General features: G+C 63.4%; 60 protein-coding genes and 1 pseudogene (2 of these 61 only partly in view). 45 read left to right on the forward strand and 16 right to left on the reverse strand.

Annotation, left to right across the window (positions count from 1 at the left end; genetic code table 11):
* The 8 genes from NJ75_RS00240 to NJ75_RS00275 form a co-directional block, all read left to right on the forward strand.
* On the forward strand, positions 1-712 hold the 3' end of the coding sequence (locus tag NJ75_RS00240; protein ID WP_039330896.1) for a ParB/RepB/Spo0J family partition protein. It extends 1,367 nt beyond the left edge of the window; 712 of the gene's 2,079 nt are visible here — the last part of the coding sequence; the start codon falls outside the window, past its left edge; the stop codon is at positions 710-712.
* Positions 713-794: 82 nt separating this feature from the next.
* The gene (locus NJ75_RS00245) at positions 795-1,733 is read left to right on the forward strand and encodes an ArdC family protein (RefSeq protein WP_086740700.1); all 939 of its coding nucleotides are present in this window, start codon (positions 795-797) and stop codon (positions 1,731-1,733) included.
* Entirely contained in the window at positions 1,702-2,094 is a 393-nt protein-coding gene (locus tag NJ75_RS00250) for a hypothetical protein (protein ID WP_039330687.1), read from the forward strand. Before NJ75_RS00245 ends, NJ75_RS00250 begins: the two co-directional genes overlap by 32 nt.
* 46 nt (positions 2,095-2,140) lie before the next feature.
* Complete coding sequence (locus NJ75_RS00255; protein ID WP_052241785.1) at positions 2,141-2,782, forward strand: hypothetical protein; 642 nt, start codon at positions 2,141-2,143, stop codon at positions 2,780-2,782.
* A gap of 11 nt (positions 2,783-2,793) precedes the next feature.
* Complete coding sequence (locus tag NJ75_RS00260; RefSeq protein WP_039330689.1) at positions 2,794-3,417, forward strand: DUF6927 domain-containing protein; 624 nt, start codon at positions 2,794-2,796, stop codon at positions 3,415-3,417.
* Positions 3,418-3,431: 14 nt separating this feature from the next.
* Positions 3,432-3,632: a hypothetical protein gene (locus NJ75_RS00265; protein ID WP_039330691.1), complete on the forward strand. Its 201-nt coding sequence runs from the start codon at positions 3,432-3,434 to the stop codon at positions 3,630-3,632.
* 81 nt (positions 3,633-3,713) lie between these two features.
* Complete coding sequence (locus NJ75_RS00270) at positions 3,714-4,064, forward strand: antitoxin Xre/MbcA/ParS toxin-binding domain-containing protein (RefSeq protein WP_022675518.1); 351 nt, start codon at positions 3,714-3,716, stop codon at positions 4,062-4,064.
* A 4-nt stretch (positions 4,065-4,068) separates the two neighbouring features.
* Positions 4,069-4,563: an RES family NAD+ phosphorylase gene (locus NJ75_RS00275; protein WP_039330694.1), complete on the forward strand. Its 495-nt coding sequence runs from the start codon at positions 4,069-4,071 to the stop codon at positions 4,561-4,563.
* 34 nt (positions 4,564-4,597) lie between these two features.
* Here NJ75_RS00275 and NJ75_RS00280 read toward each other — a convergent pair whose 3' ends face one another.
* Positions 4,598-5,095: a hypothetical protein gene (locus tag NJ75_RS00280; protein WP_039330696.1), complete on the reverse strand. Its 498-nt coding sequence runs from the start codon at positions 5,093-5,095 to the stop codon at positions 4,598-4,600.
* 65 nt (positions 5,096-5,160) lie between these two features.
* Here NJ75_RS00280 and NJ75_RS00285 point away from each other — a divergent pair, with 65 nt between their 5' ends.
* From NJ75_RS00285 to NJ75_RS00335, 11 genes are all read left to right on the forward strand, one after another.
* Complete coding sequence (locus tag NJ75_RS00285; protein WP_039330698.1) at positions 5,161-6,447, forward strand: hypothetical protein; 1,287 nt, start codon at positions 5,161-5,163, stop codon at positions 6,445-6,447.
* Positions 6,448-6,494: 47 nt separating this feature from the next.
* Positions 6,495-7,130, forward strand: a complete 636-nt coding sequence (locus NJ75_RS00290) for a DUF7007 domain-containing protein (protein WP_372587596.1) — start codon at positions 6,495-6,497, stop codon at positions 7,128-7,130.
* Positions 7,131-7,232: 102 nt separating this feature from the next.
* Complete coding sequence (locus NJ75_RS00295; RefSeq protein ID WP_039330700.1) at positions 7,233-8,906, forward strand: hypothetical protein; 1,674 nt, start codon at positions 7,233-7,235, stop codon at positions 8,904-8,906.
* 59 nt (positions 8,907-8,965) lie between these two features.
* On the forward strand, positions 8,966-9,337 hold the full coding sequence (locus NJ75_RS00300; RefSeq protein ID WP_039330702.1) for a DUF3768 domain-containing protein: 372 nt from the start codon (positions 8,966-8,968) through the stop codon (positions 9,335-9,337).
* Between the two features lie 72 nt (positions 9,338-9,409).
* The gene (locus NJ75_RS00305; RefSeq protein WP_052241788.1) at positions 9,410-9,760 is read left to right on the forward strand and encodes a hypothetical protein; all 351 of its coding nucleotides are present in this window, start codon (positions 9,410-9,412) and stop codon (positions 9,758-9,760) included.
* A 149-nt stretch (positions 9,761-9,909) separates the two neighbouring features.
* The gene (locus tag NJ75_RS00310) at positions 9,910-10,464 is read left to right on the forward strand and encodes a DUF736 domain-containing protein (protein ID WP_052241790.1); all 555 of its coding nucleotides are present in this window, start codon (positions 9,910-9,912) and stop codon (positions 10,462-10,464) included.
* Between the two features lie 183 nt (positions 10,465-10,647).
* Positions 10,648-11,163: a hypothetical protein gene (locus NJ75_RS00315; protein WP_039330704.1), complete on the forward strand. Its 516-nt coding sequence runs from the start codon at positions 10,648-10,650 to the stop codon at positions 11,161-11,163.
* Positions 11,157-11,528: a hypothetical protein gene (locus tag NJ75_RS00320; RefSeq protein WP_022675508.1), complete on the forward strand. Its 372-nt coding sequence runs from the start codon at positions 11,157-11,159 to the stop codon at positions 11,526-11,528. The genes NJ75_RS00315 and NJ75_RS00320 overlap by 7 nt, the downstream gene beginning before the upstream one ends.
* Before the next feature lie 75 nt (positions 11,529-11,603).
* Positions 11,604-11,906 carry a type II toxin-antitoxin system prevent-host-death family antitoxin gene (locus NJ75_RS00325; RefSeq protein WP_039330707.1) on the forward strand — a complete coding sequence of 101 codons (303 nt, stop codon included), beginning with the start codon at positions 11,604-11,606 and terminating at the stop codon, positions 11,904-11,906.
* Positions 11,887-12,291 (forward strand): hypothetical protein, encoded by a 405-nt coding sequence (locus NJ75_RS00330; protein WP_039330708.1) that lies wholly within the window; start codon positions 11,887-11,889, stop codon positions 12,289-12,291. Before NJ75_RS00325 ends, NJ75_RS00330 begins: the two co-directional genes overlap by 20 nt.
* Before the next feature lie 468 nt (positions 12,292-12,759).
* On the forward strand, positions 12,760-13,095 hold the full coding sequence (locus tag NJ75_RS00335) for a single-stranded DNA-binding protein (RefSeq protein WP_039330710.1): 336 nt from the start codon (positions 12,760-12,762) through the stop codon (positions 13,093-13,095).
* Between the two features lie 648 nt (positions 13,096-13,743).
* Here NJ75_RS00335 and NJ75_RS00340 read toward each other — a convergent pair.
* The 6 genes from NJ75_RS00340 to NJ75_RS00365 all read right to left on the reverse strand — a co-directional run bounded on the left by NJ75_RS00340 (position 13,744) and on the right by NJ75_RS00365 (position 21,930).
* On the reverse strand, positions 13,744-15,072 hold the full coding sequence (locus tag NJ75_RS00340; RefSeq protein WP_052241792.1) for a sensor histidine kinase: 1,329 nt from the start codon (positions 15,070-15,072) through the stop codon (positions 13,744-13,746).
* Entirely contained in the window at positions 15,069-15,746 is a 678-nt protein-coding gene (locus tag NJ75_RS00345) for a response regulator transcription factor (RefSeq protein ID WP_039330712.1), read from the reverse strand. Before NJ75_RS00345 ends, NJ75_RS00340 begins: the two co-directional genes overlap by 4 nt.
* 4 nt (positions 15,747-15,750) lie before the next feature.
* Positions 15,751-17,130 carry an efflux transporter outer membrane subunit gene (locus NJ75_RS00350; RefSeq protein WP_039330714.1) on the reverse strand — a complete coding sequence of 460 codons (1,380 nt, stop codon included), beginning with the start codon at positions 17,128-17,130 and terminating at the stop codon, positions 15,751-15,753.
* Complete coding sequence (locus NJ75_RS00355) at positions 17,127-20,231, reverse strand: efflux RND transporter permease subunit (RefSeq protein WP_039330717.1); 3,105 nt, start codon at positions 20,229-20,231, stop codon at positions 17,127-17,129. Before NJ75_RS00355 ends, NJ75_RS00350 begins: the two co-directional genes overlap by 4 nt.
* The gene (locus tag NJ75_RS00360) at positions 20,231-21,220 is read right to left on the reverse strand and encodes an efflux RND transporter periplasmic adaptor subunit (protein ID WP_039330719.1); all 990 of its coding nucleotides are present in this window, start codon (positions 21,218-21,220) and stop codon (positions 20,231-20,233) included. Before NJ75_RS00360 ends, NJ75_RS00355 begins: the two co-directional genes overlap by 1 nt.
* Positions 21,221-21,444: 224 nt before the next feature.
* Positions 21,445-21,930: a hypothetical protein gene (locus NJ75_RS00365; RefSeq protein WP_039330721.1), complete on the reverse strand. Its 486-nt coding sequence runs from the start codon at positions 21,928-21,930 to the stop codon at positions 21,445-21,447.
* Between the two features lie 708 nt (positions 21,931-22,638).
* Between NJ75_RS00365 and NJ75_RS00370 the strand changes: the two genes are divergently transcribed.
* Both NJ75_RS00370 and NJ75_RS00375 read left to right on the forward strand, forming a co-directional pair.
* Entirely contained in the window at positions 22,639-23,631 is a 993-nt protein-coding gene (locus NJ75_RS00370) for a DUF2493 domain-containing protein (RefSeq protein ID WP_039330724.1), read from the forward strand.
* 248 nt (positions 23,632-23,879) lie between these two features.
* Entirely contained in the window at positions 23,880-24,446 is a 567-nt protein-coding gene (locus tag NJ75_RS00375; RefSeq protein WP_137775974.1) for a hypothetical protein, read from the forward strand.
* A 232-nt stretch (positions 24,447-24,678) separates the two neighbouring features.
* Here the strand turns inward: NJ75_RS00375 and NJ75_RS24155 are convergent, their stop codons facing one another.
* Positions 24,679-24,852: a hypothetical protein gene (locus tag NJ75_RS24155; RefSeq protein ID WP_156135669.1), complete on the reverse strand. Its 174-nt coding sequence runs from the start codon at positions 24,850-24,852 to the stop codon at positions 24,679-24,681.
* Between the two features lie 37 nt (positions 24,853-24,889).
* Here NJ75_RS24155 and NJ75_RS00380 point away from each other — a divergent pair, with 37 nt between their 5' ends.
* Entirely contained in the window at positions 24,890-25,144 is a 255-nt protein-coding gene (locus NJ75_RS00380; RefSeq protein ID WP_052241794.1) for a hypothetical protein, read from the forward strand.
* Between the two features lie 52 nt (positions 25,145-25,196).
* Here NJ75_RS00380 and NJ75_RS00385 read toward each other — a convergent pair whose 3' ends face one another.
* Positions 25,197-25,463 (reverse strand): hypothetical protein, encoded by a 267-nt coding sequence (locus NJ75_RS00385; protein WP_137775973.1) that lies wholly within the window; start codon positions 25,461-25,463, stop codon positions 25,197-25,199.
* 495 nt (positions 25,464-25,958) lie between these two features.
* On the opposite strand from NJ75_RS00385, the gene NJ75_RS00390 reads away from it, so the two are divergent.
* From NJ75_RS00390 to NJ75_RS00420, 8 genes and pseudogenes are all read left to right on the forward strand, one after another.
* Positions 25,959-26,249: a ribbon-helix-helix domain-containing protein gene (locus NJ75_RS00390; RefSeq protein WP_022675496.1), complete on the forward strand. Its 291-nt coding sequence runs from the start codon at positions 25,959-25,961 to the stop codon at positions 26,247-26,249.
* A gap of 277 nt (positions 26,250-26,526) precedes the next feature.
* The gene (locus NJ75_RS00395; RefSeq protein ID WP_236727030.1) at positions 26,527-28,638 is read left to right on the forward strand and encodes a type IV secretion system DNA-binding domain-containing protein; all 2,112 of its coding nucleotides are present in this window, start codon (positions 26,527-26,529) and stop codon (positions 28,636-28,638) included.
* Positions 28,635-28,919, forward strand: coding sequence for a helix-turn-helix domain-containing protein (locus tag NJ75_RS00400; protein WP_052241798.1), 285 nt, complete (start codon positions 28,635-28,637; stop codon positions 28,917-28,919). Before NJ75_RS00395 ends, NJ75_RS00400 begins: the two co-directional genes overlap by 4 nt.
* A gap of 1 nt (position 28,920) precedes the next feature.
* Positions 28,921-31,947, forward strand: a complete 3,027-nt coding sequence (mobF, locus tag NJ75_RS00405; RefSeq protein WP_039330730.1) for a MobF family relaxase — start codon at positions 28,921-28,923, stop codon at positions 31,945-31,947.
* Positions 31,948-32,347: 400 nt separating this feature from the next.
* Positions 32,348-32,557 carry a hypothetical protein gene (locus tag NJ75_RS00410; protein WP_039330732.1) on the forward strand — a complete coding sequence of 70 codons (210 nt, stop codon included), beginning with the start codon at positions 32,348-32,350 and terminating at the stop codon, positions 32,555-32,557.
* 172 nt (positions 32,558-32,729) lie between these two features.
* Positions 32,730-33,710, forward strand: a complete 981-nt coding sequence (locus NJ75_RS00415; protein WP_156135671.1) for a helix-turn-helix transcriptional regulator — start codon at positions 32,730-32,732, stop codon at positions 33,708-33,710.
* A gap of 11 nt (positions 33,711-33,721) precedes the next feature.
* The gene (locus NJ75_RS24160) at positions 33,722-33,976 is read left to right on the forward strand and encodes a hypothetical protein (protein WP_137775971.1); all 255 of its coding nucleotides are present in this window, start codon (positions 33,722-33,724) and stop codon (positions 33,974-33,976) included.
* Positions 33,936-34,385 (forward strand): annotated as a pseudogene (locus NJ75_RS00420) (glycoside hydrolase family 130 protein); the annotation flags it as partial. The gene NJ75_RS24160 and the pseudogene NJ75_RS00420, both read left to right, overlap by 41 nt.
* Positions 34,386-34,546: 161 nt before the next feature.
* On the opposite strand, the gene NJ75_RS00425 reads toward NJ75_RS00420, so the two are convergent.
* From NJ75_RS00425 to gnd, 4 genes are all read right to left on the reverse strand, one after another.
* Positions 34,547-35,083, reverse strand: a complete 537-nt coding sequence (locus tag NJ75_RS00425) for an SRPBCC family protein (protein WP_196490602.1) — start codon at positions 35,081-35,083, stop codon at positions 34,547-34,549.
* 40 nt (positions 35,084-35,123) lie between these two features.
* Positions 35,124-35,384: a hypothetical protein gene (locus NJ75_RS24165; RefSeq protein WP_156135672.1), complete on the reverse strand. Its 261-nt coding sequence runs from the start codon at positions 35,382-35,384 to the stop codon at positions 35,124-35,126.
* A 167-nt stretch (positions 35,385-35,551) separates the two neighbouring features.
* Entirely contained in the window at positions 35,552-36,358 is an 807-nt protein-coding gene (locus NJ75_RS00430) for an LOG family protein (protein ID WP_082013211.1), read from the reverse strand.
* Positions 36,355-37,440, reverse strand: a complete 1,086-nt coding sequence (gene gnd / locus NJ75_RS00435; RefSeq protein ID WP_269078563.1) for a phosphogluconate dehydrogenase (NAD(+)-dependent, decarboxylating) — start codon at positions 37,438-37,440, stop codon at positions 36,355-36,357. The genes NJ75_RS00430 and gnd overlap by 4 nt, the downstream gene beginning before the upstream one ends.
* A 187-nt stretch (positions 37,441-37,627) precedes the next feature.
* Here gnd and NJ75_RS00440 point away from each other — a divergent pair, with 187 nt between their 5' ends.
* From NJ75_RS00440 to NJ75_RS00510, 15 genes are all read left to right on the forward strand, one after another.
* A complete protein-coding gene (locus NJ75_RS00440; RefSeq protein ID WP_082013213.1) occupies positions 37,628-39,115 on the forward strand; it encodes an MBL fold metallo-hydrolase RNA specificity domain-containing protein in 1,488 nt (495 codons plus the stop codon).
* Between the two features lie 116 nt (positions 39,116-39,231).
* Positions 39,232-39,591, forward strand: coding sequence for a hypothetical protein (locus NJ75_RS00445; RefSeq protein ID WP_039330738.1), 360 nt, complete (start codon positions 39,232-39,234; stop codon positions 39,589-39,591).
* 181 nt (positions 39,592-39,772) lie between these two features.
* Positions 39,773-40,213 (forward strand): MerR family transcriptional regulator, encoded by a 441-nt coding sequence (locus tag NJ75_RS00450; RefSeq protein WP_137775970.1) that lies wholly within the window; start codon positions 39,773-39,775, stop codon positions 40,211-40,213.
* A gap of 27 nt (positions 40,214-40,240) precedes the next feature.
* A complete protein-coding gene (locus NJ75_RS00455) occupies positions 40,241-40,576 on the forward strand; it encodes a hypothetical protein (RefSeq protein ID WP_039330740.1) in 336 nt (111 codons plus the stop codon).
* 26 nt (positions 40,577-40,602) lie between these two features.
* Positions 40,603-42,525: an FAD-binding oxidoreductase gene (locus NJ75_RS00460; protein ID WP_407668279.1), complete on the forward strand. Its 1,923-nt coding sequence runs from the start codon at positions 40,603-40,605 to the stop codon at positions 42,523-42,525.
* A complete protein-coding gene (locus NJ75_RS00465; RefSeq protein ID WP_039330914.1) occupies positions 42,525-43,250 on the forward strand; it encodes a hypothetical protein in 726 nt (241 codons plus the stop codon). Before NJ75_RS00460 ends, NJ75_RS00465 begins: the two co-directional genes overlap by 1 nt.
* A gap of 41 nt (positions 43,251-43,291) precedes the next feature.
* Positions 43,292-43,969: a cytochrome c3 family protein gene (locus tag NJ75_RS00470; RefSeq protein WP_232824572.1), complete on the forward strand. Its 678-nt coding sequence runs from the start codon at positions 43,292-43,294 to the stop codon at positions 43,967-43,969.
* Positions 43,956-44,399: a DUF1622 domain-containing protein gene (locus NJ75_RS00475; protein WP_052241802.1), complete on the forward strand. Its 444-nt coding sequence runs from the start codon at positions 43,956-43,958 to the stop codon at positions 44,397-44,399. Before NJ75_RS00470 ends, NJ75_RS00475 begins: the two co-directional genes overlap by 14 nt.
* Positions 44,400-44,410: 11 nt before the next feature.
* Positions 44,411-44,776, forward strand: coding sequence for a four-helix bundle copper-binding protein (locus NJ75_RS00480; protein ID WP_039330916.1), 366 nt, complete (start codon positions 44,411-44,413; stop codon positions 44,774-44,776).
* Positions 44,777-44,956: 180 nt separating this feature from the next.
* Positions 44,957-45,325 carry a hypothetical protein gene (locus NJ75_RS24170; RefSeq protein ID WP_156135673.1) on the forward strand — a complete coding sequence of 123 codons (369 nt, stop codon included), beginning with the start codon at positions 44,957-44,959 and terminating at the stop codon, positions 45,323-45,325.
* A 263-nt stretch (positions 45,326-45,588) separates the two neighbouring features.
* Positions 45,589-47,109 carry an aldehyde dehydrogenase family protein gene (locus NJ75_RS00490; protein WP_052241808.1) on the forward strand — a complete coding sequence of 507 codons (1,521 nt, stop codon included), beginning with the start codon at positions 45,589-45,591 and terminating at the stop codon, positions 47,107-47,109.
* 25 nt (positions 47,110-47,134) lie between these two features.
* Positions 47,135-48,160 (forward strand): alcohol dehydrogenase AdhP, encoded by a 1,026-nt coding sequence (adhP, locus tag NJ75_RS00495; protein WP_039330746.1) that lies wholly within the window; start codon positions 47,135-47,137, stop codon positions 48,158-48,160.
* A gap of 27 nt (positions 48,161-48,187) precedes the next feature.
* The gene (locus NJ75_RS00500) at positions 48,188-49,879 is read left to right on the forward strand and encodes a copper resistance system multicopper oxidase (RefSeq protein ID WP_039330748.1); all 1,692 of its coding nucleotides are present in this window, start codon (positions 48,188-48,190) and stop codon (positions 49,877-49,879) included.
* 182 nt (positions 49,880-50,061) lie between these two features.
* Positions 50,062-50,862, forward strand: coding sequence for a copper resistance protein B (locus NJ75_RS00505; RefSeq protein WP_039330921.1), 801 nt, complete (start codon positions 50,062-50,064; stop codon positions 50,860-50,862).
* On the forward strand, positions 50,859-52,079 hold the full coding sequence (locus NJ75_RS00510) for an MFS transporter (protein ID WP_082013215.1): 1,221 nt from the start codon (positions 50,859-50,861) through the stop codon (positions 52,077-52,079). Before NJ75_RS00505 ends, NJ75_RS00510 begins: the two co-directional genes overlap by 4 nt.
* 124 nt (positions 52,080-52,203) lie before the next feature.
* Here NJ75_RS00510 and NJ75_RS00515 read toward each other — a convergent pair whose 3' ends face one another.
* From NJ75_RS00515 to NJ75_RS00525, 3 genes are all read right to left on the reverse strand, one after another.
* Complete coding sequence (locus NJ75_RS00515) at positions 52,204-52,650, reverse strand: response regulator (protein WP_052241814.1); 447 nt, start codon at positions 52,648-52,650, stop codon at positions 52,204-52,206.
* 100 nt (positions 52,651-52,750) lie between these two features.
* A complete protein-coding gene (locus NJ75_RS00520) occupies positions 52,751-53,359 on the reverse strand; it encodes a response regulator transcription factor (RefSeq protein ID WP_039330750.1) in 609 nt (202 codons plus the stop codon).
* Positions 53,349-54,869, reverse strand: the 3' portion of a protein-coding gene (locus NJ75_RS00525; RefSeq protein WP_052241816.1) for a PAS domain-containing sensor histidine kinase. 21 nt of this gene lie beyond the right edge of the window; the window shows 1,521 of its 1,542 coding nt (coding positions 22-1,542); its start codon lies off the right edge, out of view; its stop codon occupies positions 53,349-53,351. Before NJ75_RS00525 ends, NJ75_RS00520 begins: the two co-directional genes overlap by 11 nt.

Below are 54,869 nucleotides of genomic sequence, written 5' to 3' on the forward strand. Positions count from 1 at the left end.
TTTCGCCATCTTCGCGCTCGCGGACAATCGCAGCTATGAGGGGAAGGGCACCTCGATCAAGGCGGGACGGCCGAGCGATCCTGCGACCGGCGAGGTTCCGCAATCAGCGGCCGAGGGCATTCTCGCCGAGGCCGAGGATGGTCTCGACAAGGCGTGGCAGGAGCAGGGCAGTGTTGCGGCCCGTTTCATCGCCTTCCGCGACCTCGAAGATGACGCTAAGGCGGCCTGGCTTGCCTATGCGGTGGCGCTCTCGCTCGAGGCCAAGAAGGGCTATGGATCCGAGTATCATCCGGTTCATGCCGTGCTTGGGTCGATGCTCGATGTCGACGTTGCGGCTCTGTGGCGGCCGACTGCCGAGAATTTCTTCGACCGGGTGAGCAAGACTTCCTGCCTCGCCGCGCTGACCGAGGTTGGCGGAAGTGACCTCGCTGCGCGCTATGCGGCGTCCAAGAAGGCGGACCTCGCCAAGACGTGCGAGACGATCTTCGCCGGTAAGGCGATCATCGAGCAGGAGGTCAAGGAAGCCGCCCTTGCCTGGCTGCCCGAGGCCATGAAGTTCAGTGCGGCCATGCCGGAGGGCGCACAAAGCGCTGATCCTGATGCCTCCGAAGACGGCAAGGCCGACATCGACGCGATCGAGGGGGTGGTCGCACTGCCGGATGCCGAAGAGGAACCCGAAGGCGCCGCCACAGACACGGCAGTGGCTGCCTGAACGCCTCACCCTCCTCCTGATGTCCTGGCCCGGTCGCTCACTCGAGTGGCCGGGCCTTCTTCTTCCACGAAGGGAAATGCCGATGCGCCGCGGACCAAAGCGCGATGTCGCGCAGGAAATTACCAATCTCATCATTGCACGGATCGAGGCCGGCACAATGCCCTGGCGGCGGCCCTGGAAAAAGACCGGGGCAGGGGGCGCGCCCTTGCGTGCAGGCGGACTGCCCTACACCGGGATCAATCGCCTCTATCTCTGGGCTGTCGCCGACTGCTTCGGCTACGCCTCGCGCTACTGGATGACCTATCGTCAGGCTCAGGAACTGGGCGGGCAAGTGCGCAAGGGTGAGACGGCCGAGCCGAGCATCTATTTCAACAGCACGAGCAAGACCGACGTAGATCAGGCGACTGGCGAGGAGACGTCGAAAACCATCCGGTTCATGCGATCCTACAGCGTTTTCAATGCCTCGCAGATCGAAGGCCTGCCGCCGCATTTCTATCCCAGTCCGGTCCCCGAAGCACCGCCGCAACCCTCTGTGAAGGCAGCGGCCATCCAGGCCTTCTTTGCTCCGATACCTGCTGATATCCGCCATGGCGGTGACCGTGCATTCTTCTCTCCGGGCGGAGACTATATCCAGCTTCCAGAACGCGGCGCCTTCCGCACCGAGGACGGATATGTCGCCACCAAAGCGCACGAACTCGGCCATTGGAGCGGGCACCCCTCGCGGCTCGCGCGCACATTCGGCAAGCGGTTCGGCGACAAGGCCTACGCCTTCGAGGAACTGGTCGCGGAGCAGGTCAGTGCCCGGATCTGCTATGAGCTGGGCCTCCCCGCAGACCTCCATGAAAGCCACGCCAGCTACATCGCCCATTGGCTCGATATCCTGAAATCCGACAAGACCGCGATCATCACGGCTGCCGCCAAGGCCGATCAGGCTTTCAACCTGCTTGCAGCCTATTCGGGCTATGAGAGTGAACCTGCGGAGGAAGCCCATGAAGAGGCGCCAGTTCCGGCTTACGCTTGAGCCAACCGCAGACGACGCGGTGCGGCTTGCGCAGCTGAGCCGCTATGCCAGCGACCTTGCGAGCAGAGGTTCTGCGGACATTGGCGCAGCGCTCGGCGGCCATGTTGGGGTGCTGTTCCCCGGGCGGAACCGTCATGCGGTCCTGGAGAGCCTCCTCGGCAAAGGAGAACCCGGTTGGTCACTGGTGTCCGATCCGGGGCAGGGCGGCTCCCTGGTTATCCAGACAACCGAGGCTGGCGCTGCGGTCTCGGCGATTGCGAGAATCCTCGAACAGGTCGCTCCCGGGGCTCTCTTGCGGCCGATGATCTATGAGCCACTGTCCCTGAGAAGCTCAGGGAAACATCACCGCAGTCTGCATTGAGGGGAGGGGGAGGAGGCCATTGCACTTGCAATGGAAAGGAAGCCGCATGTCCTGCGACATCGATTATCGTTACCGCCGCGCGCTCGAGCCCTATGGGCTGACGACGTTCGAGACCGCGCTGCGAGCATTGAACGAGGCCGTCGATGATGTGCGCCTCGCAGGCCGGCAGGTCGCCACCTGTCCCGCGGTTCTGCTCCTCACTCGCCACCTTCAGCGCATTGCCGACGGAAGGCCGACAACCTGCGAGGCCGACGACCAGATCTTGCGGGCACAGTGCATCGAGCGCCTCGGCGAGCTCAAGCACCGACCTGCGATCATTGCGCTGGTCAAGCGCGGGATCGACTATCGTCCTGAAGAACTGCGACACTACCGGCGCGAGGGTACGCGCGCGCTGCGCCAGATCGCAGCCGGGATCGGGCTCGATCATTCCGCCTACCGCATCAGCTACTACACCTCGCAGGAGGCCCTCGCCGGTGAGCATGTGCTCGAAGCAGACGGTGTCTACATCCGCATCAGCCCCGAGCGGTTCGGCGAACCGGGTCTCGCCTGGCGGAACCCGTTCTGGAAGCCCCCCGGCGCGGTCATGCGCAAGGCTCCGATCACCGCGCTTGCCGACATTCCGGCACTCACAGCGCGGATCGCCCGCGAACTGCAAATCGCACCTCCGGCTCAGCCGGGGCTCATCTGAAGGACACGCACATGGGCTGGCTCTACATGCACCGCGCAGGGATGGGAGGGCATGAAACGCCCAAAGCCTATCTCGACGATCAGCTGACCTACGAACGGGAGGCCTGCGAAGATGCTCCGTTCCGGGGGTGCCGGGTCCTCAAGAGCGTTTTCACCGGCAGCACCTACTATGCAGCCGTCGAGCGCTACGGTGAAGATCGCGAGAGGCTCTACGTGACGGCGGTTATCTGCCTGGTCCACTGGAACCCGAAGGCGGCCGATGGCCTGATCTTCGGCTACAAGGACATGGATGAGCAATCTGGCCCCGTCGAGGCGAATTGCCCGCGAAGCATCCTGGAACTGCTCACCTCATCCTCGCACCCCTATGCCCTGGACTGGCGCAACCGGTGTTACGCCATGCTGCGTCTCAAGGAGCGAAAGGTTGCCGATGGCGACATCCTGCGGCTTCCCGAACCGCTGCGCTTTACTGACGGCAGCGAACACCGCGAGTTCCGGGTCAGCAAGCGCGGGAGCAAGATCGAGCTGCGGACACCCGATGGCTTCGGGGCCTATCGTATCTCCCGGCTGATGGAGCGGCGCTTCGAGATCATTCGTCCCGCCCGAAGGATCAAGACCTTCTTCCCGATAGCCCAGTAGCGAGGGCCTCTTCCATGACTTCTGCCAGCCTCGATCCGCGCCGCCGTGTCCTTTGCGGGCGGGCCAATGCCGAGCGCGTCGCCATCCGGATGAGCGCGAAAACCGGGAAGAGCCACGCTGTGGTCAGAACCGGCAACACGCTCCAGCCCTTCTGTGTCATGCCGACGGGAGAAAACCCACCCGGTGCGATCGAACTGCAAGTTGTCGTCCTGTGACGAACTCGGCGCCAGCCCTATGGCAGCTTGAAAGCCATGCAGAATGACGCTATATCGCGTCAGAAGTCATGGAGCTTTGCAATGGCGATTCAGAACTATGCGGACAATGGCGCGTTTGCTCCGCGCAAAATCGTCGATGCGCTGCGCACCACCAGCGACGAACTGGCGCGCTCGCTGGGTCTCGGCAAGGACGCGATCCAGCGCAAGGACCGGATTGCCTCCGATCGTACCCAGCGCCGCCTTCGGCAGATGGTCGAAGTGCTCAACAAGGTCGAACCGCGGTTCGGTTCAGCCTTGCTGGCCTATGCCTGGTACCGCTCTGAGCCGCTGCCGGGCTTTTCGGGCCAGACTGCAATGCAGCTTGTGCAGAACAACCGGGCCGATGACGTTCTGACCTATATCGACGCCGTCGACGCCGGCATTCACGCCTAGCCTCATGCACTTCACCGGGCTGCTCTACCGCGCCCACAATCCGGTCTGGTCCCGCGAACCCCTCTCAGGGGAGGGGGCGGCCCGGTTTGGCGGACGGTTCAATCGCATCGGGCGCAGCGCGCTCTATACTTCCCTCGCCCCAGAGACCGCGCTGCGCGAGGCCAATCAGGTTGGCACCCTCCAGCCCACCACGCTCGTCGCTTATCAGGCCGATATCGGATCGTTGCTCGATGGCCGCGATGCGGCTGCATTGCGGCCTTTCGGTATCGCACCGGCTGAGCTCGCCGACCCGGCGTGGCGCGATCGGATGCTCTCAGGCAAACCGGTCCCGACGCAAGATCTGGCGGAGGCCGCGATCGCGCAAGGCTATGTGGGCATTGTCGTGCCGAGCTACGCCCGCGGCGCTCCCGCCGACGCTCTCAACCTTGTCCTCTGGCACTGGGAAGGGCGCATCACGCTCGTAGATGACGACGACCGGCTTGGCCTGCGCGATCCCTGATTTCTGCCTGTTAGGCCGGCAAGCTGATGCCTGCCTAGTCTTCGATCCGGCCGCCAAGCGACGGATCGAGATACCACGAGGGTCCCTCGACGAAGTCGGCCGAGCGTGCTGGAACGGGCCCGTCGGGCTCACTTGCGACATAAGGATTGACCTGCGGTGCAGGCCTCTCGCCGGAGCGAAGGAGCTTCCCCGACATTTCGCAGCGAGGGCGCAGGAGATCGAGCAGCCATTCGAGATCATCCAGCATCTGGACGATGCCGCGCCCCGCCAGCGTGTAGTAGAGACACCGCTGATAATCATCGCACTGGCACGAAAGCACCTGCGTCAGCTTGTTCTTGGCACCGGGTGTGCCCTGGAAAACCCCCTGCAGCGCTTCGTAGAGTTCGCGCGCCGAATAATAGGCATCGAACGCTTCTATCCCGATAGAGGCATTGGCGAGCGAGCGCCGCGTAGGCGTCACCAGTGGGTCAACCGATGCATCGCGCAGCGTCAGATCGAGGTCGAATTGGCCGAGATCGAATACCTTGTTCATAAGACAAAATTCCTCTATGTGACGAACATAGAGTGAACAAAAGGGGCGGTCAAGAGCGTCAGACCATGTGGTTGGTGGCCAAGGACACCACAGGTAGCACCGGGCGCGTCGCCATTGGCGACGGTCTGCGAGCAGCCTTGGTCCGCTGGTACACGGGCCATGGCAACGAGGCCGATCACCGGGCCTGCGTCTCTCTCGTCGTGACAGCGCGCGAGAATCACAAATGGCTCGCCTGCGATTGTCTGGGCGAGGTCACCGCGCCGCCGCTGCTGAGCCCGGCCTACCTGAGCTTTCAGGAAACCTATTACCTGCGGCGGCTGACTTCGAGGCCGATGCATGCGCCGGCGTGTCCATTTTTCCTGCCCCAGGCACCGCCGCGCATCCGCGAGACAGCAAGGGATTCGCTCTACGCGCTCGATGTTCCAGATGGCCTGTTCAACGCGCACCAGAAGGCGCCGGAGAAACTCGCCCAGAAACCGGACCACAGTGAGCCAGACGACCGGTCGCGTGGTGTTGCAATCCCGCGCCTCGGCAAACTGCTGTGGCTGCTGCTCGAGCGGGCGGGTTCCAACGTGCTGCGCGAGCTTCCGCCAGCAGGGCCACGGGAGGGCTCGATCAGCCAGGAGATGCGTTTCCTGCGCCGGGCTGCGCAAGGTCTCGAGATTGCGCCCGGGGTTCCGCTCTCGGCCCATCTCTACACGAACGCCATCGATTACGAAAAGCGGCGGGTTCACGCCCGGCTGCGCGCTGCGGCCGAGAGATGGCCTCATGAATTCGCGCCCCAGGCGTTTCTTCTGCTCGAGGCCAATGCGGTCACTTCCACCGAGATCGTCACCGGTCTCGGCACGATCTCGGTCCGGAACCGCATCCAGCACACCGGGATCATCCGCGCCGAAGTTGAGCCGCCGTTCCTTGTGCTCGCCGTCGTCGGCGAGCACAGCAGGAAGGAGGGCTATGTCGCGCTGCGCGCCTACGCTCAGCCTGTCTTGAGCGGCAACCAGTTCGTGCCGACAGAGCGAGACCACGACCGAGACGTTCTGCGGGCGCTCCAAGACGCGCAGTATATCCTGCGACGCCGGGACATCCGGATGGCGGTGAAGAAGATCCTCTTCGATCTGCCATTTGCGGACGTCTCCGTAAGGCCGGATTTCCTGATCGCCCTTCTCGACGACAACACCGGGCAGGAGTGCCGCTTTGCGCTGCAAATCCTCCAGTCGTCCGACGAGGATTATCTCGCCCTCAGGGCAATCGAGCGGACTCGTCTTTCGCAGCTTGGACCGGTGGCGGCCCTCGCTCTTGGAGACGTCACGCCCGAGATCGTTGCCCGGACCGCTCTCGGGATCCTGAGCTGAAGAAGAGGGGGAGGGTCTGAGCGAACCTGCAACAGGAGAGTTCGCTCATGCCATGTTTTGCCCCATCACCGCGTCCCTCCACTTCCATCTGGGGCGCCGTCCAGCAGGCCGATCAGCTGGCCCCCGGCATATGGTCAGTTATGACCGCCAGCCACGGCGGTATCATTCTGTCCGATCAGAGACAGGCCGCCATGCCAGCGGCGCTACGGATCGAAGGCGGGGCCTACGAAGAAGATTGCGATTGGGGGCTCCCGATCCTTGCCTTCACCAGCGAGCTTGAAGGGCAGGGCTCCTGCTCTGCGGGCTTGCTGCAGCTTGCCCGCGATACTACCCGATGTTGGCACCCGGACCGCTTCAGCGCCTTCACCGGCGAGGCCATAGAGGAGAATTCCTCTGCGATCCTGCGGACGCGCAAGGCCTATATGGCCGCGATCGGCGAATTCTGCGTGACCAGCGCCTGGGGCGATTGGGCCGAGTGGGTGCCGGACGGCAAAGTCGGCGTGATTGCCCGGCAAGTCGAGCGCGTCGATCACCTTGGCCGCCCAACCTATGGCGAGGCCGAGGTCTGCGCGCTCATCGCCAAGGACCTCTACGCCGCGCGCGGCGAGGTTAAGGCGCTGCGTGATACGGCGCACGACATCATCCCGATTCCTGAAGCCCTGCGACCCAAGCGCGTTGGCTGAAGAGCAGGCCAAGGCAGCCGGGCTCCGGCCAGGCATCAATCCGCTGTTCTGAAGGGAAGGGGGAGGGGAAGGGCGAAACAGTGCGATGAAGGACCCCTTGTCATGAACCCGACAGTTATTCGACCCAGCGTCAGCCCGAAGACGATCACCAAAGTCACGCGCCTCTTCAATGGCACCATCGGCGATATCCTCGGCGAGCTCCTCCAGAACAGTCGCCGCGCGGGCGCTTCCCGGATCGATATCGCCTGCTGCGCGGATCAGGACGCAGCGCGCCTGACCCTTGTCGATGATGGAACCGGAGTCGCCCATCCGCAGACCATGATTGCGCTGGGGGATTCGGGCTGGAGCCAGCACATCCATGAGGCCGAAGACCCGGCAGGCATGGGTGTCTTCAGCCTGGCGGGCAAGGAAACCCGGATCAGCTCGCGTCATACCGATGCCGACATCGGATGGTCGGTCCATGTCCCAGCGGATGGCTGGACCGGTGCGCAGGACATTGCCGTGCAGCCCCTTGCTCGCCCCGTCGGGACGACAATCAGCTTCCTGATGCCCGGCGTGAGCGAGCAGACCACCGAGCGGATTCTGCGCGAGGTCGCGAAGTTCTACCCGCTGCCGGTGTTCTTCAATGGCACGGAAATGCCACGCGAGGACTTTCTCGCCAAAGCAATCTACATCGCCGAGTGGAACGGCAGCCAGATCGGCGTGTTCGAAGGGCGCGAATACCACCAGGACCCCACCACGAATTTCTATGGGATGGTGCTCACCCGCAAGCTTGCCAGCGTCTCGGAGAGCCTTGGCGGCAAAACATACCATGCCCGGCTCGATATCGGGGCCACCCCGGGCCTTGCCCTTGTGCTCCCGGCGCGCAAGGAATTCGTCGAGAATGCCGCGTTTGCGGCGCTGCAGGCAGCGTGCAGGCGCACGATCTATGCCGCGCTGGCGCACAGAGGCCAGCACCGGCTTTCCTTCGAGAACTGGAAGGAAGCGCGCGATCTTGGGGTTGCCCTGCCGGAGGCCGACCCCTGCCTGCCCCGCTGGCATGCTGCCATTGCGGAGAGCGACAACGTCAATGTCGAGTATGAGGAAATCGCAGCAGGTGCGGACACGATCCTTGTCGCGGATCTTGAGCCCGATATTGCCCAGGGACTGGAGCGCGCGCTGCGCGACCACCCCTTGCGCCCGCACCTCGTCGAGAACCATCCCGCATACGCTGGCTATGGCTGGTATGACGCGCTGCATCAGCTCGGCAACGTGCGCTTCTATGTTGCAGCCGGAGAGCGCGACCACGTCATCGCCGAAAACGGCAGCTTCCCCCCGCTCGATGACCATGTTCGTGCCGAGACGATCGAGCTGAGGTTCTGCGTCTTCCACCGCGCCAGCGTAACGCAGCGCGAGGAACGGATCTCGGCAGATGTCGCCTTCGTCCTCGGCGAGGATGGTTGGTACAGCGGCATCGACCAGATCCGCATTGCCTATGTTCCGGGTCCGGCGCTGACTCCTGAAACGCTGGTCGATCTGATCGAGAACGTCTGTTTCTGCGCGAACGACGACAGCGAGGCCGACTCCTGGGACACCCAGCACGAGCACTTCCTGCGCGATGCGCGCGAGCTCGCGGCCCGGGTGCTGCTCGGCGAGGACGAGGCCATTGCGGCGCGTATCCGCGACACGCTTGCCGGCATCCTCTGGGTCATTCCCAAGGACCGGCAGGTTGCCATTACCGTTGCTGCCGGGACCGCGATCGATGTTCAGCTTTCCGCTTTTCAACCTGCGGGCTGAGTCCCGCGAGGCCGTCCGGTTGTCCGCTCGTCGTCTCTTGGATCAGGAGGAGACCTCCAATGCATGACACATCTGACCTCACTTGCGCGCGGCAACGCACCGAGCGCATTGCGCTGCTCAATGATGCCGCGCGCCAGGGCCGTGACCGAACGGCCCGCATCGTCATGACCTCCGGGTTGCTTGCAGAATTCGGCGGCGACACGGTGGCACAAAGCATGATGGTTCAGGCTCGGTTGATGGCCGCTCTGCGCCATTGCACCTTCGCCCCGGATTCGCCCGAGCGAGACTTTGCAAGCATGGATGTCGATGGCATCAAGGTGCTGATGAAAGTCGATTATTACGACACCGAACTGGCATTCGGGTCCGAGGATCCGGCCAATCCAGCGATGACACAGCGCGTCATCACGCTGATGCGGCCAGCGGACTACTGATGAGTTCAGGGGCTGACATGTCAGTGCGCCGCGGGGCATCGGCCCAGTTAAGGGTGGGGAGGTAACGAGCGCATGAGCAGGCACAAAGTACCGCTTCGTGACGGGATTGCTGCTGCCAGTGCCTATGTCGGATGGGACCGACCGCTTCAGACCTATTTCGCGCAGGTTCTGAGCGCTCCTGACGAAGACGGGGAGGAAATCGAACTCGTATGGGTCGGAACCGCTTTCGGAGAGCTGCCCCGCGCGGTTGACGCAATCCGCGCGCTCGAGCCCTATTGCCATATCGAGGCAAGTCTTGCCGCACAGCTCGAGATCGACAGGATGGCCTGCCTCGCCACGCGCGATGGACCCAATCAGCTCGAAGCCAAGGCGTTCATGGCGCGCCTCAACCAGATCAAGGACGGGTCCGAGCCCGAAGCTTAGGTCGGTACAGACCGGGCCTGGCTCGTAGCAGGGCCGGTTCAGCTCCAATCCAACTATCGAGACTCCTCAGCCCTCTGGGCTGGACAGGATGACGCGCGCCTGCGGTGGCTGGCGCACGGGCCGGGCCAGGGGCCCGGAGGAGAGGGGGGATGGGAGAAGGTGTTCCGGACAAGGGGTTCGGACGGCATCAGGAGAACTTCGACATGAACATCGGCACCCTCAAGGCCAACGCAGAAGGCGTTCACATCGGCCGCATCACCACCCTGACCTTCAGCGCGACGGTTGCGCTGCGGGCCTTCGAATCCACCAACGAGCGGGCACCCAAGTTCGACCTCATGGCGCTCTCGGCGGACCGCCGCAGCTGGGTCAAGATCGGCGCGCTCTGGGAATACTCGTCGAACGAGACCGGCGAGTGCTTCCTCTCGGGCCAGATCGACGATCCCAGCCTCTCGGCGCCGATCCCGGTCGCCATGTTCCAGCAGAACGATGGCAGCTACAACGTCGCCTGGCGCCGCTCGAAGCCCAAGGCCTCGCTCGACGGCTTCGGCAGCGAGAGTGAAGGCGCCCTGCCGCCGCTGACTGCCACCGGCGACGAACCGGCCAGCGACCGCAGCGTTGACAGCGGTGCTGCCACCGGCGACGGTCTGGGCGACAGCACCGCTCCGGCACCCAAGGGCAAGACGCGCGCGAGCGTCGACGCCTGACCGGGACAAGCCCCCCGTGACCGGTGCCGCGACCCGCGCCGGTCACATCGGGAAGGCCCGTCCGCGCATTCGTCGCGGGCGGGCCTTTTCTTTGCCCGGTGCTTGCAAGCCGAGCCGACCTGCAGCGGAAACTCTGCCTGCGAAAGAGAAGGGGGAGGTGCCGTTCAAGCAAAGGAGGCTTGAATGGCACAGACAAACTGGACTCTCGATCTTGGCGGGGCTCCGTGGAACGAAGACTGCGCGCAGATCGGCCACACCCCGAACTTCGACCTCGTGAATACCGCAGAAGTCACGCTCTACAGGGCTGCGCTGATCGCGGTCGCCGGGCCTCCGCCCGCCGGGATCACCCTGCGGATCAAGGCTAACGCCCATGATTTCGGGACCTACCGGACGGTCGAGGCGAGCGTCGACGACGAACAGGACGATGGTAGCCATGCCAGCTATATCGAGACCCTCGAGACCGGCTTCGCCTTTTGGCATCAAGCCGGGTTTGCACCGCCTGAATTCGGCAAACTGACAGCGAGCAATCAGCTTGCGGGTTTCGTCGTGGATGCCGTCGCAAGCGCGCTGCGGATCACACGGCCGAGCAGCACCGGCGCATTCTTCCCAGCGTCCTCCGGACCGCTTCACCGGAACCTCACCGCAGCCTTTCCGGAGGCGGCGCAGCGCGCCTTTTCCGAAGCGAGCCTGCCATGCTGACCGACAGCGAGCGCTTCGCCTTCAGCGTCTGGCGGATCCATGCGTTCGCCTCGACGGGCAATGCCTACGACGCCGTGCAGACCGACGAGAGCATCGCAGCCGGTGACACCCTGCTTGTTCTCGATGAACGGGTTGTCGGTGTCGCGATGACTTGGCCTTTTGCCATCACGGCACAGCCGGGCAAGCTTCACGCGGTCTGTGCGCCTGGCGCTGGCGAAACCCTTGGGCACATTGAAAGGGCGCTCGATGTTCCAGACGGGTCAATCGCTCGAGCCTGCCGCCTCGCAAGGACACTGGGCATTGCGATTGATGCGGGCCTCGTCCCGTGGCTGTCTGAGCCGCTGGCGAGAGATGGGGACGACTAGCGCGGCGAGTGGCGCCACAGAAATCTTGCTATTTTGGCAATAATTGCTATTTTAAGGCCAAGAGGAGATACCACCATGCCAGCGGCGGCGAATGAGCACCCCAGGGTTCCCCTAACCCAGTTTCACAACAACACCGGCGAGTTCCTCGATCTGGCAACCAAGCAGCCGGTCGTCCTGACCAGCCATGGCCGCGAGCGGCATGTAATCGCAGATAGCGAGTATTTCCGCCATCTTGAACAGGCGGCACGCGGTGTGATCGCCGGCCACATGAATATCGAAGCTGTCGCTTCGTCCGACATGACCGGAGCCGACCGCAAGGCTTTTGCCAATGCACGGCCTTCGGCCAGTGAACTTGCCAATGACCGCTGGGAAGACTGACCGACCCGCCGCAGGCCATATCCTCCGTTACGTCTATCTCTTCGAGGAAGAGCAGAGACGAGGCCGCGACGAAGGCGTCAAGGAACGCTTCGTCGTCGTCGTGGGTGTGGACGGCTCGCGCTATCTGGTTGCCGAGATCACGACCAAGGGCGAGGGGCGCAAGAACGCCATCCCCATCCCCGATGAGATCGCACGCACAGCCGGGCTCGTTCCGGGTAGCGCGATTGTCGTTTCGGAATTCAACCGGTTCACCTGGCCCGGGTTCGACATCAGACCCCTGATGAAGCAGCCCGGGTACATTGCCGGACGACTCCCACCGCGGTTCACAGCAAAGATCATCGATGCCATCGGAGCCTGGGGCGCCGCTGCCGTCGATCGCGATTGATTTCCGGAACGCCGAGGCAGCCTGCTCCTTGGAGCCTTGTCTGATCGTGCATCAACGTCAGGCCAGTCACGCCGGCGTTGTGGATTGGCGCCGGAGGTGGCCGAGGTCGGGTATTCCGGATCAGTGCCGCAGAGGGACCTCTCGCTCACCGGGATCGGCAAGGGCGGGCGAATTATCCCGTGATCATCATCGTCAATAACAAGCCGGTACGCGGCGAAGTTGATGTCCAGGCGTGCGATAAGCTCCTGTGCCAACAGCACGTCCGCCGACCAGTGCCCATGCCTCTTTGGTCGAGCTTAGGGCCAACCTGCAGAAATGCGAGCCGTGTTGCCCGGCAAGCCGGGCTGCCCGCACCACCTCGATTTACGAGGTTCCCCGCGCGCGGAAGCGCGCGGTGTCCCAGCTCTCCCGCCGAGGCTCGACAAGGGCACCGGCGGACGAGCCGTCGGTACCAAGGAGGCTCTTGCAATGAACATCGTCAACCTCGTCGGCCGTCTCGCCAAGGATCCCGTTGCCCGCGACCGCAGCGACACCCGCATCACCGAACTGATCCTCGTGACTGAACGTCCGGTGATCCGCGACGGCAAGGTCCAGAAGGATCCGGAAACCGGCTACCCGGTCAAGGATGCCGAATTCCACAAGATCACCGTCTTCAACGGCCTCGGGCTCCCGCTGCGCCAGCACAAGGCCAAGGGTGACCAGCTCGCCGTGACGGGCCGCATCCACTACTCGCGCTGGCAGGACGCCGAAGGCAACGACCGCTATGGCTGCGAGATCATCGCCGAGAACGTCGAGTTTCTGTGATCATCAGGAGGGCGGCGCTTCGGTGCCGCCCTTCGCCGCGTTATTGATGGTGCGCACCCGAGTGCGGAGCGCAGGCCGGTTAGTTGCCGGTGGGATTTATCCTGGCACCACGATGACCACAGCTGCAGCGCAAGTGCCGGGCTACCATGTCCAGTTTGAGGGGGATCGACCTGGTGAAGCACTGATCGCGCAGCCGGGCCGCCGGCATGATGACTACACGCCTGCAGCGGCCGCACTCGATCTGCGCATTGAGGCCATGACGAACGAGATCGGCGACAGAATCGAGGCGTTTGGTTCCCATACGCCACCGAGAACATATAAAGAACTTTATCGTCAAGGGATGCCGAAGGGGAGGTTGGCGCCTGCCGGCCTATGGCCGGCATCGCACTTTATTCCGCCGGGCTGCCGGCAGCACACAAGCCTTGCTCGTGTGCTGCGTCTGCGACCGGCGTCACCGAGTCCCTGCCGGGTCTCGGCCCGTTCGGGTGGCGATCGCTGGCGCGGTGAGCTTTGCCCAAGCCATGCGTTGCTTTCGGTTCCGCAGGGTATGCTCTTATGTCCGGTTTAGGGAAGCAGTTTGATCGCGCCGGATGACCGGAAGTGGGTGGAAAGGCGAATGGCAGCATCTGGACGACCTGTCGGGTAAGATCAAAACTCGATGTGCACACCAAAGCCCGGGCGCGGGGCAATGGTGGCGCTGCCAGAATGGGCGGCAACGATTGCCGCAACCATGGCCAGCCCCAGACCATGGCCGGGTGTGGATCGGCTGCGGTCTACCCGTGCAAACCGATTAAAGAGGTCTGGCGCCTCATTCTCGCTCACGCCCGGACCATCATCAGTGACGGCGAGGCTGATGCCATTATGGGTGCTTTCGAGGACGATGTGGACGGTCGTTCCCTGCGGCGTGTGCTGCGCGGCATTGTCGAGCAGGTTCGTGAGCATCTGTTGCAGCAGTCTGCGATCGCCGCGCATAGTCAGGGCGGGCGCAATGCTGGTTACAAGCTGGTGGCCGCTGCTCTCCATTGAGGGTCGGAACGCCTCTGCCACATCGGTCACCACCGCGGTGAGATCCACCGTCTGGAAGTGCGCGCGGGCGGCCATACCTTCGACCTCCGCAATCCGCAGCAGGGCGGAAAAGACCTCCAGCAACTCACCTGCTTCCCCGGCGGCAGCCTCGATGGCCTCGCGTTGAAGCACGGCGTCGTGCTCGTGCAGGGCCTCGTCGAGCCGGTTTTGCAAGCGTGTCAGCGGCGTGCGCAGGTCGTGGGCAACATCGCTTGAGACCTGGCGCAGGTTCTCCATCAGGCCGGCGATCCGGTCGAGCATCCGGTTGAGCGTCGTAGCCACGCCGTCGAACTCGTCGCCGGCCCCGGCTAAGGGAACCCGCCGCGACAGATCGCCAGCAATGATCGCAGCCGCAGTCTGATCGATGCGGGCAAGGCGGCGGCGTGTGACGATACCCACCAGCCAAGCCGCACCGATGCCGAGTAGCAGCATCGCGCCGAATGCGCCGAGAAACAGCTGGATGAAGCGGATGTCCATCTCGTCGATTGCGGCGCGATCCGCTCCGACAAGCAGCCGGTAGCCACCCGGGAGGGCGGTGGTCAGCGTTTGCGCGATCCGCTCCTCGCCGCCCAACTTGTAAGGCAGCAGCTCGACATAGCCGGGCTTTGACGGGACAATCGTATCGAGCGATCCCGCTACGGGTCTGTTTTGAGCATCGACGAGCCGATAGCCGAGGCTTGCCGTGCTGCTCGCCGCCTCACGTCGACGGATGGCGGCAGCCACGCCCTCATGTCCGTCCTGCCCTTCGTCGATCAGCGCCTGCGTCTCGATGGCAATGCGGTGATCGAGTTGCAGTTCGAGCGCCTCATGGGTGGTTTCGAATGCCACCGCGCCGATCACGAGTGTCGCCAGCGCAAAACCCATGGCGACGGCGGCCACCAGACCGAAAGTGCCGCGCCACCAGCGCTTCATCCGCCGTCCCTGATGAGATAGCCCGCGCCGCGCACGGTCTCGATCGGATCGCTGTCGAACCCGGCATTGAGCTTGGACCGCAACCGGCTGAGATGGGTCTCGACGATGTTGGTCTTGGGATCGAAGTCGAAATCCCACACCCGTTCGAGCAGCATGGTGCGGGTCATGATCCGCCCGGGGTGCCGCATCAGCTCGGCCAGAAGCGTGAACTCGCGGGGTTGGAGCGCGATCCTGCGTCCTGCACGCAAAACCGTGCGGCGATGCAGATCGAGCTCGATGTCGCCTGCGATCAGCCGGGCGGGCTCCGCTGCGGTCGAAGGACGACGACCGAGCGCATGGATGCGTGCCGCCAACTCGGTAAAGGCGAACGGCTTGACCAGATAATCGTCAGCTCCGCCTTCCAGCCCTTCGACCCGATCGGCAATTCCGCTGACTGCTGTTAGCATCAGCACCGGGGTGGTGTTCCCGGCAGCGCGCAAAGCCTTGACGAGCGCCAGCCCATCCAGCCCCGGCAGCATCCGATCGACCACCATGGCATCGAAGCCGCCATCGGTCGCCTGGAACAGCCCGTCGCGGCCGTCGCCGCTGGTCACCACCTGATGTCCCAGCTCGGCAAGGCCGCGGGCAATGAACTGGCTGGTTTCGGTATCGTCCTCGACGATCAGGATTCTCATGGGGTCATTCTAACGGCTTGGCACCGCTGCGCCAGCCACCGCCAAGCGCGCGGAACAGCGCCACCTGCGCCTGTGCAACCGCGAGTTCGGACTGCGCGAGCGACAGCTCGGCCTGCGCCAATGTCCGGTCGGCGTCGATCCGCAGGAGTGGTGCCGCATCGCCAAGCCTGACGCGCGCCTCGGCGCGGCGAGCGTAGAGACGCCCTTCGTCGCGGGCTTCGGTCAGCGCGCGGTTGCGGCGCACTTCGCCATCATAGGCCGCAAGAGCCGTCTCGACATCGCGCAGCGCCCGGAGGACCGCCACATCCCATCCAGCCAGCGCTGCCCGCTCGGTCGCTTCAGCCTGTTCGATACGTGCGCGGGCCGGGGCCTGATTGGGAAAGGCCCAGCTCACCAGCGGCGACCCGGTCGCGACCAGCCCTCCGCTCAGCAGGCCGAGCGCCCCGCCAAGGTTGATACGGGGGTAGAGATCGGCACGAGCAACACCGATCCGCGCGGTGGCGGCAACAAGGCGCCGCTCGGCCTCGCGGATGTCCGGGCGGCGCAGCAGCAAAGCCGTGCCATCGCCGACCGGAGCCGCATTGCGCAGTTTGGGCGGCGCGCTGCAAGTCACGGGATTGCTGCGGGCCTCTCCTGCCGGACGACCTGCGAGAGTGGCGAGGCGGTAGCGCGCATTGGCCTGCGCGGCTTCCAACGGTGCGATGGTTGCCTTGGTCGAGGCGACAAGGTTGGCGGCCTGCGACACTTCCAGCGGGGAGACCTCGCCTGCCGCCAGCTGGCTGCGGATGATTGTCAGCGCGCGGTCCTGAAGCGCGACCTGCTCTTGCACGACGGCAAGGCTGCGGGTTGCGCCGCACAGATCGACATAGGCCAGAACCGTATCGGCGACGACCGCGACCTTTACCCCATCGAGAGCAGCGGCCTGCGCTTCGGCATCGGCGCGGGCAGCGAGTGCGCCTGAACGGAGCCGTCCGAACAGGTCTGCGTCCCAGCTGGCGGTCACCCCCAGATCGTAGTCGGTCGTCGGCACGTTGCCCGAGGCGCTGGGCTGATTGGCGGGCTTGTCGACGCCGAGACTGCTCTCGATCGTGGTCTGGGGAAGCCGGGCGGCTTGCGCCTGACGCAACGCCGCGCGCGCACCATCAAGATTGGCATAGGCCACTCTGAGATCGGCATTCGCCGCAAGGCTGGCCTCCACCAAGCGGTCAAGCACCGGATCATCATAGAGCCGCCACCAATCATCGGGCACAGGCTCGATAGAAGCGACCGGCAGGCTCGCGAACGGCCCGGCAGCGATCGTGGGATCGACCTTGGTTGCCGCAGGCGGGGCCGTTGTCGCACAAGCGGTCACCATCAGCGCCGCGACGGGGACTAGCCGCTTCATGCCACCGCCTCCGCAAGGTCCGGCTCGGGTGCCGGACGCTCCTTGCCAAAGCGGGCATAAAGCGCGGGCATCAGGAACAGGTTGAGCGCGGTCGATGAGATCAGGCCGCCGAGGATGACGATTGCCATGGGATGCTCGATCTCGTGGCCTGGCTTGTCGCCCGCGACCACGAGCGGCACCAGCGCAAGCCCGGCGCACAGGGCGGTCATCAGGATCGGCACCAGACGTTCCTGAGCGCCGCGAAGGATCAGGGCCGGGCCGAACTCCTCGCCCTCGAACCGTCGCAGATGATCGTAGTGCGAGAGCAGCATGATGCCATTGCGCGCGGAAATCCCGATTACGGTGACAAAGCCGACCAGCGATCCCAGCGACAGAACCCCGCCGGTGAGCGCGACCCCGATCACCCCACCGACCAGCGCGAAGGGCAGGCTGAGGCCGACCAGCGCGGTGATCCGCGTCGAGCGGAACTCCAGCCACACGAGCAGCAGGATACCGACAAGGCAGGCAAGGCCAACCGTCCACAGCCGCGAACGCGAATCCTTGAGCGCTGCATATTCGCCGAGAACCTCGGGGTGATAGCCAGTGGCGAAGGGCACCTCGCTCACTGCCGCCTCGACCCCGCGCGCTACGGCTCCGAGATCGGCATCGCTGGCAATGTTGAGCGTGACATCGAGACGGCGCTGGCCATCCTCGCGCTTGATCTCGTTGGGCGCGGGCACGATCACTACATCCGCGACATCGCGCAGGCGCACCGGCGCGCCGACTGGAGTCTGGATCATCAGATCGGCAAGCGCGTGCTGATCGCCGCGAATGGCTGGCTCGCCCCATAAGGCGACGTCGAAAGCCTTTTGGTCGCGGTAGATCTCGCCCAGCTTCGCGCCAGCGACGAGGGTCTGTGCCTGCCGCCGCACTTCTCCCGGCGTAAGGCCCAGTGTCACCAGATCGGCCGAGCGAGGACGGATCTGGATCTGCGGCACGAGCACCTGCTGTTCGACCTTGAGGTCGGTCACACCGGAAATGCTGGCGACCTTGCCGCGCACCCGCTCGGCTGCGGCGCGCAGCTCGTCCTGATCGGGGCCGTAGATTCGCACCACCACGGTCGCGCCTGCGCCCGAGAGCACCTCCTTGATGCGCTCGCGCAGATAGGTGAGCACGTCGCGGTAAAGGCCGGGATAGCCGTCAACCACTTCCTTGATCCGGGCAACGCTGGCGTCGTAGTCCGCCTCATCGTCAAGGCTGATCCACAGCTCGGTGAAGTTCGGGCCAACCACTTCGTCCGCAGCCTCGGCACGCCCGATATGCGCACCGAAATTGCGCACACCGGGGATCGCGCGCAGCTCCTTCGAGGCGCGGATCGTAATGCGGTCCATCGCATCGATACCGACGCCCGGCTTCTCGACGAAGTGCATCAGAAAGTCTGTCTCGCGGAAGTCGGGCAGGAACTGGTCCTTGAATCCCAGATAGCCCACGCCGGAAAGCAGCAAGCCGCCGGCGACGATGCCCATGGCAAGCCGTGGCCGATCGATGAGCCGGGGAAGGACGCCGAGGTAGCGCTGCTTCAGCGAGGCGACAAAGCGCGTGTCGCGATGCTCCTTCATCGGCGCATTGGGGAGCAGCATCAGGCACATCGCAGGGGTCACCACCAGCGCGACCAGCAACGATGCGGCAATCGCCAGCACATAGGCAATCGCCAATGGCCGGAAGAATGTCCCCGCCACCCCGCCGAGGAAGAAGATCGGCAAGAATACCAGCATCACGATCAGCGAGGCGAAGACCACCGCCGTGCGCACTTCGAGCGAAGCCGACAGAACTACGGCAAAGGCCGAGCGCGGTTTGCCCGCCTCGCGGTTCAGGCGAAGACGGCGGGCGATGTTCTCGACATCGATGATAGCATCGTCGACCACCTCGCCGAGCGCGATCACCAGTCCGGCGATCACCATTGTGTTGATCGTCGCCCCGCTCCACAGCAGCACGAGCCCGGCTGCGAGCAGCGACAGCGGGATCGCCACAAGGCTGATCGTCGCCTGCCGCCAGTCACGGGTAAAGGCGAACAGCACAATTGCGACCAGCACGCAGCCGATCATCAGCGCACGGGTCAGATTGTCGATCGACTTCTCGATGAAGGTTGCCGGGCGGAAGATCGTGGTATCGATCTTCACATCCTTGAGGCCCGGGCGCAGCTCTGCGACCGCCGCCTCGACATCGCGGGTCAGCTGGAGCGTATTGCCGGTCGGCTGCTTCTCGACGATCAGCATGAGGCCGGGGCCATCGTCGATGATCGCATTGCCGATGGGAGCGGCAAAGCCATCGGTCACCCGCGCGACATCGCCGACCCGAACTGGCGCATCGCCTGCAATCTTGATAACCGTGTTGGCGAGATCCTCGGAGGTTTGGATGGCGCTGGCCTGTTGCACCGGCAGCCGCTGGTTGGGCGTATCGACAAAGCCGCCGCCGCCGACCAGCACGGCATCCCCGGTTGCTGCGCGCAGCTCGGCGAGCGTCACGCCCGAGGCTTGCAGCCGGTCGGGGTCGGCAAGAACCTGAAGCTGGCGATCACGATAGCCCCACACCGCGACGTTGGCGACGCCCGGCACCGACATAAGCTTGGGCCGGATCGTCCAGCGCACCAGCTCAGACAGCTGCATCTGATCGAGCTTCTTGGAGGAGATGCCTATCTTCATGGCCCGGCTCGTGGACGATAGCGGCGGCAGCATAACAGGCGGGCGAGCAGCGGCAGGCAGTCGCGCCTGCACCTGTGCCACGCGCTCCTGCACCAGTTGGCGGGCGCGGATCACATCGGTGCCGCGCTCGAACAGGATCGTCACCGACGACAGCCCCAGCACCGACTTCGACCGCAGGGTTGCCAGATCAGGCACGCCATTGACCGCGGTTTCGATCGGCACCGTGATCAGACTTTCGACCTCCTCGGTCGACAGGCCCGGCGCCTCGGTCTGGATCTCGACAATGGGCGGAGCGAACTCCGGGAAAACATCAAGCGGCACATCGGCCGACGCGCGCAGGCCGAGCACCACCAGCAGCGCCGCCATGGCGAGCACCAGCACGCGCTGCTTCAGCGCGGAGCGAACCAGCCAGGCCAGCATCAGTGCGCGACCCCGAACTCGGTGCCGAACAGCTCGGCAGCGCCTGCGGTGACCACCAGCGTGCCAGGACGCAGGCCCCGCGAAAGGATCGCGCGGCCACCTTCCGTTGCTGCCACCTCGATGCGCTGGCGCACATAGGTGTCGGCTTCGGTCTTGGCATAGACCCATTCACCGCCATAGATGTCGCTCAGAATCGCAGAGGTCGGCACGGACAGCCCTTCGCTCCTTCCACCAGCAAGCGGGAGCGCGACGCTGACCCTCTGGCCGACGCGGTATGCCCGATCACGATTATCGAGCGCGAAATAGAGATCGACGGTGCCGGCCACTGCATTGGCAGATGGCGGCGCATCGACGGGCCGCGCCGATCGCTTGGCACCTTCCTGTCCAAGCGGCGAGACCAGCGCCGACTGTCCTTGTTGCAGCCCGGCAAGGTCACTCCCGAAAACCGGGACCCGCACCCAGACGTGGCGCTGGGTTCCAAGGCTCGCCACCGCAGGCCCGAGCAGGCGGCGCTGGGCAGCCGCAGCGTCGGCAGCAGCCTTTGCCGCACCAAGTGCTGCCGTCGCTTCATCGCGCGCGCGGATGCTTCCCGCTTCCTCGTCAACCAATGTCGAGGCGCGATCGTAGGCGACGCGCGCCAAGGCCAGTTGCGCCCTTGCCCGCGCAAGTTCACCATCGGCGGCCACCTGTTGTGCGGCGAGTTGTTGCAGGTTGCTGGCGGAGTTGATTGGCGCGCCGCCGACGCCCGCCGGGATGACGATCTCGCCGCTGGTCATGCGCACGGCCGATGCGGTGCCCGTCCCGATCCGCTCGGTTACAATCCCGAGCCGCTTCTGCGCTTCCGGCGTAAGCTTCAGGCGGACAAGTTCGGTCTCGTGGGCGATCGCCTCGCTGTGAACAGGTGGCTTGCCAGGCGCAGCGGGTTCGCTTCCGCAGGCGGTCAGGAGAATGGAAGGGACGAAAGCGACAAGGGCGAAGCGGTTTGGCATTCCTGCCGCATAAAGCGCCTACATTGGGGCAGTGTTGGCAAAGCTATACAATATCCCAATGTTGCAGCGTGATCCGCTGAAGTCTTGGGGTTACCATGCTTAGGGCAGCTATGGGGTCGCTTTCAGAATGTCGGCTTTCGGTAGCGACGTGAACGAAACTGCCGGGCCGCTTCAAGTACGGGTCATGCTCCTCGCGGAATGTAGCCGGGCACTGCCAAAGGACCCTATCGGTCCTTCCGATCCAGACGGACCGCCTTTCCGATAAAGCCCGGAGGATCTTGCACGAAATGCGCTGCGTCCGATTGGAGAACCGTCCTGATCACAGCTTCCCTGCTTGGCTGGATCATCGCACCTTCCGGCGTTGCAAAGACGCAGTCGAAATACTGCGCGAGCTCGCAGACCCCGCCGATCAATGGCAGCGAGATATCTGCCACGTCGAAGCGGACCTGGATTTCTTCGATGTATTGCTCATCGAAGCTCACCTGGATGTCGTCGTTCGGCTCGTCACCCCACACCCGGAGACCGGTGTAGGATCGCGGCTTCTCGGGCAACAGCGCGTCGAGTTTCGTGAACAGCACGTCCGCCTCTGCGATTGGCAGCGCCAGAACAGCCTCCTCGAGCTGCGTGCGGCTCATCCGTGCAGCGTCGACCCCTGCGATACGCGCCGCAGAGGCAGGGATCAGGTTGATGACGAACTGCCAGACGGCCATCACTCGAACATAGCGCCATTGCGGGGGCCGACAATGGGCTCATTACATGAACGCGGGAGCTGCTTTGCCGCACCCCGGCGCCGCCGCCCGTCCGGGCAGGGCAGCGCCCCTTACCCGCGAACGCGCCCTTCCTTGTCAGGAAGGCGTTCGCGGTCGGAGCTTTCCGACCGTAATGCGCGCAGCGGCGCGCAGGCGGGTCATTCGGCATCCTCCGTCCGGCCAAGTATCGGCTCAGGCTGTCGCTGCGCTTGACTTCGCCGCCCGCGCGGCGGCGCTGCCGGCCTTGCGGCATCGTCCCTGGCAGTCCGTCGCCTGCCGACCAACCCCGCCAAAGGGCCTCTCAAGATTGGTGGTGTTCCCGCTGTAACCCCTGCGCGGGGCCGAAGGGGCGGCCCGGCGTGGCGCTGATGCGCCTGACCGGGCCTGCCTTCGTCTCTCTTGCTCGGGGGCGGGAACGTCTCTTCCACACACAGGAACACCTGCCGAAACATATCGGTCTCCGGCGCTCGTCAAGGATCGCGGTTCCCCCAATTTTCCACACACGTGCCTGCTGCGCTGCGCTTGCGGCAAGTGCGCAGAAAATCGGCACCCCCACGCCCGCCATGGCGGCGGCGAGCATGGCTCGCCGTCCCTGACTGCACGCCTCCCAACCGATGGGTTGTCGGCCGTTCCCGATGTGGGGACGATTTCAACAATCGGAGGCTACCCATGCAGAAATTCAACAGCTTCGCTGATCTCGCCAATGCGCGCATCGAACTCGCCGACAGCCGTGACGGTATCGTCGAATCCTACGACGGTGCCTTTGTCGAGCACAGCGATCTTGCCAAGCTGAGCATCATCGATGAACCGATCGCAGCTGAAATGCCGGATCCCGACATGGCGCGCCGCGCCGTGGAGATGGCTATCGGAACGATCTTCGATGTCCTCAAGGACACGCGCATGGAGGAGTTCGCGCAGCAACTTGCCTGGGGCATGGTCAACTCGTTTCACATGACCGCCCGTCTGGCCGAGGGGCGCGAAGACGATGCCGCCAAGAAGCTGGGTGAGGTCGCTCGTCACTTTGATCCTTCGGAGATCTACGCCGTGGAACTCGAGGAGACACAAGCGCTCTGCCAGACCCTGCAAGGATGCCGAGAAGCCCTCGAGGCAATGCGGGACCATGCTGCCGACGTCTACCGGGTCGAAACAGGCCGGGTATTCACAGCCACGCGCGGGTCGCAGGTCAGCAAGAATGGTGTGACCGCCTCGCAGGTCCAGGCACAGGATTACCTTGCCGCTCGGGCGAGAGATCGGCGGGCACAGTTCCAGCCCGATGGTCCGCTAGTGATCGTCTCTGGCGGCCAGCAGGACTGGCATGACTTCGAGATGATCTGGGAGATCCTCGATGACATCAAGGCCCGCATCCCAACGATGGTTCTGGGGACGACCGGAATGCGCAAGGGTGTCGATGCCATGGCGAATGCCTGGGCACAGCGGAACGGGGTGCAAACCATCCTCTTCATGCCCGATCGTCGCCACGGCAACCGTGCCCCGTTCTTGCGCAATGAGAACATCGTGAAGCTGGGGCCGGTCGAGGCGATTATCGGCGAGGGTTCCGGCATCCAGTCCAACTTGGCACAGCGCCTCCGCCAGGCGGGAGTGCCGCTCCACATCCGGCGCATCAGTGATCAGCGCAAGCCAGGCTCACGCAGCCTCGCATGAGCGCTTTATGGAAGGCTCCGGCTCTGACCGGGGCCTTCCAATCTTCTTTCGTGCGAGCACGGGCTCAGGGGGCATCGAACCCCCCTTGCCCGTCACGGAGGAAGCCCGCTGGTGCCAGATGCTAAGCGCCGATTGGAACATGCAAAGGGCGGGCCGAGATCGGTGAGAATGGCCCCGCTCAGTATCCGGTCCTCACCCCTAAAAGAGGAGGGGGAAAGCAAGATGGCGAGCAGCAGCAGGAGGTAAAGATGCTCGTCACATTCAGGGTGAAGGACAAGACCACTCGGCTCCATTCCGAACCTGCGGAAATCTCCGCGCTCGAGCTCGCAAGCTTGATGCGGCGGCTGCACGCGGGCCATGCCGACATCGAAACCGAGAGTCACGAATTCTCGGCTACACCGCTCAACTTCGAAGTCAACGCGAACTCTCTTTCCCTCGCAAGCTTTGCCGCCTGCTTTGACTGGCGCGCCGAGGTGATTGCGATTGTCGAGGAGGCGCAGTTTCTTGGGCGAACGCTGCGTGTCCACTGCCCCGGCGGACCCTCCCCGATCACCATCATGGTCTCCGAGCATATCGCCCTTGCGCGCGACATCCCGCTGCCATCGGAACTTTCCGCCAAGGTTGTGCGGGCACTGGGGCAGGGCGACGGTTCAGAGGGGGAAATCTCGCTGGATGCGCTACGTGCCCTGCTTAGCGATCACCATACCGCTGAAGCCTTTCGCAGTGCCCAGATCGAGACCGTCTTCGAAAGCCTGTCGGTCCTTGCATACACCGATTGCGGCGAACAGTTTCCAACAATGGAATGGGCGCCGTGAGCGCGCTCTCAGGTAAAGCACTGCTCATCCGCTGAATGGCAATCTTGCTCCCGTTTCTGAATACACAGCGCTAACCAGTTTCAGGTCGATCGACGAACAGCCTCCCGCTCGTTCGGCAAGGGAAAAGGGTGCCCGGCCTCAAGTCGTGGTGCCCTTTTCTCATGCCATGGAACCAGCGCTCTGCGCGAAGACGGCGACGCTCCCAAGGCGCGGTGTAAATCCGACTTCAGCCTCATGCCAATGGCCCGTCCACCACCATCGCCATGAGCACTCCGGACATGCCCGGGTCAACCACAAACAGGCCGACCGGGAAGTCCGCAAGCGGACTTCCGCACCACTCGACCAGTTTGCGGTCAAGCCTCCGCTTCGCTCCGGTGACCCGAGCACATCCGGAGCGCTGTTTCATGGCATGGCGGACGAGCCGCCAACGACAGGAGGCAACGATGTGCTACACCGCAGAAGCCTATGAAGCTGACACCGCCACGATCCGCCAGATTGATACCGACATCATCGCACTCGATGAGAAGATCATGCAGGCAGAACGGCGCTCCTATCACACCTTCTTCGATGTGCACGTGGTCCAGGCCGGAGACGGCTCATATCTGCTGATCGAGGAAGGTGACTACGGTGAGCTTCCGCTGCATCTGATCGACGACATCGTCTACACCGCAACCGGCAAAATGGACGACGAGTATTGAGCCCAACGGGTGCGGGTCGCCGCACCCAAAGGTCTTTGTGTCACTCTGCCCCTCAGCCCAATTTGGTCAGCGCGTCGATCGCCGCTTTGGGCTTCACTTTGACGGCGAGTTCGAGCAGCTGGATTGCCCGGTCTTGCCCCACCTTTCGCACCAGTCTGGCGAGCTGCTTCTCCGCCTCTTCCTGTTCGAGTTCAGCGAGCTTTTTCTTGCGCTCCGCCAACTCCTTTTCAGCGGCTTCCAAAGCAGCGCGCTCGCGTTCAACCTTTGACACCATAAGGCCTAATCCTCGCGTCTCGTTTGATTGCCAGATGATATCCATCTGTGGAGTCAAATCGAGACGTTTTTTTGTCTGATGCTTCTGCGCCCTCGCGGACAATCGTGATGACACCCCGCAGCTGAGGCTTCGAGACGGGCACTGCCGATCGTCGTCGATACAGTGCAGTCTCCGATATCGGGGCACGCCGGCCTTCGGCCTGGCTTCCTTCCGGAATGCCACCTCCGACATGCGACTCCCACCAAACCTTTGATCTCAGCACATAGCCGCCAAGTCCCTGAGAAAGCACACCGAACACGGTTTGACCGTAAGGCGTTTCGGAACGAATCACGTTTAATTGCAGGAGGTTAGACGCAAATAGGCGACCCCGGGGATCGGCGAAACATGTTTCGGGCACTTACGGAGAACGTCTAAAGCATGTGAAATCAGAGAGATAGCGCCGCAACATGTTTCGGATCGCAAAGCGCTTTTCATGGCGTTTCGGCTACGGTATAAATGCGCCTGCGGTATCCAAGCCATGCATAACCTTGTGAGGTTTGCATGGGTAAAGTCTTCAAAGGCATCGGCATCGGTCTGTCCGAGGAGGTGCTGCGCGAGCTGGATGCATTTGCCACCAGCAAGGGTGTTTCGCGGGCTGAAGCGATCCGGGCTTCGATTGCCGTTGGCCTCCCCCTCCTCAACCTTGGCATCGCGCTCAATGCCGAACGCGCTCTGACGATCCTCGAGCATACTCAGCTCGCGCTGTCGCTTCTGGTTGAACGGCAATACCCCGAGGACGTCAACGAGCTCATCGATATGGCTCTGCGCAACGTGCGTGAATACCATGCGTGAGGACATCCGTTTCAGCAAGAAAGCCGTCACGCTGACTCACGACTCCGCGCGCGGAAAAGTGAAGCGAAATGCCGGCAATTTCACTCGCGGATCGCAGCTGTTTCACCATCAGATTCTGATGACCTGGGCAGGGGTGCGTATCCCTCTTTACACATGGGCCGGGACAACGCTCTGTCTGCTGTCCCTGCTCGTTGCGATCACCTTCAAGGACCATGAGGTGAACCTTGTTCTGATGCGGGTCCTTGCGGAGTTCTGGAATTGGGTCGGACTGAACCCCATGAAGTCCGTCAACCTGACCCTCCCGTCGGGCGATATGGTGCAGGGCCGGATGCATATGGTGCCCTTTCATCCCGCCGTGATGGCGGCATGGGGAAAGGCCATTCAAGTGACCGTCTCAGCCATGCTGGGATCGGTCTTCATTTGCGTGCCGCTGACGATCTGGTTCTTTGACTACTCGCGACGCCGCGGGTCAGAGATTCTCACCGAGCGCCATGAGCGCGGTGCGGTCAAGGTCGAGCGTGATGTGCTCATTGCCGCGATCAAGCAGTACAACTGGAATGAGCACCAGAAGGAATGCCTTGCCCGGGTTCCGGCAGAGGATCCCGATGCGGTTCTCAAGGAGAGCCTCAAGAGCCGCACTCGCCGCGGACTTCACCAACCCTACAGGCTGGCTGGTGTCCCGTTCCCTTGGCGCCTCGAGCAGAGCCACGCGATGTTCATCGGCACCACTGGAGCAGGCAAGACAACCGAGCTCAAGAAGATCGTCACACAGGCGCGCGCGCGGGGCCATCGGTGCGTCATCTTCGACCTCACCGGGACCTTCGTCGAGAGCTTCTACGAAGAGACCACCGACTTCATTCTCAATCCGATGGATCAGCGTTGCCAACCCTGGTCGATCTTCAACGATTGCGACAACTATGCCGAGTTCATGAGTGCCGCCAGCGCGCTGGTCCCGAGCGGCCGCAATGCGGACGATGATTTCTGGCAGAAGTCGGCCCGCACAATCTTTGTCGAAATGTGCATGAAGATGATCAAGCTCGGCATCCGCTCGAACGGCGGGCTTGCCTACTTCCTGATGCACGCCGACCTCAAAACAATCAGCCGCTATCTCGAAGGAACTATCGCAGCTCCGTTGATGTCGCCGTCAGCTGCAAAAATGGCCGAAGCGATCCGGGCAACCTTCAATGCGAACGCCAACGTATTCCGCTTCTTGCCTGAGCCGGCCAACGGTCAGCCCGGCTTCTCGATCAACAAGTGGATGACCGAGGATGTGAAGGAAGGATCGATCCTTTTCATCACGTCGACCCACCCAGACCTTGTGCTTAATCGGCCGCTGCTGACCTTGTGGATGGACATTGCCGTCAACGCTCTGTTTCGCATGGGCCGGACCCGCAATCTGCGCACCTGGTTTCTCATTGACGAAGTCCATGCGCTCCATCGTCTGCCCGCCATCGAGAACGGCCTTCAGACCGCCCGAGGGGTCGGCGGTGCCTTCATTCTGGGAATGCATTCCTTCGGTGCCTTGCAGGACACTTACGGGGAGAATGGCGCGACGCATCTCACGTCTCTCGCTGGCACCAAACTGATCCTTAAACTGGCCGATCCGGCCACTGCCCAGCGCTGCTCGGAGTTCATTGGCCGGCGCGAGGTCAGGCAGATGGATGAGGCCTATTCCTATGGCTACAACAGCAACCGGGATGCTTCGACGATCACACCGCGCACCCAGGTGGCCGAACTCGTCTTCCCGGACGACATTTCCAACCTTCCGTCGATGCACGGCTTTGTGAAGTTCCCGGACGGATTTCCGGCAGCCCGGATCGAGCTCAGTTGGAAAGATTACAAGGCGCGCGCGCCCGGTTTCGTTCGTGTCACGGATATGCGCGCGGCAGACTATGTTCCAACGCCCGAGGAAGCCGCAGAGATGTTGATGAGGGCAGGTGAGGAGAGCGGTCCGGACAGGCAGCCGCAGCGGTCTGAAAAGCCCGTCGATGCGGAGCGCACCGATGCCGAGCAGGAAGCGGAAAGGCTGCGCGAGGAGATCGAGCGATCGGTCGAACGAACCGTCGAAGAGGCTGAGCGAATTCTGCGCGAACAGCGCAAGGAGGAAGAGAGCGCTGGGCCACCGACGCGCGATCACGACCCCCACAGCGCCTTCAAGTTCAGCAAGTCTGGCGAGAAGGACAGACGCGAGAGGCAGCAATTCGCTTTGAAGGATGTCGAGGAGCGATCTGGTCTCACGCGGAACCGTACTGAACAGCTGCGCGACAAGGATGCGCGGGATGCGGGCCAGGAGAGCGAGATCCAGCGTGAAAACATCCATGGCTTCGGGGCCGAGGACAAGCGCCGCGCAGAGCCTTCGATTGATGACGATCAGGAGCCGGAACGATGACGGTTCACATCACTGTCCGGAAGCCGGCACCAGCATCCTGCGTTGCCTTCGGCCTACGGCTGCGGACGCTGCGAGCGGCGCTTTCCAAGACGCAGGGCGAGTTCGCCTCGGACCTTGGAATCGCGGTGAAGACGGTCAAGAATTATGAAGGCGGTCACAGGGATCCGCCAGCCACTCTCGTCGCGCTTGTCTGCATCAAATTCACTGTCGATCCAGCCTGGCTTCTGCTGGGCGATGCCGCTCGTCCAATGTTCCAGTCAACGCCTCGGGAAGGGGCCTGACATGCTTTCGGTCGCATCAGTGGGATCGGCAGGAGGCGCAGCCAACTATTTCGCCAAGGATGACTACTATGTTGGCGATGGCCCGGCTGAGCTCAGCGAGTGGGGCGGGAAGGGTGCCGAGGCTCTCGGGCTCAAGGGGCAGGTCTCGAAGGACGACTTCGAGAAGCTGCTCGACGGCAAGCTTCCCGACGGGAGCATCGTCAATACCAATGCCAACCGCCGCGCCGGGATCGACCTGACTTTCTCGATGCCGAAGTCGGCTAGTCTGATGATCCAGTTGGGGGGCGACAAGCGCGTTCTGGAGGCGCAAGCCAGTGCGGTCAAATCTGTCATGGCCTATCTGGAAAAGCACTTCGCAGAAGCGCGGGACTATTCCCGGAATGGCAATGGCGAACCGGTCAGGACCGGCAACCTCGTCTACGCGCTCTTCCAGCACGATACGAGCCGCAAACTCGACCCGCAGAACCACACCCATGCCGTGATAGCCGCGATGACGCAGGACAAGGCGGGCAAGTGGAAGGCGCTCTGGAACGGCGAGATCTGGAAGAACAATTCGGTCCTAGGCTCAATCTATAACGCGGCCCTGCGCAGCAACCTCGAGAAGCTGGGATACCAGACAGAGATTACCGGCAAGCACGGCCAGTTCGAGATCAAGGGTGTGCCGCGCGATGTCATCGATGCCTTCAGCCAGAGGCGTCAGGACATTCTGGCAACCGCGGAGAGGTTGGGTCGCAGTCCGACCGAAACCGAAGCGATGCGCGAGATCACCAAGCGGACCCGCGATCCCAAGCTCAATCCCGACGACAAGCAGGCGCTCAAGGCAGAATGGGCGCGGCGCGCGGAAGGTCTTGGTTTCGACGCCAAGGCCCTTGCCGAACAGGCTATGTCGCGCTCGCAGCTGTCGGCCGAAGCCAAGCTTGGCACCGCCGAGCGCGTGCGCGAGGCGATCAACGACATTCGCGCGAATGCCCGAATCTATACGCGTCCGGCTGACGAACTCACGACTAATGGCCTGGCGCGGACCCTGCTGACCCCAAGACAGCTGCGCACTGAGATGGCAACCGCTTCGGCCATTCGCATGATTGGCGAGCGGGAAACCTCGTGGACGCGAGCCGAGCTCGTGAAAAGCGCGCTCGACCTTGGCCTCAAGGGCGTAACCGCCGAAGGTGTCGAAGCCCGAATGCAGCGGCTGCTGGAGGGCGGCCAGGTGCTCGCAGGCAAAAGCACCCGGATCGATGGGGTGCCTGATCGGTATACCACGCCCGAACACCGAATGATCGAGCGCTCGACACTCGACAACGTGGCGCGAGGGAAGGGGGCCAGTCCAGCCATGATTGCGATGGGCGAGGCCCCGGCACGCCTGCGAGAGGCTGCCGGCGACAAACCACTCAACGTTGAGCAGATCGCCGCTGGCACCTTGGCGCTCGGGAGTGACGACCGCACGGTGGTGATCCAAGGGGTCGCGGGCGCCGGCAAGACGACACTCATTTCCGCCATCGCCAGCGTCTCCCATCAGGAGGGCAGGGAGGTGATCGGCCTTGCCTTTGCCAACAAGATGGTAAGCGACCTCCGGAACGATACCCAGCTTCGCGGTCGCGGCGGCGAAGTGCTGCAAGCGGGGATCGCAGCGCAGACGGTCTCCTCGTTCATCAACCAGCATTTGCGCGGTGCGCTCCATGGGTCAGGGCCGCAGTTCGAGGCCTCGCGCAACGCGGTCGCAGGCAAGGTTCTCATCCTTGATGAAGCCTCGCTCGTTGCCAACAAGCCGATGAACGACCTTCTCACCATCGCCAACCGGCTCGGCGCCGAGAAGGTCATTATGGTGGGCGACAAGGCGCAGCTGCTCTCGATCGAGGCGGGCAAAGCCTTTGCGCTCATCCAGGCGGACAATCCGGCCATGGCCCGGCTCGACACCAGCCTGCGCCAGCGGACACCCCACATGCAGGAAGCCGCCGGCCTTGCGAGGGCTGGCCAGTTCAGGGAGAGCTTTGCTTCGCTTGGGGAGCGCGTGATCGAGGCGGGGCATGATCATCTTCGGGTCACGGCGCAAACCTGGCTAGCGCTGTCGCCGGAAGATCGGGCGCGCACAGCGATATACTCTGCTGGGCGCGATGCACGCGGCGCGCTCAACCGGATGGTGCAGGAGGGGCTGAAAGCCGAAGGAGCGCTGAAGGGCGAGGGCATACAGCTGACGACACTGCTACCGGCCCACGCGACACGCGAAGAGCTGCGCTATGCCAACACTTACGACAAGGGCCAGGTTCTCGAGGTCATGCGTGCCAACGCTCCGGGGGGGCTGGCGTGCGGGCGCTATGACGTTGAAGGCACCGATGGTCAGGGGAGGGTGGTGCTACGCGATGCACAGGGCAAGCTGAAGCGCTTCGACCCTTCCAGCATCGACCCGGCTGACAAGCGCGATGCCCTGCGACTTTCAGAGAAGCACCGGGAGACGATCTACGAAGGTGACAAGGTCCGCTGGAACGAAAAGGACACCGCTCGCGGCCTGATGAAGTCCGAAGAGGCCCGGATTCTGATGATCCAGGACGGGGTCGTAACGGTCGAGAACCGCCAAGGCGACACCATCGAGCTCAAGCAGAACGACCGGATGCTCGAGCGCATGGGTCTCGCCTATGCGCTGAACATGCATCAGGCGCAGGGCGATACCCGTGACATGGCGATCGGCGAGATGCACTCGGCCGCTCGCAACCTTTCCAACCAGCGCCTTGCACTTGTGATGATGACCCGCGTGCGTGACGACATCACGATCGTCACCAACGACAAGGACCGTCTGCTCAGTCAGATTGAGCGCAACCCCGGCGACAAGACCAGCGCGCTAGAGACCCTTGGCGAGAAGCAGGTCGATGAGGGCAAGGGAAAGCGTACGTCCGCTGAATTCAGCCCGAAGATCCCCGAACACCTGCGCGCCGGTAGAGACAGCCTCGCGCCGCTTCCCAATGTGGCAAGGGACAGCCTGCGGTCAGTACCTCAGATCGACCTGCCCGAACGCAGCATCGAACGCAGCCGATAGGAGAAGAGTCATGCTACGACGAGATCCAGCGATGTCCGGTGCGGAATCAGGTTCTGCAAGTGAGCCAATTTCTCTCGTTTCGCATCCGGTAACGGAAGGGTTCATCAAGGCAACAGGGGTTGATGCTCCCGGCGTCGCTGAGCCGGTTGGGGTCCAGCTTGGCCCTTTCCCCGGACCGGAATGGGTTGCTCTCGGTTTGGCCATCCTGGCCTCAGTGGCTGCCGGATCGCTGGCGGCTGCGTGCGCAAAAGTCTTCCGGAAAATAGTGCGGCTGCACCCTTCACGGCTCAGGGCTCGCCAATCAGCCACTACCCGATCGACCAGGCCCCAGAGGCAATCGGCATGATCCTGCGCATCCAATCTTCCAGACCGTCCATCACCACATCAAGGAGAGCATGAAATGGCATTCGATTACGAAGATGCCGGAACCTTCGGCAGCGAGCGCGAGGCGAAGGACTGGGCGCTGCGCAACAAGATTGATCTGCGCGATCTCCACATCCACAATGCCGGCGGTCAGCGGGTCGAGGTGGGTATTCGCAAGAGCGCCTACGACCAGCGCGAAGACTATGACAACCGGTACGGGCAGAGGCAGGACGGCTTCTGGCGGTGAAAGTTTGATGTGATGTGACCGACTGACGCCTGATGAGCCATTGGATCAATCGCGGAAGAGATATGATCCCCCGACAGATCAAGAAGCCAATCTTTTGGCTCATTGCGTGATCCATCTGCGGGCTGGCTCGGGGTCGGTAACCCTGCTTTCCGCGAAAATGAGGCATAGATGATTGTCGTTATTGCGTCGGAATGGCTCATTATTGAGGCAGGAGGACGTTATGAGCACCATCAACCCGGACAAATTGATCTTCCTGCGTAAGGAAGCCGGACTGACCGCCGAAGCGTTGGCCGATGCGGCCCACGTCGGCCGCGCTACCATCACCCGAATTGAAAACGGGAAAGCGGGCCCGACCCGACCCGAGACGGCCAAGAGACTGGCAAGCACCCTGAAGTGCCAGCCTGCGGACCTTTTCACACCTCCCGACCCTGATCAGGCGCGCAACTTTTTCAACGATCGCGCGCCCCTCGACCTCAGCATCTCGAATGCGGCGCAGAATGCGCTGGAGCTTGTCGCCATGCGCTACAATGAGACCCGCGAAACGATCCTCGAACTGGCGCCGCTGCTGTTCGACCTTGTCGCGCGCGAGAGCCTCCTCGAACGCAGCAATCGGCTCGCGGAACTCAGCGCCCGGCGTGACGCCGTTGGTGAAATGGGCCGTCATTTCTCTCACCTCGGCGGCAGGTTCCTGCATGATTGGCAGGCGGAAGAAGTGGAGACCCAGGAGGAGATCTCGATCCGCAAGCGGGATCTTCGCGCCTCCTACGTTCTCGAGAGCACGAAGATCGAGGATGCCTTCGTGCCGCAGGATTATGACGAGGAATGCGACAACCCCTTCGTGGACCATCTGAAGCGGCGCATGGAAGAGGTGCGGCAGGATGGCGACGACGCACCTTCGCTCGACGTGTGGCCAGTATGGCGCAGCCCGAGTTACGACGTTGGAAATGGGGAGGCATTGGTCCTCGCGCAGGGCGATATAGAACTGGCGAGGTCGATCTTGACAGGTGCTGTCCAACTCGCTCGGCTACCGAAAAACCTGCGCGGTGCAGATGCCGCGGAGGCAAGATTGGGCTGGATGCGTGAGCAAAAAGCTCTGCACGACGAGAAGATTGCAGAGCTCCTCGGTGATCTCCTTATCGATGCAATCGAATAAGGAGGGGCGCCATGAACAGGAATCCATTTGGCGCGGGCTCTCTCACCGGTCGCGGCGCGGCTCAGTCGACCCGGCACGGCCAGCTACGACAGGCTGAGCGCTGTGTCCCGCAGTTCATCATCGATGCGCTGATCGACTTTGGCGAGGAGCGGTTTCTCGGAGGCGAATGCAGATCATACAGCTTCACCAAAGCAACCTGGAAAAAATACGCCTGCTATATGGGATCGGATCGACGGGAAATACGCGATGATCGGACGGCAGGATAACGAGAACATCTGGCTCCTGGCCTCGGACGATGTTTACGATTGGAACGGCGGGGCAAGAATAGTCCGGCCGCGTTGGCCTTGGGAATTCGTCCAGATGGGCAACTGCGGCTCGCCGATCGAAATCGACGAGGGTTGGTTGCTCATGACTCACGGTGTTGGACCGGCGCGCAATTACTGCATTGGCGCTTGCCTCCTCGACCGAAATGATCCTGCCAAACTGCTTGCCCGGGTCACACAGCCGTTGTTGCGGGCCGATGCGGACGAACGGGATGGTTACGTTCCCAATGTCATGTACAGCTGCGGTGCGATGGTTCACGGGCGGACTTTGGTGTTGCCCTACGCTGTTGCCGATAGCTTCACTCGTTTCGCCACAATGCCGCTCGATCGGTTGCTGGCGGCGATGGCGTAGCGGGATCGCGATCCAGGGAGAAGCCAGACAATTGACAGCACGCCATCTTGCTGCTTCACCCGCCGCAATAAGGCATATCCGCAGGAGGAACACCCTGACCGGTGAGGGTGTCGTCGTGCAAATTTTTCCTGTGCGTTGTTCCGAGCCCCCTGCCCGCGCGGTCACGCGGCGAAGGTGTGTGCTGCATCGTTCGCCATGGATCGGGTGCACCAGCGTGCATATGCGCGGCCAGGGATCAGTCCCAACAAGCGCCAGGGCCAATTCGGCAGATCGTAGTCGATGAAGACCGTCAGCCGCGAACCGAGTCCTTGGGGGGCAATGTCGAAACCCATCCGATAGGCACCGATGACCAGCAATCGCGGCACGCCTTCGGTTTCCCAGGCCTTGCGGCGAGGCGGATCGCGTTCGGTGACGATCTCGCTCAGCTCGAGCGAAAGGCCCAGCACCTTGCCGTGCATGCCGATCCTCGAGCCCAGCATACGTCCGCGATCGTGATCGAACGTGAACTTCATCGAACTCCCGGCCATCATTGCAGAAGACTGCATCATGTGGGACGCCAGCTTTGCTTGATCGTCCAGGTGCTCGAACAGCGTTGCGGGATCGACGGCAATATCGACCACTACAGCCGCTCTGTGCTGGTAGAATCTCTGTGGTGATTTGCCGTGCGGCATCGAATCCTGCCGTTCTTCGCCCTTCACCGTAGAGCGTTCACTTGACTGCATGGCGCCGGCAAGCCGTTCAACAGCAGCCGCCGGACTTCATCGGCATGGCGGAAGGCGATGGGGACGGCGAAGGGTGAGGTGCCGCGGCGGGCGCGCGCTGGGTTCGCGCGGAGCGCTGCCGATGCCGGACAGGGTGCTTCGGCTTCGCCTTGGGTTTCACCTGCTGCTTTGGAGCAGGCATGTCGCTCATGCCGGGAGGCATCTGGTCGGCCAGGGCGGGGCCGATACCTGCGGTCAGAAGTCCCAAAGCAGCGACGATCATCGATGTTCTTTTCATGCAGTGTTTCCTTGCTGATGGCTGCCACGGTTCGGTCAGCCTCGCGGGGATTCTGCGGCGGGCGGGTTAGAGGCGCTATACGTAGATCGCGAATGGACAGCGCGGGCGATCACGCCGACGAAAGAGCATCGCATCGACAGCGCCAGGCCGCGGAGCGCTGGCCAGGCCTACGATACGGGTTCAAGGCCGAGGCTTATCAGAGCCTGCCAGACCTCATCGGACGTATTTGCATAGGCGAACAGTTCGCGATCGGCGCGATCGATCATGCCGTTCTCGCAGAAAACATCGAGATTGATGGCTGCCTGCCAATAGCTTTGGTCGAACAGCACGATCGGCACCTTGGGAGCCTTTCCGGTCTGGCGGAGGGTCAGGATTTCGAACATCTCGTCCAAAGTCCCGAAGCCGCCCGGGAATACGACCAGAGCGCTGGCGCGCATCGCGAGGTGCATTTTGCGGATCGCAAAATAATGGAACCGGAATGTCAGCTCGGGCGTGGTGTAGGGATTGGGTGCCTGCTCGCGCGGGAGCGTGATATTGAAACCGATCGTCGGTGCACAGGCATCGTGCGCGCCGCGATTGGCCGCCTCCATGATCCCCGGCCCGCCCCCAGTGGCGATGACATTGACCCGTTTGCCATCGTTGCGCGAGAGCGCGCCGCCGCGTTCGGATGCCAGTCGGCCGAACTTGCGCGCCTCGTCATACCAGAAGCCGCCATTGCCAGTTTGCCCTGCCCGGACCCGCGCACTGCCGAAGACGACAATCGTCGACAAGACGCCCCAAGCGCGCAGAGCCTCTTCGACTTTTTCGTATTCGAGCAGAAAGCGGACCCCGCGCATCGAATCGCCGAGAATGAAGTCCTGATCCAGCGCGGCCAAACGGTACGAGGGCAGGTCCGCAGCGCGCACGCTTGGAAAGCAATGCTCGCAGGGATGCGGTGTGAGGGCGCTGCAGTACGGCTCGTCATTCGAGGTCATCGGCGCGCTCCAATATCCTCGGGGCGGGTTCCGCGTGATCCTTGGAGCTGCGGCTGCATGGCCTCGCGATGACCGCCGAACTCCTCGCGCATGGCCGAAAGCATCTTGTCGCCGAACGTATGCTCGTGGCGCGACCTGAACCGCGCATTCAATGCGGCAGCCAGGACATTGGCCGGAACACCTTGCTTGATCGCGGTCGATACGGCCCAACGCCCCTCGCCGGAGTCGTCGACCTGTCCTTCGAGATGCAGCAGCTGGCCATCCTTGGCCAAAGCGCCCGCGATCAGGTCGAGCAGCCAGGAGGATACGACACTGCCCCGCCGCCAAACCTCGGCGATATCCGCGAGGTTGAATTCGTATCGAGCGCCTGTCCGATCGGCCAGGACCGAGGCGTTTCGCAGGATGTCGAAGCCTTCGGCGAACGCCTGCATCATCCCATATTCGATGGCGTTGTGAACCATCTTCGCGAAGTGTCCGGCGCCGTGGGGTCCGGCATGGACATATCCATGGTCCGGCCTCTGGTCTGCGCCCTGGCGTCCGATCGTCTGTGCCGCTGCGCCGATCCCGGGCGCCAGCGCCTTGAAGATCGGATCGATATGGGAGACCGCTTCGGGCGTTCCGCCGATCATCAGCGAGTAGCCGCGCTCGCGGCCCCAGATGCCGCCGCTCGTGCCCACATCGACGTAACCGATCCCGCTTTCAGCGAGCAGGGCCGCCCGGCGAAGATCATCTTCATAGAAGGTGTTTCCGCCATCGACGATGATGTCGCCGGGAGACAGGAGGTCCGACAGGGTGTGAATGGCCGTTTCGGTTGCGGAGCCGGCTGGCAGCATTATCCAGAGGACGCGCGGCGCGGACAGGGCTGCTACCAGCCCGGACAGATCACGTGCTGCTTGAGCTCCAGCTGCCGCGATTTCATCCACCCGCGCCAGGTCGAGATCGAAGGCAATGCAGCTGTGCCCTGCGGCCAGCAGCCTGCGGGCGATATTGCTGCCCATGCGGCCGAGCCCGACAATTCCGATTTGCATGCCGACCGTCCCCCTCTCCATCGTTTTTCGCTTCGAAGCGCGCCAGGCGAATATAGACCCGGCATGCGTTCGAGCGCCCTGACCTGGTGCAACTGCGGCGACGCGGCAAATAGCGCCATAGGTAGATGTCACATTGCCCTAGGTCGCCGCGCGACCATTCGCTGCGAGCAATACGTATGGCCTTCGTCCCGCACGCCAGAGAAAATCGGTCCTAGAACCACGATTTCGGGAGGCAACGTCCATGCACAAGCACAAGAAGCACCGCGCGAAGGACAAGTCCCGCGGACATTTCCTCCCCGGCATCGAACCGCAGGCGAGACTTGACGTAGAGCCTCGTCCGTCCGGACATGGACTTGCGATCGGTTTCTTTGGCGCCAGCGGAACCGTGACGGGATCGCGCTACCTTCTCGAAGACGATTCGACGCGAATACTGGTGGATTGCGGACTGTTCCAGGGTGGCCGGGAGCTCAGGGGACTCAATTGGGCGCCGCCTCCGCCCGAGGTCGATGACGTCGAAACCATTCTCCTCACGCACGCGCACCTCGATCATTCCGGAGCGATCCCGCGCCTGGTTCGCAATGGCTGGAAAGGGCGGGTCATCGCGACGCGCGCCACGGCCGAACTCTGCGAGCTGCTGCTTCCGGACAGCGGCCATCTCCAGGAGAAGGACGCCCAGTTCGCCAACCGGCGGGGCTATTCGCGGCATCGGCCCGCCTTGCCGCTCTACACCCAGAATGACGCTCTCAACGCACTGGAGCATTTCGAAGGTGTGGCTTTCGACGCAGCTGTAGAGGTCGCCCCCGGCATCTCCGCGCGCTTTCGCCGCGCCGGCCATATCCTTGGCGCAGCCTCGATCGAGATCGACTGGAAGGGCACGAGGATTCTCTTTTCAGGGGATTTGGGCCGCTACGACGATGCAGTCATGTTCGATCCCACACCGCCGCCGGAAGCGGACTATCTGATCGTCGAATCCACGTACGGTGACCGTGAGCATGATGCGCTCTCGCCCGAACTGGCTTTGGGCGACAGTATCGAACGCTGCGTTGCACGCGGCGGGACGGTTGTAATTCCGGCGTTCGCGGTCGGGAGGGCGCAGTCGCTGCTCTACTACCTGTCCTTGCTCAAGCAAGCTGGGCGTTTGCAGGGCGTGCCGGTCTATCTCGATAGCCCGATGGCGATCGACGCCAGCGAGATCATGTGTGCCCACTCGGGCGGCCACCGTTTGTCCCGCGAGCAATGCAAAACGGCCTGCGCAGTCGCGCACTACGTCCGCGAATCCGAGGAATCGAAGGCCCTGACGGCAGATCGGAATCCGAAGGTCATCATCTCGGCGAGCGGCATGGCCACGGGCGGGCGCGTGGTCCATCATCTCGCCCAGTTCGCGCCCGACCCCAAGAACCTCATTCTATTCGCAGGGTTTCAGGCCGCCGGAACCCGCGGGGCCGCGCTTGTTGCCGGGGCAACGACGATCCGGATCTTCGGCGAAGAGGTGCCGGTCCTTGCCGAGGTGACCAACCTCTCGATGCTGTCGGCGCATGCCGATTGCAATGAGATCATGCGCTGGCTTTCGGGCATGCCGCAGGCGCCGCGAAGGACCTTTGTGACGCACGGCGAAGCCAGCGCCTCGGCGACGATGGCTGAACGGATCGCACGCGAACTTGGTTGGCACTGCGAAACTCCCCGGCTGGGCAGCTGGGGCGATATAGCGCTGGCCACGGACCACGCCTGACGATGTGACCAATACGTATGTCAAGCCGGGACGCGGGTCCTTATCCCAATGAATGAAGACAGGATCTTCCCCATTAGGCCTGGGGCCGGCCTCCAAATTTCGCGAAGGAGTCGATCATGTTGAAGAAGTCCCTCACCGCCGCGTTCGCTGGAATTGCCTTGCTCGGCGCGACCCCTGTCCTGTCGCAGGGCATCGGCCACACCTGGTTTATGCGCGGCACCATCGTCGAAGTCGGTTCAACCGGAACAGTCGTTTGCATCGGCAAAGCCGACGGTGCCGAGGTCGGACAGGTTCTCGACGTCTATCGGATCGTCCCTCATACTGGCCCGCAAAAGGGCACGGGCCCGAGTTTTCACCGCAAGGAGGTCGGCGAAGTCAGGATCGATCACGTTTTCGACGACCATTTCGCCCACGTCACCGTCGTCAGCGGCAAGCCGGCTCGCAACGATATCGTCGAACTGCAGCGCAGTCACTAAGCGCGGCCAGCCGCGCGCGCGGCGGCGGTCTATGGGCACGTTGGCCTTTCCCACCGGAGGGCCAACGACCCCTACTCCCCGTGCGAGGCGCTGCACGGCCGGGACGCCCAACAACGGTTCCAAGCGGAAACCGCCTGCACACAAGATGCAGCGCCCGGCCAGCCACATTGGGATGGATGCCATGGCAGGATTGAAGATAGGAGAGTTCGCCGCAGCCGCCGGCGTGGGCCGCGATGCGGTTCGCCATTACGAACGCATCGGCCTGTTGCCTGCGGTGGTCAGAAATGGCGCAGGCTACCGGGTCTACAGCGACGACGACCTCGAGCGGCTGCAATGCATTCGCCACGTCCACGAAGCGGGCTTCAGCCTCGAACAGACCCGCGATTTGCTCGAAGCATCGACAGCAAACCGCGATCGGATCGAGACGCTGCTCGGCGTCACGCGCGCGAAGCTCGACGCCGCGAGGGACAATGTCGAGTGGCTCTCGGAAGTCGTAACGTTCCTGACCAGCCTGGTCGCCGCAACGCCGCTAGACGAAGCCCAGCCCCTGTGGGTCGGTTTTCAGGCGGGAAGATGTGCAACGCGGCGCCGCAGATCGCGCTTCGCGCGAGGCAATTGCTAATCATTACCAAGAAAGAAAGGACCGAATATGGCTTACCTAAATCGCAAGGCACTGTCGTGGACTGGCTTCGGTCTGGCGCTTGCAGGCGCCCTCGCGCTGTCGGCCTGCAACAGCAAGGACAAAGAGGCCACCCCCAGCGCGGCAGCCACCGACGCCGCAAGCGAGACAGGAGCCAGCGACGCGACCAATTCCACGGCAGCCGACGATATGCACAACCGGATGGAGGCCGACCAGCGCCAGAAGATGGATCACGACAGCATGCGCATGGGTCCGGGAATGAACCACCCCGCTACCCCGGCTCCCGACTCGCAGCCAACCAACCAGAGCAGTTCGATGCCAAGCGGGGGCATGCAGGACATGTAGGCGGCGATCGAGCGTTCCCCATGTCGATGCCGAAGCCCCGATGCGCTGTGATCGCTATCGCTGCGTGTGCGCTGGCAATGCCGGCGCACGCGCAGGACGGCGACGAGCACAGCGCGCATCATCCAGGCGGTGCCGCGCCGTCGCCCATGGCTACGCCCTCCCCCATGAGCAGCAACGGCGGGGCCAAGCCGGGCGGCCAGCCCGCCGCCGATAGCGCCATGTCCGCGATGATGCAGGACATGATGCAGGAGATGATGGGCGGAGAAGGCGAACATGGCGGAGCGAACCGGCGCGGTCCGTTTTTCGCCAAACTGCTGACATTGCCAGCCACTTCGGCCGAGGAGAAGCAGGCTCTGGCCAGCCAGGCGGAACAGCGCGTCTCAGACGGCTTGGCAATGGTCGAAGCGGCCAACGCGGCGGCAATGCACGCCGCGACCCCGCAAGCCCGGCTCGATGCGGCAAAGAAGTTGCGCGAAGGGCTCGATCTTCTGAAGAGCGGTGCTGCCGGTCAAGCCGCGCTTGCGAGCGAAGCGCAAGCTCCGATCGCGGCGCAGACCTGGTTTCGCGACCAGCTCGGCATCGCCGATCCGGCGCATGCAAGCGCTCGGCAATTGTTTGGACTTTCGCCTTCGCACTTCTTGCTCATGCTCTTCCTCGCCTTGGTCAGCGCCAGTCTAATCGCGCTGCAAGTGCTCCGGCTTCGCCGTGTCCGGACGCTGATGGGTGCGGCGAATGCCGCGAGCGGCCCTTCGGTCGCGGCGCCCGTTGCCGCCCTCGCCAGGACCTCGGGGCAACCGCTGCCGGAATCGCTTCCCCCGGCTCGCGACGCCGTGCCGACGCAAGACGTCCCACCGGCTGCGGCCTTGCGTCCTTCGAAACGGTGGTCGGGCCAGCTAAAGGTCGTTCAGATCGTTCGCGAGACGCCTACGGTCCAAACCTTCCGATTGGCCGATCCCGGCGCGGATCGCCTGCCATTCGACTTTCTGCCGGGCCAATTCTTGCAGGTGGAGGTCACCCCGCAAGCGGACAAAGCCGTGCGAAGATCCTACACGATCGCCTCCTCGCCGACGCAACGGGCCTACGTCGAACTCACCGTCAAGCGCGAGGAACAGGGCGCGGTTTCGAAGTTTCTCCACGATGAGGTCAAGACTGGCGATCTGCTCAAGGTGACGGGCCCCTTCGGTGAGTTCACCTTCACCGGAACCGATGCCGAGAGCATCGTCCTGATCGCCGGGGGCGTCGGCATCACACCGATGATGTCGGTGCTGCGCTATCTTACCGACATCGCCTGGCCAGGAGAGATCTTCTTCCTCTATGGCGCGCGCTCGACCGAAGAATTCGTCTTTCGCGACGAGCTCGAACGGCTGGAGCGACGCTTCGCCAACCTTCATGTGATGGCCGCAATGCAACGCTCCGCGGGCACCGTCTGGCTTGGGCCGGAAGGGCCGATCACCCTGGAAATGCTGCGCGCCGCTGTGCCGGACATAGCCAAGCGCCGGGTCCACCTGTGCGGTCCCCCCGGCATGATGGCGGCAATGCGCGCGCAGCTCGCGGAGCTTGGCGTGCCCGAGGCGCAGTTGCACACCGAGGCATTTGGCCCTGCCTCCTTGCCGGACAACGCGGCTGAGATCGAAACGAAAGAGCGTCCGGCGGCGGCACGCACGAAGCGCAAGGATGCCGTGGCGCCAACAACGGTGACCTTTGCGGTCTCGGGCGTCTCGGCCCCGCTGTCCGCAGAGGAGACTGTGCTGGAAGCCGCCGAAGACGCCGGCGTCGAGATTTCCTATGCCTGCAGAATTGGCGAATGTGGCGTCTGCGTCACCAAGCTGATCTCGGGTGAAGTCACGATGGCGGTCGAGACCGGTCTCGATCCGGAGGACAAGCAAAAGGGTTACATTCTGGCGTGCCAGGCGAAGAGCGCCGGACAGCCGCTGGTGGTGGAAGCCTGATGCGCGAGCGCGGTGATATCCTGGTTGCTCTCATGGTCGCGTTCGTGATCCTCTTCCCGTTGGGATATCTGCTGCACGTCTCTCCGCGCTTCCCGGGCAGCCTGGCTGGCGGGGTCATTGGCATCGCGGCTGCGGTGCTGATGCTGCTGACCTTGCCCTATGTCCTGGTCAAGCACGTCAAATCGATCGCCGAGGCGACCGCGCACCGTGTCAGCAAGCCGACGCTGCTGGCGATTCACATCTACGCCGGGGTTCTGGCCGCGATCCTCGGCCTCGTCCACGCCGCGCATAGCTTGGAGAGCCCGGCCGGATTGGTCTTGACCGGGACGCTATTGCTGACGGTCTTGAGCGGCTACATCGGCCGCTATTTGCTGGGCCAGTTGGCTAAGGCGCTGCGCGGACGGAAATCCGAACTGGCCTCGCTACAAGCGGCGCTTCTTGGCCTCGACGCGACCATTGCCAAGGAGGCGGAAGCGCCCCCGCTGCGCCGCTGGCACAGATTGTTGTTCGTCTCCGCCGAGCGGCCCGCCGATCCCGCCGCGAAGGACGCTGAATCCCTGGCCGGAGCAATGGTGGACATGGAATTCGCGGTGCGGGCGGAAAGCGCAACCGATGCCCTGTTCGGCAAGTGGCGGTGGCTGCACATCGTGGTCGGCTGCATTCTCTACGCCGTCCTTGTCGTCCACATCGGCGCCGCGATCTATTTCGGATTGCGCTGGATATGAGGTTTGCGCGCCTCCTTTTTTGGCTCTTCGTTCTCGCGACCGTGGCTCTGCTGGTGGGTGCGCCATTGGCCTTGCGCACGAACGCGCCTTCCGAGGCCGGGATTGTGGAGCGTTTTGTCGCTCCCGGACCCTTGTCGAGCGCCCACCGGTCGCTGGCCGGACAATGCGCCAGCTGCCACACGCCCCTCAAGGGAGTTGAGGCGAAGACCTGCCTGTCATGCCACGCCGGAACCGAGTTCGGGGACAAGCAATCGACCATGTTCCATTCCCAGGCCACGCAATGCAGTTCCTGCCATGTCGAGCATCAGGGCAATCAGGGGATTGTCCAAATGAGCCACGCCGCGTTGCTCGATCCGAAGAACTGGAGCGGCCCGGCTCTGCAAATGCAATCCCGCAAACCCCTGGCGACGTCCGGTGCGACGCTCGATTGTGCGAGCTGCCATTCGATCAGGGACAAGCATCTCGGGCTGTTCGGCGCCGATTGCGCCACCTGCCACAGCACCGATTCGTGGACGATTGCCAGCTATCGCCACCCTTCGACCAATTCGACGCAGTGCGTCGAGTGTCACAAAGCGCCTCCCAGCCACTATATGGAACACTTCAGCATGGTTTCGCAGCGGGCCGCACGCGAGAAGGCCCGGGTCGATCAGTGCTATTCCTGCCATACCACCGACAGCTTCAACAACATCCGGCGCCGGGGGTGGTATGATCACCATTAACGCGCCCTGGCTAAGCCAGTTTTTCCACCTGGCCGTCGTCGTTCTGGATCTGGCCGGCACCTTGGTCATCCTGGTCGGCGCGGCCTATGCCAGTGGCGTGTTTCTCCGGGCGTTTCGAGGGAGCGACCGGTCGCGCGCCTATCTCGCCTTCCGTTCGACGCTGGGGCGCAGCATTCTTCTGGGTCTCGAATTCCTGGTCGCAGGCGACATCGTCAAATCGCTGGTGATCAACCCGACAATCGCCGACCTGGTCGTACTGGCCGGGCTGGTCCTGGTGCGCACGTTCCTCAGCATCTCGCTCGGTGTCGAGATCAATGGCCATTGGCCCTGGCAGGATACCGTCATGGCGCGTCATCGCTCGCTTGCCGCAGGTAGCGGTGGCCAACCCGGCTGCGGGGAGAATCCCGGGATCGATCCAAACGGTTCATGATGGAGGTAAGGATGATCGAACGCAGAACCCTGTTGGCGAGCGGTACGGCGCTTCTCGCTTCAGGAGTGGCAAGCGGCGCTGTCGCAAGCGATGGTTCGGGGCACGCCGCAGCAATGGCGATGCCGATGAAGGACTGCATCGATCTTTGCGCCGCGTCGCATGCCATGTGTTTGGAGACGGCGAACTATGTCGCAAGCTCGAGCCGATCGCCGGCCAGCGCCCCGCTGCTCACGCTCCTGAGCGATTGTGCGGACGCTTGCGACCAGTGCGCTCGCGAATGCGAGCAGCGGCGTGACGACCCGCAGCTGACCCATTGCGCTGAAGCCTGTAGACGGTGTGCGGAAGGCTGCCGCCATATGGCCGCGATGGCCGACTGAACGGGGCGCTTCGCAAACTACGTATAGTTTCAAGCGGCGGGTGGTCCCATTGCAGAGCCAAGAAGCGGCGAGAAAAACGCAAGAGTATCGCCAGTTTAGCGGAGACGCGAAATGACCCGGAAAGCCATCTATCTTACTGTTTTCGGCTTGCTCACCAGTGTCGGCGGCGTAGCCTATGTGATGGCCGACGAACTGCCGGCCGACATGCCTGCGGTCACGGCCCCAAAGCCCACAGCATCACCCAAAGCGCCTGTCGCCCCGCCGCCGCCGTCGACCACGGCCGCTCAGGACCATGCGCACCAGCAGGGCATGGATCACGGCGGGCAGCAGATGCACGATCAAATGATGCAGGACCACCAGATGGGCATGCAGGGCATGCAGCAGCAGGGCATGCAGCAACAAGGTATGGGCGGCATGGCGGCGCAAGGCGGCAAGGCGGGCATGCCGATGAAGCCGGGCAAGGATTGTTGCCCGAGCAAAGGCATGAAGCCAGCGGACAAGCCCATGGCGATGCCCTCGGACAAACCGATGCCGATGAATGACATGTAGACTCCGCTCCCCGGAGCTGACGGCCCGCCGCCCCGCCCCCGGCGGCGGGCCGTTCTTGCCCCCCTTTCGCCGCAAAGGGCCGGATTTGCGCCATGTATCGCTAGGACCACGCGCGCTCCCGTCAGACTCAAATCGCGGGACAAACCCTGAGTGCAAGCGATGCTCGATAGGCGGCGGGCGAACGGGGTAACCGGATCCTGCCGCAAGGGCCGCGCTTGGCCGTCACGCACACACTTGACGAGGACAACACAAGGACCGGGATCATGTTCGAACAGGCCATCGAGACAATCAATGCCGCGCCAACTTTCCGGCATCGCTACGACAATTTCATCGCCGGGCGCTGGAGCCCGCCTTCCACAGGCCAATATTTCGCCGACACGAGCCCGATCAACGGCGCGCTGATCGCCGAGTTCGCCCTCTCTACCACCGAAGATGTCGAGCGCGCGCTCGACGCTGCCCACTCCGCCAAGGACCAATGGGCGAGGCTTGCGCCGGCCGAGCGCGCAACGCTGCTCAACAGGATCGCCGACCGTCTGGAACACAATCTTGAACTGCTGGCGCTTGCCGAGACGATCGACAACGGCAAACCGATCCGCGAGACGCGCGCCGCCGACGTGCCGCTCGCGATCGACCATTTTCGTTATTTCGCCGGCTGCATCCGGGCGGAAGAAGGCACGATCTCGACGATCGACGCCGACACCATCGCCTATCATTTCCGCGAGCCGCTCGGCGTCGTTGGCCAGATCATCCCAAGGAACTTCCCGCTGCTGATGGCGGCATGGAAGATCGCCCCGGCGCTTGCCGCCGGCAACTGCACGGTCATCAAGCCGGCTTCACAGACGCCGCTCACGCTGCTGATGTTGGCCGAGCTGACCGCAGATATCCTGCCCCCGGGCGTGCTCAATGTGGTGACCGGACCAGGCCGGACCGTCGGTCAGGCGATCGCCGCCAATCCGCGGATCGCCAAGGTCTCGTTCACCGGCGAGACCGTGACCGGCAAGCAGATCATGCACGCTGCCGCGAATCACCTGATTCCGCAGACGATGGAGCTTGGCGGCAAGTCACCCAACATCTTCATGGCGGATGTCCTCAATGAGGACGACGCGTTCCTCGCCAAGGCGATCGAGGGCTTCACGCTGTTCGCATTCAACAAGGGCGAGGTCTGTACCTGTCCGTCGCGCGCGCTGGTGCACGAATCGATCTTTGATCGCTTCATCGAGCGTGCGGTCGCGCGCGTCGCCGCGATCCGCCAGGGCGATCCACTCGACCCCGCGACCCAGATCGGCGCCCAGGCCTCCGAGGACCAGCTCCACAAGATCCTTGGCTATATCGACGTCGGCAAGGCCGAGGGCGCGCAGTGCCTGACCGGCGGTGCGCGCGCGCTGCCCGGGGGTGACTTGAACAAGGGCTTCTTCGTCCAACCGACCGTGTTCGTGGGCCAGAACCACATGCGCATCTTCCAGGAGGAGATCTTCGGTCCGGTCCTGGCGGTGACGACCTTCAAGACGGTCGAGGAAGCGATCGCGATCGCCAACGACACCGCCTACGGCCTGGGTGCTGGTGTCTGGACCCGCAACGGCAACACTGCTTACCGGCTGGGCCGCGCGATTGAGGCCGGCCGGGTCTGGACCAACTGCTATCACCAATATCCCGCCCACGCCGCTTTCGGCGGATACAAGGCGTCGGGCTTCGGGCGCGAAAACCACAAGGCGATGCTCGACCATTACCAGCAGACCAAGAACCTGCTCGTCTCTTACGACGAGCGCGCTCTCGGCCTGTTCTGACCTTCCTTCTGATGGAGAAGCAGACATGGCGAAAACCATGAAGGCGGCAGTCGTCCGCGAATTCGGCCAGCCGCTGGTCATCGAGGAGGCGCCGATCCCAGTGGTCGGTCCTGGTCAGATACTCGTCAAGATCGCGGCGACCGGCGTGTGCCATACCGATCTGCATGCCGCCGAGGGCGATTGGCCGGTCAAGCCCAACCCGCCGTTCATTCCGGGCCATGAGGGCGTCGGCCATGTCGCCGCGGTCGGATCGGACGTCACCCACGTCAAGGAAGGCGACCGCGTCGGCGTGCCCTGGCTGTACACAGCCTGCGGCCACTGCGTACATTGCCTGGGCGGCTGGGAAACGCTGTGCGAAAGTCAGCAAAACACCGGCTATTCGGTCAACGGCAGCTTCGCCGAATATGTCCTCGCCGACCCGAACTATGTCGGCCACCTGCCCGACAATGTCGATTTTCTCGACATCGCGCCGATCCTCTGCGCGGGCGTCAACGTCTACAAAGGCCTCAAGGCCACCGAGGCGAAGCCGGGTCAATGGGTTGTGATCTCCGGAATCGGGGGGCTTGGCCACATGGCCGTGCAATATGCCCGTGCGATGGGCCTCAACGTGGCGGCGGTCGACATCGACGATCGCAAGCTCGATCTCGCATCTCGTCTCGGTGCCACGCTGACGATCAACGCGTGCGATGAGATTCCTTCGGCGGCCCTCAAGAAGGCGATCGGCGGCGCGCATGGCGCGCTGGTCACTGCGGTCTCGCCCACAGCGTTCCAGCAGGCGCTCGGCATGGTCCGCCGTGGTGGCACGGTGGCGCTCAACGGTCTGCCGCCAGGCGACTTTCCGCTGTCAATCTTCGACACCGTTCTCAACGGTATCACCGTGCGCGGCTCGATCGTCGGCACCAGGCTCGACCTTCTCGAAGCGCTGACCTTCGCCGGCGAGGGCAAGGTCCACGCAACCGTGCATGCGGAGAAGCTCGAGAACATCAACGATGTCTTCTCGCGCATGCGTCACGGCGACATCGAAGGCCGGATCGTTCTCGATCTGGCGTGATCCCATCATTCGCGAAAGATACTGTCCATGCTTCCTTTCCACAGCCTGCCTATCGCGCGGCGCCATTTCGTCCAGGGTCTGGCGGTCGGCGGTGCGGTTGCAGGCTTCACCCCGGCGCTTCTCGCACGGTCCACTGCCGCTTCGGCGGCAGAGCTGCGCGGCACCGAGTTCGACCTTGAGATCGCCGAGCTGCCGGTCAATTTCACCGGCAAGCGCCGGGTCGCGACTGCGGTGAACGGGGCCGTGCCCGCGCCGGTTCTCCGGCTGCTGGAAGGCGACACGGTTACGCTGCGCGTACGCAACAGCCTCAAGGAGATGTCGAGCATCCATTGGCACGGCATCATCCTTCCGGCCGAGATGGACGGCGTGCCGGGCATCAGCTTCGCCGGCATCGCGCCCGGCGAGACCTTCACTTACCGCTTCGAGCTGCGCCAATCGGGCACTTACTGGTATCATGCCCACACGCTTGCCGAGCAGACCGGCCTTTATGGCGCGATCGTCGTCGAACCGCGTGGGCCCGTCGCCGCGCCGGATCGGGACTATACGGTGATCCTCAGCGACTGGTCTGACGAACCGCCATTGCAGATCTTCACCAACCTCAAGAAGCTGAGCAGCTACTACAATTTCGCGCAGCCGACGGCGGGCGACTTCCTCAAGGACGTACGCCAACTGGGGCTCGGCAAGGCGCTCGATCGGCGGGCGATGTGGAATGGCGCGCGGATGAGCCCGACCGATTACAGCGACGTCTCGGCGGCGACTTACACCTACCTCATGAACGGGACGCCGCCTGCGGGCAACTGGACCGGCATCGCCGCGCCCGGCGAGCGGGTCCGGCTGCGCTTCATCTGTGCGGGGACCGCGACCTTTTTCGACGTACGGATTCCGGGGGTCGCGCTGACCATCGTCGCGACCGACGGGCAACCTGTCGAACCGGTTACGGTCGACGAGTTTCGCATCGGCCCCGGCGAGACCTACGATGCCGAGTTCACCATGCCCGACGCTGAAGCCCATACGATCTTCGCTCAGTCGATCGACCGGACCGGCTATGCCCGCGGCACGATCGCGCCTGCGCCTGGCATGACTGCGGCGGTACCGCCGCTCGACGAACGGCCCTGGCTCGAACCAATCGACATGATGGGTGCAATGGCCGCGATGGACGGCGGCGAACACGCCGGACATGGGATGGCCGAAATGCCGCCCAAGGCCCGGCACGCCCGCACTGAATATGGCGCGAACACCGACATGCGGGTCGATTATCCCCGCAGAAATCTCGACGATCCCGGCGCCGGCTTGCGTGACCGCCCCTGGCGCGTTCTGACGCTGGCGGACCTGCGCACGCCGAACGGCGATCCCGATCCCCGCGAGCCGGAACGCGAGATCGAACTCCACCTCAACGGCAATATGGAGCGCTTCATCTGGGCGCTCGACGGGATCAAGCTCAATGACTCGCGCCCTCTGCATTTCCGCCCGAACGAGCGGCTTCGCGTCACGTTGGTGAACGACACGATGATGTCCCATCCGATGCATCTCCACGGAATGTGGAGCGATGTCGAAGGCCCGGATGGCAAGTTTCGGGTGCGCAAGCATACCGTAGTCGTCCAGCCCGCCCAGCGCGTCAGCTTCCGCGTGACGGCCGATGCGATGGGCCGATGGGCGTTCCACTGCCACCTGCTCTACCATATGGCGGCCGGCATGTTCCGCGAGGTGGTGGTCGCATGATGAGCCACGCACACCCCCGCACCGCACAATTCGCTCTCGCCACCATCGTCTCGGTTGCGGTCGCGACTCCAGTTCGGGCCCAGGAAGCTCCGCAACAGCCACCGGCCGCTTCCCAGGCCGACCAGTCGGTCAAGCCCGCGCAGGAGCCGCAGCCCGCTCCGCCGGTCGAAAATCATGCGAGTATGAACATGCCCGGCATGGATATGTCCGGAGCGGGCAGGTCGCCAGACAGCACGGAGATGGACACGGGCAAGATGCAGGGCGGCAGGGCACCGCGCGATGCCCGCAATTCCGACGACTATGCCGATGGTTACCGCAACTCGACGCTGCCCAATTACGAAATGGCCGACAAGCTCTCGATCCCCAAGATCCTGGTCGATGAGCTCGAGTTCGCCACGGGCAACGAGGGACAGGGGTTCGGCTGGACAGTGCTGGTCACAAACGGGCCGGACGACAACAAGCTCTGGCTCCGCAGCCAGGGGCTCAAGAATTCACGCGATCGGCTCGATCCCGAGAGCAGCGTCGAAGGGTTCTGGTGGCACGGCGGGGGCGCATTCTGGGGTACGTTGGTCGGCGTTCGCCAGGATCTCGGGAAAGGTGGCACGACTTGGGCCGCCGTCGGCGTTGAGGGCCTCGCTCCCTACTGGTTCGACATTCAGCTGACCGGCTATGTGGGCGCCGATGGCCGCTTGGCGGCGCGCGCCAAGGCCTCCTATGAAATCCTGTTCACCAATCGCCTCATCCTGACGCCTCAAGTCGAGACCAACATCTACAGCAAGCGATCTACCGACCGCGAGCTTGGTGGCGGCTTCAGCAATGTCGAACTCAGCGGTCGCCTGCGCTACGAGTTTTCTCGAAAGTCCGCGCCCTATGTCGGTTTCGTCTGGGAACGCGCGCTCGGCGGCACCGCCGACTTTCGGCGCGCCGAGGGCGAAAGCCCGGTCGAACGTCGCGTCGTCGTCGGCTTCCGACTGTTGCTGTGATTCTGGGGCGGCTGTCCGAGACATGGCAGACCGGCCTCGGCCATCTTGCGCGCCCGCAAGGCAGGCAATCGCTCTCGTCCATTCTTCTTCTGCTCGCCGTAGCCGCTGCTGCGGCGGGGCAGACCGCCATTCTCGCCTTCCTTCCGGCCCTGGTTGATCGCAATGCCGCACAGCTTGCGCCGCGCCTGCATGACTTCCACGTCGCCAGCCTTACCGGCGTCCATCCGCTCGCGGCCTTGCTGCTGGCCCCGCTCTGGGGCTGGCTCGCGGATCGGATGGATTACCGGATCCTGCTTCGCACCGCTCTCGTCGCACTCGCATTCGCGACGGCGCCAGTCGGAGCGGTGCCGCTACCGGCTCTCTATCTGCTCCGCGCGCTGGCCGGCATGGCCGCTGCGGCCATCATCCCGCTGGCGTTGCTGTCCGCGAGCTTCGCGGTTCCCGAGCGCGGCGAGCAGGCGAAGCGCTTTACCTGGCTAACGGGGTTCGTCTTCCTGGGGGACATGATTGGGCCTTTGCTCGCAGAGGGTTCCGCCGCCGTAACTCCCGGCGCACCCCTGCTGATGGTGGCGCTCGGCATCGCTGGCGTCGCCAGCCTGCTGTGCTTCGCCCATCTGCCGCCTCGGTGCATCGCTTGTTCCGAGATTCGCCACCCGCAATCGTCGTCCAGCCCCGCGATCTCGATGCTACTGCTCATCGCGGTCGTTGGTGGCGGTGGGCTCGCGGCCATGCATGTCGCCCTGCTCATCCCGCGAAGCACGGATGCGCCCAATCGAGAGACGATCGCCTGGATGCTTAGCCTTTGCGGGTTCGCCATGCTTGCCGCGCAGCTGTTCCTTGCAAGAGTCACCTGGCTCGTGACCTCACCGAGACGCCTCGCCGGCATTACCCTTGCCCTTCTCGCGTCAAGCGTCTTCCTCTATTCCCTCAACCTTGCGACCCTGCCTATGGCTGGCACCATCTTTGTGGCCGGCTGGAGTTCCGCAAGCCTTCGCCTGATCACCAGTTTCTGGATCGGCGGAAACACAGCTCCTTCGGGCTCGAGACTGGGTTTGCAGCATGCGGCGGCCAGCATCGGCCAGGCGCTTGCACCATTGGCCTTCGCACTGGCATCGCCGCAATATCAACCCGTCATCCTCTGGAGCATCGGCAGCCTTGCGCTGCTTCTCCTGCTTGTTCTGCCCCTTGTCTGGAGAGGGGCGACATCAGTCCAATGATAGTGGACGTCGGGCAACGGCCACATACTCCACCCGGGTTTCACCAACGGGGCCGCGCTTGGTCTTGGCCACCCTTTGGGCTGCCCAATACAAGGACCGCGCACTGAGAGAGCCGGAGACCAGACTAGCAGCCGCACCCTGTGCCGCCTTCGCGGTCCTCGTCACAATCCCCAGGCTCGGCGCAGTCGCACAAGCGGTACAGCGCCTCGAGAACCGGTGTTCGGATGAAGGGTTTCTGGATCACTTCTGCATAGCCGCAAGCTTTGGCCCGCAACCTCAGCTCGCGATCGCAAGATGCGCATATGAGGATCGCGGGGCCGCTCCATCCCTTGGCCCTGAACGCGCCGAGCAAGCTGACGCCATCGAGATCCGGCATGTTGTAATCGGCAATCATGCAGTCGGCGGAGAGCGAAGCCGGATCGGCCAGCAAGGCCGATGCCGATCGGTAGCTGAGCGGTTCATAACCCCGCGCATGCAGCAAGAATTGCAACGAACGGCGGATACTGGCCTCATCGTCGGTGATGAGAACCTTGTAGCGCTTCTTGCCAGGCTCGCTCTGACTTGTGGACATGGACCCTGTAACTGAAACTGAGAAGGCAACTCCTATCAGGAATCGCCGGTCTTGCGGACAATGTCCTTACGTAGATGTCACAGAATCCTAGATTCTTGTGCTAAAGACCAGCGGCGAAGGCAATCCGCAGCAGATCGGACAGGCTGTGCACATCGAGTTTTTGCATCAGGCTTGCCCGGTGAACCTCGACGGTGCGCGACGAACACCCGAGATCATAGGCGATCGTCTTGTTGGGATAGCCCTTGGCCAGACCCTCGAGGATCTCGCGTTCACGCGGCGTGAGTGACGCTATCCGCGTCCGCGCCTCCCGCTCTTCGAGATCGCGGCTATCGTTGCGTTCAAGTCTCGCAAACGCCCGCTCGAGGGCGCCGAGAAGCGCGGCCTTTTCGAACGGTTTTTCGAGGAACTCGACCGCTCCGGCCTTCATCGCCTGGACGGCAACGGTCACATCGCCATGACCGGTAAGGACGATCACCGGCATGTCGATACCGCGATCGGCCAACGCGGCCTGGACCTCAAGCCCATCCATCTCTGGCATCCGAACGTCTAGCACCACGCACCCTTTCGGCGCGGATTTCGCCGACTTCAAGAATTCGACGCCCGAACCATAGGACAGAACCTTGTAGCCCGCGCGCGACAAGACGAAGCCCGCAGATTTGCGGATAGCTTCTTCGTCATCGACGAGGTGAACGACACGACTATCGCTCATCGGCAGCCTCCTCAGCCGCATGCATCAGCGTGAAATGAAAACGGCTTCCGCCGGTGTCGGGATGCTCGGCCCAAATGCGTCCCCCATGGGCTTCGACGATCGTGCGGCAGATCGACAGGCCCAACCCCATCCCTTCCTGCTTGCCGCTGACGAAGGCCTCGAACAGTCGAGGGCGGATGTCGGGCGCGATGCCGGGGCCGGTGTCGTGCACCGTGACTTCGACGTATCCGTCCGGCCGAAGCCTGGTTCCAACGGTCAAATCCCGGACTTGGCTTTGCGCCGTGGCCTCAACCGCGTTGCGCATCAGGTTGAGCAGAACTTGCTGGATCTGCACCCGATCGACCAGCACTGGCGTCGCCAGCGGGTCGAGGTTGAACAAGGCGCGCACGCCATTCTCGCGGGCACCGGTTAGCGCGAGCCGACCGGCATCCTCGATCAGGCCAGGCAATTGCTCGACGCGCTTGTCGACCTCGCCCTTCGCAACGAATTCGCGCAGCCGGCGAACAATGTCGCCGGCCCGGAATGTCTCGTTCGCCGCTTCCGCGAGCGCGTCGCGCATGATTATCGCGTTCTCGTCGGCCGCCTCCTCGAGCATGTCGCGCGATTCCTCCAGATAGTTCGCCACGGCGGTCAACGGCTGGTTGAGTTCGTGCGCCAGCGTTGAGGCCATGGTGCCCATGGCGCTCAGCCGCGAGACATGGACCAGTTCGGCTTGCAATTCCTTGAGCTTGAGCTCGTCGCGCTCCTTCTCCGTCAGGTCGCGGATGAAGCCCGTGAAAATCCGTTCGCCATCCTTCCCCGCCTCGCCAACCGAGAGTTCAAGCGGAAAGGTCGTTCCATCGCGCCGTTGTCCGGTCACGACCCGGCCGATCCCGATGATCCGCTTCTCGCCGGTCGTGCAGTAGTGCTCCAGATAGGCGTCGTGGCGTTCGCGATCCGGAGTGGGCATCAGGCACGATACGTTGGCTCCGAGCAGCTCGCTTTCCTCATAGCCGAACAATCGTTCGGCCGCGGCGCTGAACGAGGAAATCCGGCCACGCTCATCGATCACGATCATGGCGTCCGGAACCGTCGCCAGGATCGAGTTCAAATGCTGTTCGCGCGCCTCCATCGCCTCGCGGATCGCGGCCTCTTCGGTGACATCGCGCGCGATGCAGAAATAGCCCAGCAATCGGTCGCCTTCGCGCAAGGCAGCAAACGACACATGTGCGAGATATTCCAAGCCCGATTGGCGAACCCGCCAGCCATTGCGCTCAAACGACTTGCCACGCCGGGCCGCTTCAAGATCGGCAACCGGAAGACCGGAAGCGGCTTCATCGGGCGCGTAGAAAATTTCGTGAGACTGACCGATAGCATCGGCCGGACACCAATGGTCGGCGCGCCCTTCGTCGTCGCTCAGCGCCAGGATCTGGCCACGACTATCGAGCAAAACAAAAAAATGCCCAGGGGCGCTCAGGAAGGCGAGATAGGCGAGCCGAGGCAGGTCTGGCTGGTTGCCATCCGGGGCCGG

This window comes from Novosphingobium subterraneum, from assembly GCF_000807925.1.
GTDB lineage: Bacteria > Pseudomonadota > Alphaproteobacteria > Sphingomonadales > Sphingomonadaceae > Novosphingobium > Novosphingobium subterraneum.

What these genes read in the sequence shown, in the direction of transcription:
- NJ75_RS00270 (WP_022675518.1), top strand. Translation starts at nt 3,714, where the DNA reads ATGGCGATTCAGAACTATGCGGACAATGGCGCGTTTGCTCCGCGCAAA.
- NJ75_RS00475 (WP_052241802.1), top strand. Translation starts at nt 43,956, where the DNA reads ATGATCACCATTAACGCGCCCTGGCTAAGCCAGTTTTTCCACCTGGCC.
- mobF (WP_039330730.1), top strand. Translation starts at nt 28,921, where the DNA reads ATGCTTTCGGTCGCATCAGTGGGATCGGCAGGAGGCGCAGCCAACTAT.
- NJ75_RS00520 (WP_039330750.1), bottom strand. Translation starts at nt 53,359, where the DNA reads ATGAGCGATAGTCGTGTCGTTCACCTCGTCGATGACGAAGAAGCTATC.
- NJ75_RS00350 (WP_039330714.1), bottom strand. Translation starts at nt 17,130, where the DNA reads ATGAAGCGGCTAGTCCCCGTCGCGGCGCTGATGGTGACCGCTTGTGCG.
- NJ75_RS00365 (WP_039330721.1), bottom strand. Translation starts at nt 21,930, where the DNA reads ATGGCCGTCTGGCAGTTCGTCATCAACCTGATCCCTGCCTCTGCGGCG.
- NJ75_RS00450 (WP_137775970.1), top strand. Translation starts at nt 39,773, where the DNA reads ATGGCAGGATTGAAGATAGGAGAGTTCGCCGCAGCCGCCGGCGTGGGC.
- NJ75_RS00265 (WP_039330691.1), top strand. Translation starts at nt 3,432, where the DNA reads ATGACTTCTGCCAGCCTCGATCCGCGCCGCCGTGTCCTTTGCGGGCGG.
- NJ75_RS00505 (WP_039330921.1), top strand. Translation starts at nt 50,062, where the DNA reads ATGAACATGCCCGGCATGGATATGTCCGGAGCGGGCAGGTCGCCAGAC.
- NJ75_RS00345 (WP_039330712.1), bottom strand. Translation starts at nt 15,746, where the DNA reads ATGAGAATCCTGATCGTCGAGGACGATACCGAAACCAGCCAGTTCATT.
- NJ75_RS24165 (WP_156135672.1), bottom strand. Translation starts at nt 35,384, where the DNA reads ATGAAAAGAACATCGATGATCGTCGCTGCTTTGGGACTTCTGACCGCA.
- adhP (WP_039330746.1), top strand. Translation starts at nt 47,135, where the DNA reads ATGGCGAAAACCATGAAGGCGGCAGTCGTCCGCGAATTCGGCCAGCCG.
- NJ75_RS00440 (WP_082013213.1), top strand. Translation starts at nt 37,628, where the DNA reads ATGCACAAGCACAAGAAGCACCGCGCGAAGGACAAGTCCCGCGGACAT.
- NJ75_RS00430 (WP_082013211.1), bottom strand. Translation starts at nt 36,358, where the DNA reads ATGACCTCGAATGACGAGCCGTACTGCAGCGCCCTCACACCGCATCCC.
- NJ75_RS00385 (WP_137775973.1), bottom strand. Translation starts at nt 25,463, where the DNA reads ATGGATATCATCTGGCAATCAAACGAGACGCGAGGATTAGGCCTTATG.
- NJ75_RS24155 (WP_156135669.1), bottom strand. Translation starts at nt 24,852, where the DNA reads ATGAAACAGCGCTCCGGATGTGCTCGGGTCACCGGAGCGAAGCGGAGG.
- NJ75_RS00255 (WP_052241785.1), top strand. Translation starts at nt 2,141, where the DNA reads ATGTCCTGCGACATCGATTATCGTTACCGCCGCGCGCTCGAGCCCTAT.
- NJ75_RS00310 (WP_052241790.1), top strand. Translation starts at nt 9,910, where the DNA reads ATGGGAGAAGGTGTTCCGGACAAGGGGTTCGGACGGCATCAGGAGAAC.
- NJ75_RS00340 (WP_052241792.1), bottom strand. Translation starts at nt 15,072, where the DNA reads ATGAAGCGCTGGTGGCGCGGCACTTTCGGTCTGGTGGCCGCCGTCGCC.
- NJ75_RS00275 (WP_039330694.1), top strand. Translation starts at nt 4,069, where the DNA reads ATGCACTTCACCGGGCTGCTCTACCGCGCCCACAATCCGGTCTGGTCC.
- NJ75_RS00305 (WP_052241788.1), top strand. Translation starts at nt 9,410, where the DNA reads ATGAGCAGGCACAAAGTACCGCTTCGTGACGGGATTGCTGCTGCCAGT.
- NJ75_RS24160 (WP_137775971.1), top strand. Translation starts at nt 33,722, where the DNA reads ATGAACAGGAATCCATTTGGCGCGGGCTCTCTCACCGGTCGCGGCGCG.
- NJ75_RS00395 (WP_236727030.1), top strand. Translation starts at nt 26,527, where the DNA reads ATGAAGTCCGTCAACCTGACCCTCCCGTCGGGCGATATGGTGCAGGGC.
- NJ75_RS00325 (WP_039330707.1), top strand. Translation starts at nt 11,604, where the DNA reads ATGCCAGCGGCGGCGAATGAGCACCCCAGGGTTCCCCTAACCCAGTTT.
- NJ75_RS00400 (WP_052241798.1), top strand. Translation starts at nt 28,635, where the DNA reads ATGACGGTTCACATCACTGTCCGGAAGCCGGCACCAGCATCCTGCGTT.
- NJ75_RS00460 (WP_407668279.1), top strand. Translation starts at nt 40,603, where the DNA reads ATGCCGAAGCCCCGATGCGCTGTGATCGCTATCGCTGCGTGTGCGCTG.
- NJ75_RS00455 (WP_039330740.1), top strand. Translation starts at nt 40,241, where the DNA reads ATGGCTTACCTAAATCGCAAGGCACTGTCGTGGACTGGCTTCGGTCTG.
- NJ75_RS00445 (WP_039330738.1), top strand. Translation starts at nt 39,232, where the DNA reads ATGTTGAAGAAGTCCCTCACCGCCGCGTTCGCTGGAATTGCCTTGCTC.
- NJ75_RS00295 (WP_039330700.1), top strand. Translation starts at nt 7,233, where the DNA reads ATGAACCCGACAGTTATTCGACCCAGCGTCAGCCCGAAGACGATCACC.
- NJ75_RS24170 (WP_156135673.1), top strand. Translation starts at nt 44,957, where the DNA reads ATGGCCGACGAACTGCCGGCCGACATGCCTGCGGTCACGGCCCCAAAG.
- NJ75_RS00390 (WP_022675496.1), top strand. Translation starts at nt 25,959, where the DNA reads ATGGGTAAAGTCTTCAAAGGCATCGGCATCGGTCTGTCCGAGGAGGTG.
- NJ75_RS00490 (WP_052241808.1), top strand. Translation starts at nt 45,589, where the DNA reads ATGTTCGAACAGGCCATCGAGACAATCAATGCCGCGCCAACTTTCCGG.
- NJ75_RS00290 (WP_372587596.1), top strand. Translation starts at nt 6,495, where the DNA reads ATGCCATGTTTTGCCCCATCACCGCGTCCCTCCACTTCCATCTGGGGC.
- NJ75_RS00260 (WP_039330689.1), top strand. Translation starts at nt 2,794, where the DNA reads ATGGGCTGGCTCTACATGCACCGCGCAGGGATGGGAGGGCATGAAACG.
- NJ75_RS00320 (WP_022675508.1), top strand. Translation starts at nt 11,157, where the DNA reads ATGCTGACCGACAGCGAGCGCTTCGCCTTCAGCGTCTGGCGGATCCAT.
- NJ75_RS00375 (WP_137775974.1), top strand. Translation starts at nt 23,880, where the DNA reads ATGCTCGTCACATTCAGGGTGAAGGACAAGACCACTCGGCTCCATTCC.
- NJ75_RS00280 (WP_039330696.1), bottom strand. Translation starts at nt 5,095, where the DNA reads ATGAACAAGGTATTCGATCTCGGCCAATTCGACCTCGATCTGACGCTG.
- NJ75_RS00360 (WP_039330719.1), bottom strand. Translation starts at nt 21,220, where the DNA reads ATGCCAAACCGCTTCGCCCTTGTCGCTTTCGTCCCTTCCATTCTCCTG.
- NJ75_RS00355 (WP_039330717.1), bottom strand. Translation starts at nt 20,231, where the DNA reads ATGCTGGCCTGGCTGGTTCGCTCCGCGCTGAAGCAGCGCGTGCTGGTG.
- NJ75_RS00410 (WP_039330732.1), top strand. Translation starts at nt 32,348, where the DNA reads ATGGCATTCGATTACGAAGATGCCGGAACCTTCGGCAGCGAGCGCGAG.
- NJ75_RS00480 (WP_039330916.1), top strand. Translation starts at nt 44,411, where the DNA reads ATGATCGAACGCAGAACCCTGTTGGCGAGCGGTACGGCGCTTCTCGCT.
- NJ75_RS00380 (WP_052241794.1), top strand. Translation starts at nt 24,890, where the DNA reads ATGTGCTACACCGCAGAAGCCTATGAAGCTGACACCGCCACGATCCGC.
- NJ75_RS00315 (WP_039330704.1), top strand. Translation starts at nt 10,648, where the DNA reads ATGGCACAGACAAACTGGACTCTCGATCTTGGCGGGGCTCCGTGGAAC.
- NJ75_RS00500 (WP_039330748.1), top strand. Translation starts at nt 48,188, where the DNA reads ATGCTTCCTTTCCACAGCCTGCCTATCGCGCGGCGCCATTTCGTCCAG.
- NJ75_RS00285 (WP_039330698.1), top strand. Translation starts at nt 5,161, where the DNA reads ATGTGGTTGGTGGCCAAGGACACCACAGGTAGCACCGGGCGCGTCGCC.
- NJ75_RS00370 (WP_039330724.1), top strand. Translation starts at nt 22,639, where the DNA reads ATGCAGAAATTCAACAGCTTCGCTGATCTCGCCAATGCGCGCATCGAA.
- NJ75_RS00245 (WP_086740700.1), top strand. Translation starts at nt 795, where the DNA reads ATGCGCCGCGGACCAAAGCGCGATGTCGCGCAGGAAATTACCAATCTC.
- NJ75_RS00515 (WP_052241814.1), bottom strand. Translation starts at nt 52,650, where the DNA reads ATGTCCACAAGTCAGAGCGAGCCTGGCAAGAAGCGCTACAAGGTTCTC.
- NJ75_RS00330 (WP_039330708.1), top strand. Translation starts at nt 11,887, where the DNA reads ATGACCGCTGGGAAGACTGACCGACCCGCCGCAGGCCATATCCTCCGT.
- NJ75_RS00465 (WP_039330914.1), top strand. Translation starts at nt 42,525, where the DNA reads ATGCGCGAGCGCGGTGATATCCTGGTTGCTCTCATGGTCGCGTTCGTG.
- NJ75_RS00335 (WP_039330710.1), top strand. Translation starts at nt 12,760, where the DNA reads ATGAACATCGTCAACCTCGTCGGCCGTCTCGCCAAGGATCCCGTTGCC.
- NJ75_RS00250 (WP_039330687.1), top strand. Translation starts at nt 1,702, where the DNA reads ATGAAGAGGCGCCAGTTCCGGCTTACGCTTGAGCCAACCGCAGACGAC.
- NJ75_RS00300 (WP_039330702.1), top strand. Translation starts at nt 8,966, where the DNA reads ATGCATGACACATCTGACCTCACTTGCGCGCGGCAACGCACCGAGCGC.